This is a genomic window from Chloroflexota bacterium (assembly GCA_034717495.1).
In the GTDB taxonomy this organism is placed as follows: domain Bacteria; phylum Chloroflexota; class Anaerolineae; order JAAEKA01; family JAAEKA01; genus JAYELL01.
The window spans coordinates 1-44,148 of sequence record JAYELL010000039.1; the positions used below are offsets into that span (position 1 = coordinate 1).

General features: G+C 55.5%; 32 protein-coding genes. 8 read left to right on the forward strand and 24 right to left on the reverse strand.

Annotated elements, in window-relative coordinates:
* Positions 1 to 556: 556 nt before the first annotated feature.
* Positions 557 to 1,483, forward strand: a complete 927-nt coding sequence (locus tag U9R25_08050; GenBank protein ID MEA3335850.1) for an ADP-ribosylglycohydrolase family protein — start codon at positions 557 to 559, stop codon at positions 1,481 to 1,483.
* Positions 1,480 to 1,935 (forward strand): hypothetical protein, encoded by a 456-nt coding sequence (locus U9R25_08055; GenBank protein ID MEA3335851.1) that lies wholly within the window; start codon positions 1,480 to 1,482, stop codon positions 1,933 to 1,935. The genes U9R25_08050 and U9R25_08055 overlap by 4 nt, the downstream gene beginning before the upstream one ends.
* A 259-nt stretch (positions 1,936 to 2,194) precedes the next feature.
* Here the strand turns inward: U9R25_08055 and U9R25_08060 are convergent, their stop codons facing one another.
* From U9R25_08060 to U9R25_08070, 3 genes are all read right to left on the reverse strand, one after another.
* On the reverse strand, positions 2,195 to 2,650 hold the full coding sequence (locus tag U9R25_08060; protein MEA3335852.1) for a hypothetical protein: 456 nt from the start codon (positions 2,648 to 2,650) through the stop codon (positions 2,195 to 2,197).
* Positions 2,614 to 3,117, reverse strand: coding sequence for a vWA domain-containing protein (locus tag U9R25_08065; protein MEA3335853.1), 504 nt, complete (start codon positions 3,115 to 3,117; stop codon positions 2,614 to 2,616). Before U9R25_08065 ends, U9R25_08060 begins: the two co-directional genes overlap by 37 nt.
* 344 nt (positions 3,118 to 3,461) lie before the next feature.
* Positions 3,462 to 4,544, reverse strand: coding sequence for a hypothetical protein (locus tag U9R25_08070; protein ID MEA3335854.1), 1,083 nt, complete (start codon positions 4,542 to 4,544; stop codon positions 3,462 to 3,464).
* A gap of 228 nt (positions 4,545 to 4,772) precedes the next feature.
* Here U9R25_08070 and U9R25_08075 point away from each other — a divergent pair, with 228 nt between their 5' ends.
* Both U9R25_08075 and U9R25_08080 read left to right on the forward strand, forming a co-directional pair.
* Positions 4,773 to 6,197, forward strand: a complete 1,425-nt coding sequence (locus U9R25_08075) for an NB-ARC domain-containing protein (GenBank protein ID MEA3335855.1) — start codon at positions 4,773 to 4,775, stop codon at positions 6,195 to 6,197.
* Positions 6,191 to 7,432 carry a tetratricopeptide repeat protein gene (locus U9R25_08080; protein MEA3335856.1) on the forward strand — a complete coding sequence of 414 codons (1,242 nt, stop codon included), beginning with the start codon at positions 6,191 to 6,193 and terminating at the stop codon, positions 7,430 to 7,432. Before U9R25_08075 ends, U9R25_08080 begins: the two co-directional genes overlap by 7 nt.
* On the opposite strand, the gene U9R25_08085 is transcribed toward U9R25_08080, so the two are convergent.
* From U9R25_08085 to U9R25_08105, 5 genes are all read right to left on the reverse strand, one after another.
* Entirely contained in the window at positions 7,429 to 7,590 is a 162-nt protein-coding gene (locus U9R25_08085; GenBank protein MEA3335857.1) for a hypothetical protein, read from the reverse strand. The genes U9R25_08080 and U9R25_08085 overlap by 4 nt on opposite strands.
* 338 nt (positions 7,591 to 7,928) lie before the next feature.
* Positions 7,929 to 8,117, reverse strand: a complete 189-nt coding sequence (locus tag U9R25_08090) for a hypothetical protein (protein ID MEA3335858.1) — start codon at positions 8,115 to 8,117, stop codon at positions 7,929 to 7,931.
* Between the two features lie 261 nt (positions 8,118 to 8,378).
* Positions 8,379 to 10,367 carry a DNA-binding response regulator gene (locus U9R25_08095; GenBank protein ID MEA3335859.1) on the reverse strand — a complete coding sequence of 663 codons (1,989 nt, stop codon included), beginning with the start codon at positions 10,365 to 10,367 and terminating at the stop codon, positions 8,379 to 8,381.
* A gap of 72 nt (positions 10,368 to 10,439) precedes the next feature.
* The gene (locus U9R25_08100; protein MEA3335860.1) at positions 10,440 to 16,160 is read right to left on the reverse strand and encodes a GAF domain-containing protein; all 5,721 of its coding nucleotides are present in this window, start codon (positions 16,158 to 16,160) and stop codon (positions 10,440 to 10,442) included.
* 7 nt (positions 16,161 to 16,167) lie between these two features.
* Entirely contained in the window at positions 16,168 to 18,513 is a 2,346-nt protein-coding gene (locus U9R25_08105) for a S1 RNA-binding domain-containing protein (GenBank protein MEA3335861.1), read from the reverse strand.
* A gap of 173 nt (positions 18,514 to 18,686) precedes the next feature.
* On the opposite strand from U9R25_08105, the gene U9R25_08110 reads away from it, so the two are divergent.
* Positions 18,687 to 19,052, forward strand: coding sequence for a hypothetical protein (locus U9R25_08110; GenBank protein ID MEA3335862.1), 366 nt, complete (start codon positions 18,687 to 18,689; stop codon positions 19,050 to 19,052).
* A 196-nt stretch (positions 19,053 to 19,248) separates the two neighbouring features.
* Here the strand turns inward: U9R25_08110 and U9R25_08115 are convergent, their stop codons facing one another.
* The 13 genes from U9R25_08115 to U9R25_08175 form a co-directional block, all read right to left on the reverse strand.
* A complete protein-coding gene (locus U9R25_08115; GenBank protein MEA3335863.1) occupies positions 19,249 to 20,010 on the reverse strand; it encodes an SDR family oxidoreductase in 762 nt (253 codons plus the stop codon).
* A 60-nt stretch (positions 20,011 to 20,070) separates the two neighbouring features.
* A complete protein-coding gene (locus U9R25_08120) occupies positions 20,071 to 20,850 on the reverse strand; it encodes an ABC transporter permease (GenBank protein MEA3335864.1) in 780 nt (259 codons plus the stop codon).
* Between the two features lie 29 nt (positions 20,851 to 20,879).
* Positions 20,880 to 21,842 carry an ATP-binding cassette domain-containing protein gene (locus U9R25_08125; protein MEA3335865.1) on the reverse strand — a complete coding sequence of 321 codons (963 nt, stop codon included), beginning with the start codon at positions 21,840 to 21,842 and terminating at the stop codon, positions 20,880 to 20,882.
* Positions 21,839 to 22,381: a PadR family transcriptional regulator gene (locus tag U9R25_08130; GenBank protein ID MEA3335866.1), complete on the reverse strand. Its 543-nt coding sequence runs from the start codon at positions 22,379 to 22,381 to the stop codon at positions 21,839 to 21,841. The genes U9R25_08125 and U9R25_08130 overlap by 4 nt, the downstream gene beginning before the upstream one ends.
* Positions 22,382 to 23,019: 638 nt before the next feature.
* Entirely contained in the window at positions 23,020 to 23,994 is a 975-nt protein-coding gene (locus U9R25_08135; GenBank protein MEA3335867.1) for an ABC transporter permease, read from the reverse strand.
* On the reverse strand, positions 23,991 to 25,493 hold the full coding sequence (locus tag U9R25_08140; GenBank protein MEA3335868.1) for a sugar ABC transporter ATP-binding protein: 1,503 nt from the start codon (positions 25,491 to 25,493) through the stop codon (positions 23,991 to 23,993). Before U9R25_08140 ends, U9R25_08135 begins: the two co-directional genes overlap by 4 nt.
* Positions 25,494 to 25,580: 87 nt before the next feature.
* Positions 25,581 to 27,569, reverse strand: coding sequence for a substrate-binding domain-containing protein (locus U9R25_08145; protein ID MEA3335869.1), 1,989 nt, complete (start codon positions 27,567 to 27,569; stop codon positions 25,581 to 25,583).
* Between the two features lie 115 nt (positions 27,570 to 27,684).
* On the reverse strand, positions 27,685 to 29,247 hold the full coding sequence (locus U9R25_08150; protein MEA3335870.1) for an FGGY family carbohydrate kinase: 1,563 nt from the start codon (positions 29,245 to 29,247) through the stop codon (positions 27,685 to 27,687).
* An 11-nt stretch (positions 29,248 to 29,258) separates the two neighbouring features.
* Positions 29,259 to 30,986, reverse strand: coding sequence for a zinc-binding dehydrogenase (locus U9R25_08155; GenBank protein MEA3335871.1), 1,728 nt, complete (start codon positions 30,984 to 30,986; stop codon positions 29,259 to 29,261).
* The gene (locus tag U9R25_08160; GenBank protein MEA3335872.1) at positions 30,986 to 32,065 is read right to left on the reverse strand and encodes an aldose 1-epimerase; all 1,080 of its coding nucleotides are present in this window, start codon (positions 32,063 to 32,065) and stop codon (positions 30,986 to 30,988) included. The genes U9R25_08155 and U9R25_08160 overlap by 1 nt, the downstream gene beginning before the upstream one ends.
* A gap of 76 nt (positions 32,066 to 32,141) precedes the next feature.
* Positions 32,142 to 33,665 (reverse strand): hypothetical protein, encoded by a 1,524-nt coding sequence (locus U9R25_08165; GenBank protein ID MEA3335873.1) that lies wholly within the window; start codon positions 33,663 to 33,665, stop codon positions 32,142 to 32,144.
* Positions 33,666 to 33,681: 16 nt separating this feature from the next.
* A complete protein-coding gene (locus U9R25_08170) occupies positions 33,682 to 34,809 on the reverse strand; it encodes a uroporphyrinogen decarboxylase family protein (protein MEA3335874.1) in 1,128 nt (375 codons plus the stop codon).
* Between the two features lie 134 nt (positions 34,810 to 34,943).
* A complete protein-coding gene (locus tag U9R25_08175) occupies positions 34,944 to 35,738 on the reverse strand; it encodes an SDR family NAD(P)-dependent oxidoreductase (GenBank protein MEA3335875.1) in 795 nt (264 codons plus the stop codon).
* A 191-nt stretch (positions 35,739 to 35,929) separates the two neighbouring features.
* Between U9R25_08175 and U9R25_08180 the strand changes: the two genes are divergently transcribed.
* The 3 genes from U9R25_08180 to U9R25_08190 all read left to right on the forward strand — a co-directional run bounded on the left by U9R25_08180 (position 35,930) and on the right by U9R25_08190 (position 39,725).
* On the forward strand, positions 35,930 to 37,651 hold the full coding sequence (locus U9R25_08180) for a DeoR family transcriptional regulator (GenBank protein ID MEA3335876.1): 1,722 nt from the start codon (positions 35,930 to 35,932) through the stop codon (positions 37,649 to 37,651).
* Positions 37,652 to 37,939: 288 nt separating this feature from the next.
* Positions 37,940 to 39,031, forward strand: a complete 1,092-nt coding sequence (locus U9R25_08185) for a hypothetical protein (protein ID MEA3335877.1) — start codon at positions 37,940 to 37,942, stop codon at positions 39,029 to 39,031.
* Positions 39,032 to 39,035: 4 nt separating this feature from the next.
* Complete coding sequence (locus U9R25_08190) at positions 39,036 to 39,725, forward strand: hypothetical protein (protein MEA3335878.1); 690 nt, start codon at positions 39,036 to 39,038, stop codon at positions 39,723 to 39,725.
* A 598-nt stretch (positions 39,726 to 40,323) separates the two neighbouring features.
* Here the strand turns inward: U9R25_08190 and U9R25_08195 are convergent.
* From U9R25_08195 to U9R25_08205, 3 genes are all read right to left on the reverse strand, one after another.
* Positions 40,324 to 42,351, reverse strand: coding sequence for a DUF6259 domain-containing protein (locus U9R25_08195; protein ID MEA3335879.1), 2,028 nt, complete (start codon positions 42,349 to 42,351; stop codon positions 40,324 to 40,326).
* 64 nt (positions 42,352 to 42,415) lie between these two features.
* The gene (locus U9R25_08200) at positions 42,416 to 43,564 is read right to left on the reverse strand and encodes a hypothetical protein (GenBank protein ID MEA3335880.1); all 1,149 of its coding nucleotides are present in this window, start codon (positions 43,562 to 43,564) and stop codon (positions 42,416 to 42,418) included.
* Positions 43,565 to 43,588: 24 nt separating this feature from the next.
* Positions 43,589 to 44,148, reverse strand: a 560-nt coding sequence (locus U9R25_08205; GenBank protein ID MEA3335881.1) for an enolase C-terminal domain-like protein, incomplete at its 5' end; no start/stop codon positions are given.

Sequence of the window (44,148 nt, forward strand, 5' to 3'; positions counted from 1 at the left end):
CAATCGAAGCAAAGGATTTCCGTTATACATTCGGGGATTGGGTAACCGAAAGATGATGTCACGACCGATAGAACAGTGTTATTGGGTGGTTCCGGGCAAACTACTTGCCGGGGAATATCCGCGGACCCTGTATCAAGATTCCTCGGCAGCGAAAATCAAGGCCTTGGAGGATGCAGGGATCTCGGCCTTCATCGACTTGACCGAAGAACATGAAGGCCTGCTTCCCTACGCAGATCTGCTCGGGAAGGCCTCGCACCGGCGATTTCCAATACGCGATGTTTCGATACCCGATTCCCCTGAGAAAACAACAATCATTCTTGACGCGATTGACCAGCATCTCGATCAGGGACGGATTGTCTACGTCCATTGTTTGGGCGGCATCGGACGAACCGGCGTGATCATCGGCTGCTGGTTGGCCCGGCATGGTTATCACAGGCAGGCCGCCCTGGATCGGCTGCACGAACTCTGGCAGGGGTGTCCGAAATCGGCCTATCGGAAATCGCCGGAAACTCGCGAACAGGAACAATACATCCTGCGATGGGAGGAAGGGCCGGTCATCACAACGCTCATGCGATACGAGGGGTGCATGTTGGGACTGGCGGCTGGCGATGCCGTTGGCACGACCGTGGAGCTCACGCCGCCGGGCAGTTTCCCGCCGGTGACCGACCTGGTTGGCGGTGGGCCGTTCCGCTTGAAACCGGGGGAATGGACCGATGATACATCCATGGCCCTCTGCCTGGCGGAGAGCCTGGTCAAATGTCGAGAATTCGATGCGCGCGATCAAATGGACCGGTATGTGCAGTGGTGGCAGGAGGGCTACCTGAGCAGCAACGGCACCTGCTTTGATATCGGCAATACGGTCAGTCAAGCTTTGCAGAAGTACCGTCGGACCGGTGATCCCTTGGCTGGCTCGACCGATCCCTACTCGGCCGGCAACGGCAGTCTGATGCGCCTGGCGCCAGTGCCCCTCTTCTTTGCCTCGGACCCGGAAAGGGCGGTGGCCATGAGCGCGGAGAGTTCCCGTACCACTCATGGGGCCCTGACCTGCCTCGACGCCTGCCGCTACTTCGGGGGATTGATCGTGGGTGCGCTGCAAGGGACCTCCAAAGAGGAACTGCTGCCGGAAGGCTATTCACCTGTAGCAGGGATGTGGGCGCGGTCGCCGCTGTGTTCGGAGATCGACGAGATCGCCCTGGGTTCGTTCAAACGCAAAAAGCCACCCGAGATTATTGGCAGCGGATATGTGGTGAAATCGCTGGAGGCGGCCCTGTGGGCGTTTCACAGGTCGTCGACGTTTGAAGAAGGATGTTTGTTGGCGGTCAATCTGGGCAATGACGCGGACACGACCGGAGCCATCTACGGGCAGATCGCGGGGGCGTATTATGGTGTCGCGGGAATTCCCGCGGCCTGGCGCGAGCGGATTGCCCATGTTGATTTGATAACGGGATTGGCAGGGGATCTCTACGAAGACAGGATAACATGACCAAACTGTTTGACGATCAGCTACTCGACGAGTTCGCCCACCAATTCTACGGATACGGCAATTACAGCGGCCAGTATTGGTTCGTCGGCATGGAGGAGGGTGGCGGCAACTCGTTTGAGAAGGTGAACCGGCGGCTGAACACCTGGGCGCACCGGGGTAAACGGGAACTGGAGGATGTGGCCGGGTATCACCAAGCGATCGGGATAACGGATCTGTTCAGCGAAAAGCCCAAAATCCAGCGTACCTGGGGAAAGTTAATCCGCATCGTACTGAGCAGCCAGGGAATCACACCGACGACGGAGCGGGTTCGTGCTTATCAGCGCGCGGTGTTGGGGCGGCCCAACGGCGAGACATGTCTTGTGGAACTGTTTTCGTTGCCGTCGCCATTGACCACCGCTTGCTCGAAGGCCTCGTTGACGGCAGGCGCGATCTGCCCGCCACAACTATCGTAGGCCGGCGATCTCGGGAAACTCTCCAGAAAAACGCTGTGGCCGAGGGAAGCGCGTGGCTTTTCGCCGTCGATGGATTGCATTGACGATGTCCCAGCCCCCGCGCCTCCCAGCGCCGCAACGATTCCAATGACTACCAAGATCAGAGCGGCAAGGGCCGTCTCTCTCGCGCAGTGTCGCGTCGGTTGCAAAGTCGCTCTGTGAAACTCATCTGATATGCCTTCCAAAATGACTTGTTCGCATAACACGCAGTCCAGCGTGTTTATTCCTGCAGGCCAGTCCTTGACGCCCGCGGATTGGCTGGCTGTTTAATAGCAGGAAATGAACTGGCTGGCCGGGAAATCCTGTTGCCGGGAGCCTGCCATGCCAGTTGATCTTCCAGCGAATATTCCAGCTCGATGTCGATCCACATGCCGTGCAGAAACTCGGCATAGGGTATCTTCTCGCGCGGGATGAACACCTCGTAGGCTACGCCGCGACCCTGACGAATGGTATCGCTATTGGTCCACTGGTCATCGCGATAAATTGACACGTAACCTGGCTCCAGGCTCACCCGAAGGTCTGCCGGATGTCCAGGCCAGACATGTTCCCCTGGTTCCACGTCCAGCGTTGCTGTTACCTCAGCCTGGCGGTGGAACGGGGGATTGTGCACCTCGATAAGCAGGAACAGCCCGGTCCCTGTTAGCTGGCCGGAGACAGAGGCGATATCAGTGCCCATGTCGCTGCCGTCCCCCGCAGGGTGACCGTGGGAAGTCCATCCATGGTGATATTGATGGCCGAATAGTCGCTGGTCAGCGGCATAGTTGTGACAGCCAGGTTGAGGGCAGCCTCGTAGTTGGTCGCATCCATCATCTCGCTCATGTTACGAATCGTGTCAGCCACGGCGCCAGCGTTGGCCGCTGTGATTTGCACCGGGTTCAGCTCCACTCGGGCCGATCGGGAGAACTGAATAACTGTCAGGTTCAGGCTGCCATCCTGGGGAACGCAATTGGGGTTTTCAATGGCGGCGGCGATACCATTTTTCATGATGACAAAATCGGGAGGTGCTATGCTGCCCGAACCATCGACCAGGAAGCCCACCTCAATACTTGTTGGCACCGCCCCGGCGCTGGGACTGAGGGTCAGTGCCAGCAGGGCGACGAGGATGATTAGCAGGGTACTTGCAGCTGCGAGTCGAGTCTTCATCGGGATCTCCTTTCAGACAAATGTAGACGACCTCAGTGCAACACAGATCCGGATTCTTCGGCATGACCAAGATCATATGTGGGAGGGCCTATCTGTACGCGGTCCGGAACGCACCAGGTTTGAGAAACGATGGTCGCCAAAGGTTTGTGAGGCATTGGACGGTTCATTCCAGTTTCGATCAGACCGCTGGACGAACCATCCAATGCCTTTGAATCTTCGACCCATCTTCGTCTTCCCCCCGGAAGAATCGAAGCGAAGGCCAAAGGGCTGAAGCCGCTGTGAGCCGGTGACTGTACATGAACTTGTAGTGACATCTTGTTCAACATTGATCAAAATAGACGGTGTCAATACTGGCTCACCCTGAGCCTGCTTTCCGTCTCCAAACGGATCCTGATGCCGTGTCCGGCCATCCTTTCTTGAATCATCGAATGGTGTAGCGAGCCATGTCTGACCACAGCCCATTCCTGGCCAGATCGGTCCGGTCTGACGATGGTTACCGACGTTGGTAGCAGATCGACGGCGTTCTCTCGCTGGTCGTCGCTCAGAACCTCGAAAGGCGCATTGAGTCTCCGATACCGCTCGTGCATCGAAAGCCGGGAATCTTCCATGCCTTGTCCGGAGATGGGACCGGCCAGGATCGGGATGCCCAGAAAACCCATGTTCTCCTGGATCTCGCCCAGATCTTTGTGAGTCCCACCACTTCTGGCGCTGTACCTTCCTTTGGAGGAAAAATTGCCCGAGGTGATCCCCATTATTGGAAAGCCTGTAAGCTGCAAAAACCTATCGACCAGATGCGCATAAGGTGATTCAACGCCCGGCAAGATGAACTGAATGAACCCGTCATGGAAGAGGTGCTCGGGTGCCCGGCCATTGGCTGCAACTCGCATGCCGACAGGTCCCAGGTTGAAGTAGGCGATCACGCTGGCTGCGGAAAGGTTCGTCTGATCATGGTCCACAAACTGGATCAGGTCACCGGCTCGTGTACATGCGGCTGTCGGGATATTGTCTGGATCGCGGCCCTTCAGTTCGCCCAGGGCATATCGAATCGCCGGAGGCATTGGGTTCAATCCCCAGGCAAAGATCCTGGCTTGTGAGGGATCCATGGCGAAATCGGCCAGAAAGGAACCGCCCAGTGCACACCAGTGGATGGTATCAGACACGTTTTCCAGTCGATCCAGATGCCAAAATTCTTTCCGGAAATCGGTCGCCACCACCCGGAAAAAGGAGGCCGCCAGGTCCACATGGATAAAAACCTCTGCGCCGAACTCCCGGGCTAGTCGCTGGGGAAGAAATCCAACAGCCTCGCGCATAACGCGGTGGGGAAGCGCCGGTGATGGTGGCAAGGTTCTGATGTTCACAAAGTCTCTGGCCCATCGAGTGCCCTCAAGCTGGCAAGATTCGTAAGGATGACCGTGGGTCGCAATCATGATGCTCTCCTAACCCGGGTTTTTCTATGCTATAATACATTTCGGAAGGACCACTGGTTCCTTCGCGTCGACGTTCGCTGGTTTTATTCCCGGAATTCGGTCTTGATCATTTCAATGACCTGGGAATCGGTTGACATGATCAGGTCCAGTATATCCCCGAAGGTCTTGCTGTAACCTACACGGTACCTATCGGATTCCTCTCAAATGTCCTGCTGTGGAAATGAATCTATGCCTTTCAAGATAGCGAATTCACCAAATCAGAGAGATGCAACACACCGGGCGCTGAAGCTGTGGCACAGGGATCCGACTTTCGGCAGCCCCCTTGACACGATGCACGTGGTGCGTGCGGCCATGACCGACAATGGCGACATCAGGCAAGCCACGAATCAAGTATTACGCGATGCGCTTGCTATCCTGGAAACGGAAGACCAGCGCGCTGCACGATTGTTGAGATTACGGTTTCTGGACGCCAGGATGGTCTATCAGGTATCCAGGGCGATGCATGTGGCTGAATCGACCGTCTACAGACTTCAGGAAGGGGCGATAGGTCGCCTCAGTGAAATCGTCTGGTCCATGGAGTTGCGAGCTCGCGCAGGTCGCCGGCAAGAACTGGAGGTTCGCTTATCCTCTGCCAATATGTTTCAGCTGGTTGGCGTGGATGCTCACCTGAATAGACTCGCCGAAACTCTTCGTTTCCCTCGGGGACCATGGATGGTTGCCTTGGAAGGAATCGGTGGAATCGGCAAATCCTCATTGGCTGCTTCCCTGGTACTCCGACTATTTGAAGAGGATAGCTTTCATGAGTTCGTATGGTTAAGTGCACAGCGGAATCGCCTTAACCTCGGCGGCGTTATCGAGTTGGTCGAATCTCCCGCGCTGACTGCTCAGGCCATGATCGACGCCCTGGTGACTCAGCTGATGGGTGATGTGACCGGGGCTGGTTCGCCTTCCGGTGACCAGGTTTTGGCCATGCTGCAGAGACGGTTGAAGCAGGTCCCAACCCTGGTCGTCGTCGATAACCTGGAAACCCTATTGGACGTCGAGAGTCTGATGCCCGTAATTCGTCGCCTTGTGGGTCCAAGCAAATTCCTGTTGACCTCTCGGGTAAGTCTTTTTTCAGAAGCGGACATGTTTCACTTCGTGGTGCCCGAATTGGATGAAGCGAGCGCCTTGAGGTTGTTGCGGCAGGAAGCCCGTTCACGAAACCTGCCACACCTGGAATCATCCGAAGACAGCGATTTGAAGCGGGTCTACGCGATTGTAGGCGGGAACCCTCTCGCTTTGCGTCTGATTGTCGGTCAGAACCACGTTCATGGGTTGGATACGATCCTTGGTGACCTCGAAAAAGCGCGCGGACAAAAATCAGAGGTCCTTTACACCTATATTTACTACCATGCGTGGCAAAGTCTGGATGAGCTGTCCAGACGAACCCTGCTGGCTATGCCTCTCGTAATGGACCGGGGTGGAGACCTGGCCTATTTGACACAGGTCACCGGGTTGGATCACGTTGAGCTACGGGGAGCGTTGGACCATCTGGTTACATTGAACCTGGTCGATGCCTTCGGGGGACTAGATCATCGCCGGTACTCAATCCACAACCTGACCCGAGCGTTCCTTCAGAAACAAGTTGCCAAGTGGCAGTCCCAATGTTAATTCCTGAGCACTCTTCCCATTATCCTGACATTTTCCAGGATTACATTGTCAGAAGTGCCGGGTACATGCTTGGTACGGTTCAGGATGCCCAGAATCCGATTTCATCCGGCGATCGGGATCAGGCGCTTCACGTTCTGAGCTTCGCTTTGGGTCTCACGGACGCGTGGCCGTTCGCCCGCGATCTGCTGCTAACCATGGCATCCGAAATGGAACAGGCTGGCTATCGTGATGAATGGATTCCCTTTTTGGAGAAGGGAATCTACCGGAGCCAGGTCCTTGGCGATTGCCGAGCCGAAGCCGAACTTCGCTTTCACCTGGGAATCCTCTATCAGTTGCTTGGCAAATACGACCTGGCTTGCGCTCAGTTTGTTGCAAGCGCAAGCCGGTGGGAATCCACGGATGATGTTCGAAACCTGGCCAAAGCTCTGAATCGTCATGCCTACGTTGCCCGCCTTCAGCGTCGCCTTGGCAAGGCAATCGGGTTGGTTGAAAAAGCGCAAAAGCTGCTGCAGGCAGATGATTCTGAACGAGCATATTCTTTATTTGTTCAGGGCACAATCGCCTTCGACCAGCGGAAGTGGCAAAGTGCATCACGCTCTTATCAGGCATCCTTGGAAATATGGAAACAGCACGGCGACGGCCGCATGACTGCCTGGAGCCTGACAAACCTCGGTACAACCTATCGAGCACTGGAGCGCTACGACGAAGCCATCGCCTCTTATGAAAAAGCCATTGAACTGTTTGAATTGGTGGGAGATCCTGTCCACCAGGCGGCTGCAAGAATGAACTTGGGCAACGTATACATGTCAGCCAAACAGTTGGCCAGGGCGCTGGAATTCTACCTGATGGCGGAACCGGTATTTCGCAAGACGCAAGATAAACTGCGATTGGCAACAGTCTTCGGCAACAAGGCAATGGTGTATCGACAGTTACGGCAGTGGGATGACGCAGAGCGAGCCTACCGGTCAGGCCTTGAGTACGCTTGCGAGATCGGCAACGTTCGACTGATGGTCAACGCTATGGACGGCCTGGGACAAACGCTCCTCTCCACGGGTCGATATCAAGCGGCAATGAAAATCTTCGCAGATGCCATCGAGCAATTGGATGGCGACGAGAGCATTGAAAACCTGGAAAATCTTCGACATTCCGTGACAACCCACATGAACCAGGTTAGGGCTGCATTGAGGGTTGATGGGGACCCTCATGAGGAGGATCCCCATTCCGAAATGACCTAACCGCAGTGGGTGTCCTGGCACTCCTCTTCGGTTATCATCGGTGGTGGAGCGGCTGCCTGATCTGTCGCCAGTTTGGACAGTGGCATTGTCGCCATCAGCAAAGTCGTGAGGTGAGCCATAACCACCAAGGTCTTGAGCCAGCGGAATCTTACTCGCATTTTGGTTGTCCTCCATCGATGTTCAAGGCTCTCCAAGCACCTGCACTTTTGGTACCAGGGCCGTTTTGGTGCTCGAGGCCGGGAATTAGGATTGTCCAGTTGTTGAGCGTCACTGACTGAGTGATGCCGCGACACCCGCACGGTGAAGTGCGAGGACGGGAAACCAGCGCTGATTCCTCACTTGGGAGGAGTGAATCCCGTAGGACGATTCTTTCACCGAATGGCCAGGTTTTAACTGCGAGAGGAGGTTATGATTGCAAATAAGGGCGCGAACTCGCCGCGCGGAAGCCGGGTTGGAGGGAGTCTTGAGGGTTTACCTATGCACAGTTCTTCCCCACTCATGCCAATGTGAACGCCAGGTAGAAGAAGAAACCTGATATACTCAGCGCGATGAAGACGAGAAGAAATCCCAGGCAGCTTTCGCTTCTCTCTTCACTCACGCGAAATACGAGTGCGTTGATTGCTCCTATGGTCAGAGCCACGCCCAGAAACACTGCGCCTAGAAATGAAGCCGGCAAACCCATCATGGTCTCTCCTTTGCGCGCTTGGATTTGATTTACAAATCCTGGCACCGATGGTGCTGGCTTTATTTTAAGTGCTTTTCACCCCAAAAATGTGACACAGTTGGCTAATAATGTGTGGCTAAGTCCATCGCCGAAATCTTTCAGGTCACGAGGAATTGCTGTGGGATAGCTGGCAGTGGGCACTCAACAGAATCGCCGAATCATCACATTTCGGTGCTGATTGCTGGCAAAAAGGTTGCAATTGAATTGAAAGAACCAAACGTTTTAGAGCTCGAGTTCAAGTCGGTAGCCATGTCCTCGGACCGTGATGAGGTATCTGGGGTTCTCAGGATCAACCTCGATCTTTCGGCGCAACCGGCTCATGGCGCTGTTGAGTCGACTGCGCTCCCAAATCGCCAGCCCCTCCCCCTCTTCTTCGCCTAATGCCTCTTGGATGATTGTGGCGCGGGTGCAGAGGTTCCCGGCGTTCTCAAACAGATAACTGAGGATAGAAAAGTCCTGAGGAGTCAAATCTTTCTGTTGTCCTTCGACCCAAACGACCTTATTTGCCTCATCTATCCACAGGCTTGAGCTGGCTTGTGCCGGAAGTTCCTCGGGCGGTTGCGCTGTTCCCATAAGCCTCTCATACAGCATGGCCGCCTGCAGAAGGCTCCGGACAAACGGCATGAGTTCGCGGCGCGTGAAGTACTCGACGCCTGGATCGAAGGTGGCGACGTGAGCAAGGGCACAGGCCAGAAGACCTGCGATGTAGGCATCCAGGTTGGGTCCAGCCGTCTCAGCGGCAATCCGGCGAATCTGCATCACGTTTTTTGCGATCTTCTCTTGTGCGGGCGACAGACGCTCGGTGGGCACGGTTTCGTTCAGACTGTCAACGGCCAACAGGTGCTGTTCCAACAGGTGAAGCGCAGGCAGTCCCATGCCGTCAAGTAAATAGGTCTTCACGGCATTTTCCAGCCGGACAAAATCGCGCAGCAACGGTCCCTCTGCCACATGGCTAAAACCGATGAGCCACGTCCATCCTGCTGTATCCACCAACACCGAGTCGGTATCAACTCGGCCGTGAGTAACGCCACAGAGCACGGGATGTTCGATGAGGGTCGGTTTCTCGGCGAACAAGCGGCCAGGGTTGGGGAAAGAGAGGGTCGAGCCTGATTGCAGGTCAAAGCTGAGGGCGTCGGGTGAACAATCGATGCGCGCCATGCCTTCAGACATGGCTTTTTGGCACAGCTTTTCCATTCTGTCAGACCAGGTGGCCTCAATCGATTCGCCATCCAACCCCAGCCAATCGAAATAAAGTGATTGCAGGCTGTTGTCCTCGGCATAGCTTTGTTTGGAACTGTGCCAGGGCGCCAGTGAGGTCTGGTAGAGCTGCTCCAAAGCCGCTCTAACGCTGTCAGCGCTGTGCCGACGATAGTACACCGACAAAGGCTCCATCGACTCCAGGTCGCCATCCACAAGGCGATAGGCAGTTGCGGAAAACCGCACACTTTCCTTGAAACCGTTACTGGCCATACGCGTGCTGCCTCGACCAGCACCTCTTGGCACCAGGTTTTCGAAGCGCCCTGCTTCCTCCAAAATGGGTTCGCGCAGTCCGCAAGAGACCACACATTGTCCCCGCAGTTCATTTCCACCGTATGCGAACACCTCGGTGTCGATCTGCCCCTTGCCGCGACGCAGCACTTGGCCGATAGTAATCTGTTTATTGGCGAAGAAGAGCTTTCGAAAGAGATCTTCAAGTTCGGCAGCGCGGTCCGGAATCCGAATACTGTTCGTTTCGGGCGCGATCAGTTGAAGCAAGTGATGAAATGAGGATTGCCGACTCCAGTGGATTGGCAGGTCCCAGTTGATTCGAACATGGTTGGCGAAAACTTTCTCGATCACATCATGCAATCTGTCAGGGCCTTCAGGCTTGCTGACAAAGCCGACTATCATTGACTGGTCGTCAAGAACCAAGTCGAGCGTTTCGCGGAGATGCTCTTGCTCGTAGGCGGTAAGAATAATCTTGGGAATGTGTTGACAGGTATCTTTCAGTGCCCAAAGAAGACCGCTTATGTCTTCCGGATCATCATCGTCTTGCATGCGAATGTCTATGATGGCGACTTGGAAATACTCATCTTGCCAAATTCTATCTGCATCTCTCAAGGTATGCGCTTTTTTTACCCGGTATCCCTCGTGTTCAAGGAGTCGCGCGTTTAGGTCTAAAAAGCTCTTCCTATTATCCAAGAATAGAATCGTTTTTGAATGATCATACATTAGGAAAACCTCGCTGTCAGCTCGACTGGCCGAGTTCAACCTCAAAACGAGCAGAAAGGCATTTCTGCGTCACTATTCTTTCCCACGTGGTTTCTCACAGGGTAACCGGAAGCAAATTTCTGTGCCTTCGCTGTCAGAATGGACAACATTGATGTCGCCACCAAAGGCCTTGACAATTGCAAGAGCCTGCAACAGGCCAGAACCAGATCCCTTTTCCCCAGGCTCTTTCGGAATCCGCCCCTTGAAAGCCAGGGCTGCAATGGGGGAAGGGATTCCTCGCCCGGTATCCCTGATTGATATCTGAACATGATTGTCTACCAGCCAGGATCCAACAATCACCGTTTTATCCGGCCGGCTTGATCCTTCCATAGCTTGGACAGCATTCTCTGTCAGTATCGTGAGCAACTCGCGCATCCAGGCTTTGCTTGCGCGAACGTTCACCAATTGATCCGTTTCATCTTGTAGATCGAGTACCAACTCGATACCATGTTTTTCGTTGTAGCGATATTTCTTCCATCTTCTTTCAAAGTACTGTTTTAAGGTGCTGTTGATGTCCAAAGATTGGACAGTTCCATCGGATGTCAAAGGTTCTGTTATGGGAATGTTTTCGATTTCCTTGATCTTCCTCTCGAGTTGTTCGGCCTCTCGCAGCATTTCTTCATTCTGTCCCATCAGGTTCTTCAACAGCTTCACGTGAGCTAACGCTTCTCCTACTTCTCGATTAATGCTGTGTCCCCAGCTGCTCGCCACCATCCTCATCCAATCTACAGCATTTTGCGAGCCTACGTAGCCCTTGATTTCCTGAATGTCTCTGTACTGTCGGGCATTGTCGAGCGCGACTGCCGCCTGCGCAGCCAAGGCCTCCAGCGCCATCTTATCGGAATAATCAAATGCATCCTTTTCTGGATGTTCAACATTGATGACTCCGATGACATGCCCGTCGATTTTGATCGGTACTGCCAGATCTGAATGTGTTGCGGGATGACACTTCAAATAGTCGGGGTCATTCTCAACGTCACCCACCAGCTGAGATATTCCGGTTCGGGCAGCTCGCCCCATGATACCAATACGGCCTTCAACGCCTTCCTCCAAATCTACTTCTTTAGTGAGGCACTCACGAAGTCTCTCGTGTTTTTCGGCTGGAAAAGCTGAAACTAGTCTTGCCGCATTGTTTTCGATCAGTCGGATGCATGCGAAGTTGACTGGCCGATTCTCATCTCCAGCAAGATGCCAAGCCTGCTCTACAAGGCGCTTCAGAGTCTCATCAGAGTCGAGGGACCCGGTTACGATTCGGCCCGCTCTGTTCAGTGCTTCCAGAACGCCGGCACGCCTGTCTGCCTTTTCGAACAATTGTTCATCGTGGATCGCCACGGCTGCTTGATTGGCGAAAAGCTGAATGTCGGTGAGTTCATCGTCGGTGAAACGATGGAGCTGTCGATAGTTGATAAACATCACACCTTCTCGCTCATCACCTACGCGTAGTGGAACGGCCACAAGAGATTTTATCTCTTCTCTCCGAGAGAAGTCACTGTTCATAAACATGGGGTCTTTGGAAGTGTTCGGCACATCGATGTAAGGCCTATTGCTGTTCAGTATTTTGAACACAAGAGAACTCTTTAGCCAACTATGAGTATCGTTCACCATGTCAGGGTCATTCACCCCGGTCATTCTCGGTGGATAATCAAACCGATCATTCTCTGCATCATATGCATAGAGAACTACGGCATCGCATCTCAGGACTTCCTTGGTGCCCATCACTACTGATTCCAAAGTGTTCTCAAGTCCCTGCAGAACCGTCATCTCGGCGACCAACCGTGCTGTGGCATGTGCTTCTCTAACGCGTCGACGCAGCCGCTCCTTCTTGAGTGCAAGAGCCGCATAGTCTGCGAATGCCAGTGTAATTCGCTTCTCTTCCTCCGTGAAACCGCGCGGCCGGCCGTAGTTAATGTACAAGACACCCAGCTTTTCGTCACCAGTTCGAAGGCAAACACCTTGAAAGCTACGGACCCCATTTAGCCGAAGCCGTCGAGCGGTAGTTGCCCCAAGGAAGGGATAACTTTTCTCATCCAGGATGTCCTCGACGCCGATCCAACCCTGATCCATGACCATTGTCGCTGTCCCATCCACGCGAGGAGCCGCTTTCCGGAATGCATGCCAGTTATCTTCGGATATCCCCGCGGCTGTCGACTCTTCGATAAGGAAGATTTCTTTGGCTTCGTCAAAAGACCAGACTGCAGCCGATTTGGCTCGAAGCACTTGAACCGCGCTCGCTGTAATTTGGCCCAACACCTCGCCCAGGCTATCCGCGGCGGTCAGTTTGCCAGTTGACTCATGCAAATTCTCCAGGGTTTCAATCCTCTGCGAATTATCATAAGCAACAGCCGCCTGGTTGGCGAAAAGCTGCAAAGCATCTACCTCAAATGATTGAAAACGTCGGGGTTCATTGTAATGGATCCACATCACCCCGATTCTCTCATCATGCACCGCAAATGGCAAGCAAAGCGCAGCGCGAACACCCCGGTCTTTCATGTATTGGTTGACAGGACGATGGTGTGTTTCGACGTTTTCGATAACTTCTGGAATGCCGGAATCAATTACCTGTCGGGAGATCGATTCCTTCGACCCCTTTCTGACGATCCTGTCGACATCGTTGACACCTCCTTCGCCTTTGACAAGAAGATTTCGGGCGTGGCCCCTGTTGTCAATCAGGACCACGCTCACCCATTCGGCGTGAGCTATTTTCCATGCACGTTCCACGGCGTCTTCAAGTACTTGCTCAGGTGTGCCGATGGCAGTCAGGGTAACGGCTGCCTCAAAGGCACCACGCAGTTCGCGACGGGCATTCTCAGATGCGGTCAATGTCTTCGCGTTAACCAAAGCGGTCGCGGCGTGGTCTGCGAACATTTGCAGTAGGTTGGCGTCGCTGACTCCAAAATTTCGGCCTATCTTATCGTCCACGTAGAGTACGCCAACGATCTCCTTCCGCCATCGCAGCGGTACCTCTATCACCGCGCCGAAAGGGTGTCCTTCCCGGAAATTGCTGGCCTGGTAAATAGAGGTAGAGTAGTCGGCGGTCGCCAGGTAGGGCCTTTCGCTTTGCACGAGCCTTCCCGCCATGCCATCATTAGTCTTCAAGACCTGCCCGACGACCCCACGATTTCCTGGAAAATCCGCAGTGATAGTCAGTTCTTCTTGCTCTCGATCATATTCATAGACGCCGCCACTTTGCGCATCAAGAAGCCTCACAGCCCGCGTGATTATCTCTTCGAGAAGAGGTGCCTGTTCGACTTGATTTGCCACGCGCAAGGCACCCTGTCGTACCCGCTCCAACTGAATCGCTTGACGTTTAGTGTCGTCTAATAGTTTAGCGTTGTCAATGGCAATGGCGGCCGTATTGGCGAACGAGATCAGCGACTGGACTGTTTCATTGCTAATCGGATCCCTTGTGAACCTGTTATCGGCAACCAGGAGACCGATGACTCTTGCCCGAGAACGGAGTGCCACCACAACCAAAGGTGCTTGCGGTTCGAATTTCTCACGGAAGATTCGTGGTAATTGTGCAATATCCTCCGGTGATTCCAGTCGCTGCCAGTGACCTGATTGAATCACCTGTGAGAAAACGTCGGACTTATCCGGATCAATGTCGATTCCAAGATCAGCGATCCGGTCTCCAATTGGTGTCCGGGGCAAAGCCATGAACCTCAAATACCTGCGGAAGAACTCACTACCTTTGAGTTCTGGCACTCGGAACTCGTCCCAGACTCGTTGATTCTGATGCTTATGCAGATGTCCAACACCCATCTTGCCAACGAGTTTGTCTTCATCTGGTTCTCGCAAAAATATGGCTGCTCGATTGAGACCTACGCCAAATCCTGCGGTGACACTTGTCAGGATCAGTAAAAAAACCTCGCTGAGGCCTTCGGCCGATTGGATGGAATCGCTTATGCGTTGGTAAATGGCAGACTGTGCGAATATCCGTAATTGGGCATCCAGATATTGGATGTCTTCGAAATGACCAAGAGCTCCTACTGTTTGCCCCAGCGCATCACGGAGCCAGGTTACTGCCAAACGCACGGAAACAGGCTGGTCTGTCTTGCTTCGCAGAAGGGCTTCGTAGTCGGCAATCCTGCCATCAGCAGAAGCGCGTAGTCGATTACCGATATTGTGAGCTTCCTCCGGCCGGAAATAGAGTTCCCCCACAGGTTGTCCCAGCAATTCCTTCTGGCGATAGCCCAGAATTGCCTCCGCGCGACGGTTTAGGCCGATCACCCTACCCTGGAGATCGTTGGCAATCACCGCTGTCGGCGAATTAGTCATGAATTGCCGCCAATAATCGGCATGCTCTCTGGTGACCTCGTACATTTGCGCATTGTCCACCGCAGACGCTACCTGTCCGGCCAGAATCATGCACAGATCTATCTCGTCCTGGCTAAATCTTCGCTTTCGTCCTATCGCATCCAGGCTAAACGAGCCGATGATCCTATCGTTAAAGATCATTGGGACAACTAGAATCGACTCGATGCCAAACCCTCGCAAGGTGTCCCGGACTGGTCCCAGAGCCTGTTGATTGGCAACATCGTAGATTACCAAAGGCCGTTTTGAGCGCACAAGGTTTTCCTCGTCAGAAACGCCGTCGACTTGAATGATCGTACCTACTGTGTTGATATTCTTCGGAAATTCAGCCTTGACTACTCCTTGGGCGAGATTCGGATCAAACAGAACTAAGCCGCTGTGATCGACGTCAAAGAGTTCCACGGCGGCGCGGCAGGCTACTTCCAGAGTTTCGGTTAAGTTTAAGTTCTCATTTAGTGCTTCACTTACCTCCTGAATCGCTTCAAGTTTCCGAGCGCGCCACTCAGCTTTTAAGGAAGCTTCATGTTCCTGTTGACGCAATCGAGTATTCTCAATAGCGGCAGCGGCTTGAATGGCAAAAATGGATATTGGGTCCAGTTCCGACGATGTAATTCTTCGTTTTGTTTCTTTGTTATCGGCCGATATTTTTCCAATTACCTGGTCGTGCAAAATAAGGGGAACACATGCCCACTCAATCACATTCTCCTTACCTAGATCTTTTTCGCGCGCGGCTATTTCCCCTTCAGCCAACCGAAAAATAGTGGATTGGGGATTCTTTAAAAGCCTTTGCATATACTGATCTTCGTTCAGTGGAATGTTAAAACCCACAAAACTAGATTCCATACCAACGTGGGCCTGCCCGATCAAGCATTGGCTTTCTTCATCCCAAAGATACAGGCGTATTCTATCGAATCCCAAAGCATGTACGCCGTTTGCGATGCTCTGTAGTATCTCTTCTAGGGTAGAACCGCTTAAAAGAGCCACGCCACTCTTCATCAAATTCCGCAGGATTAAACGTTCATGCGCACCTTCCTTCAGTTTCCGATACTCGGCGGCATACTCGATCATGAATGCCAATTCGTCGATATCAAACGGCTTGCGGATATACCGGTATGCGCCCTGACGCATTGCCTCCAAGCCTGAGTCAAGGCCCCAACCTGTAAACAGAATAAACTCAGTGATCTGGCTTCGATCGCGAATGGCCTTCATCAATTCGATGCCTAGAGGTTCCGGTTCATTCTCCCCAGAGGGAATTATCATGTCATCGATCAGCGCTACATCAAATGATTCTGACCGGGTTTCGACCTTTTCCAATGCCTGTTGAAAGCTTTCCGCCTCATCAACGATGTATCCACACTGCTCGCGAAGAATCCTTGCCAGCGGCTTTCGCAGGCTGGCCTCATCGTCGACAAGAAGCACGCACAAAGATTGGTCTGTCATGGTTCGGTCACTCCAGTTTTGCAGCCGGCAACGAGATTAAGAATGTTGTTTCGAAGGGCACGACGCTTCTCTCGACGCGAATAGTCCCCCCCAGGGACTCGACCAGGTTTCGGGCAAAGTACAAGCCCAACCCCGATCCCTTTGGACGGGTAGAAAAGCCGAGGGCGAAGATGCGCTCCCAGAGCACTTTATGGATTCCTGGTCCATTATCGGTAAATCGAATCTGAACGGGCCTTTGACTGCTCGTGTCGAACGTTGTACCGACCATAAGCATTCCGTCCTCCGCTTTGATGGACGAAACATGTTGAATGGCGTTGAGCATCAGGTTTAGAAAAACTTGCTGGAGCGCCGCCGGATTGCCGGCCGCCGCGGGAAGGTCGGAAAAACGCTCGATCTGAATCTTAACGCGGCTCCGTCGGGCGGTGGAGCGCATTAACGCTGCTGACCGTCCCAATACAGTGTTGACATCGACCAGGCCGCCTTGGCCCGGTCGCATCATTTGCTGAAATAAGCCTATCGTCGTGCGCAACTCTGAAGTAGCCCCTGTCAGTGCTTCGGCCTCCGCCTTAATGTTCGCAAAACCGGAGATATTGACCACTTCCGAATGATTTATCTGCAGAGCGTTGCAGTCGTTTTGCAGGTTTCTGAGTCGCATCTCGATGCCCGACAGCGCATTATAGATGTCATGGCCCATGCCAGCCGCCATCTGGCCATGAAGGACGAGCGTATTGACCTGCTGGACGTGGCGGGTCAACAGGTCGCGCTCCAACGCCGCTGACAATGAGATTGCCGTAGCCAGGGCATCTCGCACTCGATAGGGATGAAAGGCATTTTGGGTTTTCGCAAACAGAAACAACCCATGATGCGTATCTTCTTGCATCCTGACAGGGACACCGATGCAGGATCCAAAGGGAAGTAAGCCTAGCAGCTTCTGGAACTTCCTCTCGGCCCGTGCTGGAACCTGGTTCTCGAAAACAGTCTGGTCTTCCTCGATGACATCGCCAACGGGACTTTGCTCCAGCCCATAGAGGGCCTCTCGGTGGATCATCGCATCGCCTGCCTGGGCTAGAACCGAGATTGCTGCAGAGGTTGAGCTCTTGTGAAACAACAGCGCGGCATCAGCCTTGCTAGCCTTCACCAGGTGTTCTAAGCCGCTTTGCAATTGCTCGGTTAGTGACCCACCCCGTTTTATGGCGCTTGCAAAGGTCTCGAATGGAGCCTGTTGATCACTGGTGGCAGACGATTCAGTTGCTCGCCAGGGTACCAGCGGTTTTCCAGAGTTGACGGCCTGAAGAAACTCCCTGATCTCCGTTAGGTCAAGAGGTTTGGAAATTACTGCTACCACGCGCAGGGCTTCGATATCGAGTACGCGCTCGGCCAGCCATTCTGGTGTGCTCATGACAGCGATTGCTGTCTCTGCCAGGTCCTCTTGTCCATCCTTCAACAGATCCAATCCATCCTCGCCGGAAAGATCAATATCCAGAAGCATGGCAGCGTATTGTTCTGTCTTCAACCGGGCTCTGGTAGTGGTCAGGTCGCCGGTGTTTTCAGCCTGACATCCTAGACCTATCAGCCAGTTGACCAATGGAATGGCGACATCCTCGCGATCGTCGACGACAAGAATCTTTCCATTCAAAACCAGCCTATCTCTGATGTGCTCGTCGAGTGCTCTTGCCTGAGTGTCATCTTGTATCTCCGGCTCATGGCGTGCTTGCAGGCGCTTCCATTTCTCCAAGGCCTTTGCTGCCTTGGCTATCTGCAACGAGCGTTTCCGAACGCTGAGCCGGACGTTACGTTGTTTGGCGTCGATTCGGGTGATGACCGCTTCTACGGTATCTTCCACCCAGACCACGTCTTCCGGACGTTCAACTTTCCACGTGGCTAGTTGATCCAACGGCACCAGACCGTCAACACCGGGAAGAATCTCCACAAACGCGCCGTAAGGCCTGATACTAATGACTGTTCCCTGAACGACGCTGCCAACCCTATACATCGTCGCGACTTTATCCCACGGGTCGGCGAGAGTGGCTCGATGGCTGAGTTCCATATGTTTGCCAGTCTCGGGCAGCTTGATGATGATAGCCTGAACGCGGTCGCCCTCCTGCACGATTTCCAGCGGTTCGAATGAGGAGGCCCAGGAAAGCTCTCGGCGGCGAATATAGGCCTGCGTGCCGTCGGTCAGACGCACAAAGACGCCGAACGGAAACACTTGCTCCACAATGGCGTCGACGCCTTGGCCAACATTGAATGCGGATTTGCGTTGGCTGCTCATAATTTTCGGAAGCACTTGTAGTCGATGAAGGGAACCATTATCTGCAATGATATCACAAAATGGACTTTTTGTGCTGACCATTTTGCTGTCAGTTTGCTCGCAATCGTCTTGTTTTCACCCCGAATGCGTTCCGCCCCCCAGGTCAGGTTATCCGCGGCCATTTGCCGGATGAGTGAAATGGTCTCAGCAGGGATTCTCGGTGATTGTGACTTGGGATTGGACTTTCGTCGCCAGATGAAACGAAAGAGTTCACGATGCCAACGCAGAATCGTATCGGGTTGGACAATGAGCAGAGCGTGCTTCCAGAAAGGAGTGGCGCGAAAGAACAAGAGGAGTTTGATGCGATCGAAGTTATTGAGTTGCGGATGCTGGCTCTGGCGTTGGAGGATGATGAATTGCTGACGCAGGAGGGCGTTTTCGGCGATGAGATCGGCTTTGCTGCGAGTCAGGTCGGCGGTAGCACCACGCACAAGGGAAAGGGTGTTGGGTTTGAGTCAGCGTTTGATCGAACAGCGCTTTTCACGCCGTCGGGGCTTTGCTACGCCGCTTCTGGTACCTTCGAGAGCAGTGTCACCCGTCCGAAACGGGCGACGTCCACGACCTCGTGGACAGGGCTGTAACCAGCACGGTATGGCTCGCTTCGCTCGCCCTTTCATCCTTCTGCATCTCTTGAGCGCTTCTGGCATTCTCGAGTGGCTGGCCTTCGTTCTGTATGAAAATCGTTTCTTCGAATTTGATGCGAGCATCATGCTGAATGGTGAACAGCCAATCAAGACAGACTGTACGTACGTTGGTTGCTATCACGCTTCAATACAGCTAATTGATGGTTGGTACGTATCCTCCATCGACTCGGATATTCGCGCCATGCACATAACTCGCTAGTTCGCTGGCCAGAAAGACCACTACGCTGGCAATCTCATCAACCTGCCCCATTCTGGCAAACGGTATATCACCCATCATCTGGTTCATTGCTGCCTCAACTTCTGCCGCCGTCTTCCCCATGCTCTGCGCCAGACCCATTTCAACCATATTGGGTGTTAGGATGGCACCCGGACTGACGCTGTTGATTGTCACGCCATCCCCCTTCATCGCCTGCGCCATCGCAACAGTCAGATTGAGAACAGCCGCCTTCGTTGTCGAATATGCGCCCATGCCCGCTGGGGGCTTAATCGCCGCTGCGCTCGAGATATTGATTATCCGGCCCCATCCCTGTTCTTGCATGGCCGGTAACAAGCGCTGCATCAAACGCACCATGGAAAGAACGTTGATATTGTACGCTGCGGCCCATTGGGACGGAGGCGATGTCATGTCGTCTTGGTGTTCGCCGCCGGCCGCGTTGTTCACCAGAATATCGATGGCTCTGAGTTCTGCTTGGGCCAAGTCGATGACGCGCGCGGTTGCGGCATCATCGCTCAGGTCGCCGACAGCAACGATGGCTTTTCCGCCCGTCTGGTGGATCTCGGCTGCCACCCGTTCAGCTTGATCGCCGCGACGGCCATTCACAATCACTGTCGCCCCTTCGGCAGCAAACCGTTTGGCGATCCCTTCGCCAATGCCGCCTGTACTGCCCGTGACCAATACTCGTTTGCTCTCCAATCCCAAGTCCATTGTGTGATTTCTCCTTTCGAGATTTGTCCGTTATCTGATGGTCGATTTGAATGCTCTCAGAGCAACCGCCATGCCCAGAATCGCGAAGGCCAAGGTGACGCCAAAGCAAAGCCATAAGGGAATTGGGTCGACACTGCCCATGCTCGGTGCCGGGGCCATGGTGATTTGTCGTAATCCGGTGACGGCGTATGTGGTCGGGTTAAGCATTGCCCCAATTTGCATCCAGACGGGCAAGGTAGCTAATGGATAGAGTGAATTGCTCCAGAACAGCAGGGGGAGCTGCAGCATGAAGATCATCATGTGGTAGCCGGCAGAGCTATCCGTTCTCGATGCAACGGCCAGCGCGATCCCGGAAAACCCAATGCCGTAACCGGCGATCAGCAGGAAGCCGCCCAACCAGCCCAGGGGATTTGCGTTCAACCGGGCGCCCAACAGGATGCCCACGATTAGGATGATTATCGACTGGATCATCACAGTGGTTGTGATGCTCAGCGCGTGGCCCAGCAGGATGCTGAGACGGGGAATAGGCGCCACCAGGTATTCCTTCACGATACCTGCCATACGTTCGTTGAGCCAGGTGGAGCCGCCGCCAATGGCAGCGCCCACGGCGGTGAGGGCGACGATGCCCGGCAGGATGAAGGTCAGGTATCCCTCTCCACTTCCCGGCATGACAGCCCCCATCAGGCTGCGCATGCCTACGCCAAACAGCACAACCCACAAGATTGGCTGGAACAGCATCCCAAAAACCTCTTCCGAGTGGACGAGGGTCTTCCTCATCTGCTTTTGCCACAATATGATCGATGCGCTCATAGGTTAGTCTCCATATTTGCTCCGGGCAGCTATTTGTCTCGCAATTGGCGGCCGGTATATTTCAGAAAGACATCACCCAGGCTCGGTTTGGAAATGGAAACATCGTCAACATGGAAACCACTTGCCTGAGATGCCTTGATGATTTCAAGCAGACGACCTGAACCGGAGCCGGCGCTGATCTGGATCACACCATTGCCGCCGTCGACGCCTTGAACGAAGGGTAAGACTGATACCTGCTCAATGAATGTCTCTTTGTCGCCCGCGCCATCAACATGGAATACGTCGGCCCCCATCTGATTGATGAGTTTCTGCGGCGGACCTTCAACAACGATGCGCCCATGATCGATGATGGCCACCCGATCGGCCAACGCCTCCGCTTCTTCCATGTAATGGGTAGTCAGAAGCAGAGTGATGTCTGTATTCTGCTTCAGATTGCGGATATATTCCCAGATATTGACCCGGTTCTGGGGGTCCAGTCCCTGGGTTGGCTCATCCAACAAGAGCACTTGGGGATCGGTCATCAAGCCACGAGCCAGTTCCAGGCGTCGTTTCATGCCACCGGAGTAGGTGTTGGTGCGCCGGTCGGCCGCCTCTTCCATCTGCACCAACGCCAGTAGCGCATTGATTTTGTCCTGGCGTCGGGCTTTCTCCATGTTGTACAGCCGTCCGTGGAAATCCAACGACTCCCTTCCGGTCAGATCAGGATCCAGCACGATCTCCTGGAACGTCACGCCGATACGGCGTCGCACCTCGGCGGCTTGTTTGACCGCGTCATAGCCGGCGACCGTGGCCACCCCGGCAGTTGGTTCCAGCAGCGTGGTTAGCATGGAAATGGTCGTCGTTTTGCCTGCGCCATTGGGACCCAGTAGCGCGTAGATCGTGTTCTTCTCGATGGTCAGATCTATCCCATCGACCGCCAATATCTGTCCATCGTAGCGCTTGACTAGACCCGTGGTTTCGATGGCAAGGCTCGACCCATTCGAATCGCTCATGGTGTTGCTACTCCTTCTGTTCCGAAATCGGAATCTCCTTGCTGGAGTCGGGCGAGAAGCTCGCCCAGCCACGACAGTTCATTGGCGTAGAAGCGGTGCAGGTATGCCACGCCCAGGTGACTTTCCCGTATCTCACTGGGAAAGGCCTCCAGTTGCTCAAAATGCTCCTTTACCACCTGCCGCCGCTGTCGCAAGAGTGAAGTCGCTTCCTCCAACGGCAGCGCATCCAGGTAGTTGAGCGCCACGGCCGAGGGCAGTTCCGGCGTCGGGTAGGTAGCAAGGCTCTCCCGCAGAAGTTGCTGGAACGCCGCCTCACCCTTAGGCGTGACCGTGTATACTCGCCGGGGCGGCCGATTGCCTTCCTGTTCCTGATGAGCGGCAATCCAGCCATCCTGCTCCATGTTTTTCAGAAGCTTGTAGGCATTCGATTTGGTCAGTGTGATGGCGAGCCCTGAGCTTTGGTTCAACATCTCATTGAGCTGGTAACCGTGCATAGCCTGGCTCCGCAAGCCACCCAGCAACACCAGTTTTTTCTCCATAAGGTTTCGCTCTATAGTGCCAAGATATATACTCGCTAGTGACTAGTCAATAGTGACTATATCCAAAAAAGTCATGATGTCAAATTGAAGAACGGGTCGTTCAGGCGAGTAGGTTTGGCATGAAGATGTCGATTTCTTCCCTCACCCTCTCCGCGACCTCTCGTGTTGGCTACCACGCACATCCGTTCGCTTTTGGAGGATGTTGCGTCGGATAGTAAGAGAGAATACGATCAGTTCGCTTGGGTCGAGCGACTCCATTTGAGCAGTTGCATGGTCAAAACTACGTTCCACCCCAGCAATAGAACGAGGAGATGCAACAATTGCCATGCACCTGGCGTGCGAAAGCAGCATTGGAGCGCGTTGACACCCCTTGCTTTGACCCCCAGTAGAAAACCGTGCCTCTTTCCTGAACCGAGTTGATCAGCCGGTGGGATCGGGATGCGTTGCTGCAGGCCCTGGTGTGGCCTTGCTTTCTTGTAGAACGCCACGAATTCTTGCGAGACACCATTGAGATGCCTGTAATTGAGGATGATCATGTGATCCAGGCACCCCCTGCGTAAGGTCCCGATTTAACCGATAAGAGCTGACCGTAGTGCATCTCGATGCACCCAGGGGATGGACTAGGGGCGCGGGCCTCGTTACTTCGTACGGATGACGCTAATCAGCACCGCTACAAGGATAATCAACCCCCGGATCACTTCCTGGGCAAAGGGGTTAATGCCCATCAATACCATGCCATTGCCGAGCAGACCGATGAACAGTACCCCCAAAAAGGTGCCGAAGATCGTTCCCTCGCCGCCCATCAGACTGGTGCCGCCGATGATGACCGCCGCGATGACCTCAAACTCCAGGCCCATCGCAATGTTCGATGATCCGGACATGATTCTGGACGACAGGATGATGCCGCTGAAGGCTGACAGAAATCCAACCAGGGCAAAGGTTGTGATGCGCGTCTTCCATACGCTGATACCCGAGAGTCTCGCAGACTCTTCGTTACCCCCAACGGCGTAGACCGATCGGCCATACACGGTGCGGATACTGATGAAGTGGAAAATAACAAAGGTCACCAGCATGATGATCACTGGTACCGGAATCACGTCGAAAACGTAACCGCCTCCCCAGAAGTTGAATCCGTCACTGAATGGGGTAATGGGAAAGGCATTGGTGATCAGCCGGGCTGCGCCCCGGAGGCTCATAAACAGGGCCAGAGTGACCACGAAGGCCGGCACCGCCCACTTCACCCGAATATAGCCGGCGGCGGCGTGAATGGCTGCTCCCTGAATCACCACGAAAATCACAGCGAGCCAGAGGGGCCAGCCTTGCTGGATTGCCAGTACCCCTAACAGTGCCGAGGCCCAGGCTACGGCGGAGCCGACACTCACATCAATGTCGCCGGAGATAATCATAAAAGTCATGCCACAAGCGATAATGCCGTTGAATGCGACCGCCCGCAGCACGTTCAGCAGATTTCTGGGTGTGAGAAAGTTAGGCGCAAAGATCGCCAGGCCAAGAAACAGAATAACCAGGGCAATCAAAAGACCCGAACGAGAGGCAAGATCGCCAGCCTTTGAGGAAAATGTTGGCTTGGATTGGGTTTCAACTGCGTTTGTCATTCGGATAATTCCTCCATCGCCAGCGACATTAACTGTTCCAGGTCGACTTCATCGTGTTGTTTTTCGTGGGTTATGCGCCCCTGGTTCATGATCAGGATCCTGTCGGAAACATCCAGCACTTCCTCGATTTCCGATGACACAAACAGCACGGCCAATCCCTGCCGCGCCAGGTCGCGCACCAGCGTAAAAATCTGCTCTTTGGCCTGGATGTCGATGCCCCGTGTCGGTTCATCCATCATCAGCACTTCGGGCAGCGTGTTCAGCCAGTTGCCGATGACAACCTTCTGCTGATTGCCACCACTCAAGGTTCGCGTCTGAACGTCCAGGCTGGCTGTTCTTATATCCAGGTTTCCAACCATATCTTCGGCCAGCTCCTGTTCCTTTCCGGGATTCAAGACCCCGTTGTTGCTGACGCGCTGCAGAGAGGCCAGGGTCAGGTTATCCTCGACCGGGAATACGAGGACCAGGCCCTCCCGTTTTCTGTCTTCCGGGGTGAATCCGATTCCGTTGGCCTTCATTGCAATAGGGCCGGGTTTGTCGATGAGCGTATCGTCCACACGGATCTCGCCACTGTCGATGGGATCAAGGCCGAAAATGGCTCGCAGCAACTCTGTGCGTCCTGAGCCAAGCAGCCCGGCGATTCCCAAAACTTCACCGGACCGGAGATCCAGGGAAACATCATTCAGCAGGCCGTGGCGGTTCAGGTTTCTCACCGACAGCTTGACCCGGCCTAACTTGGCATCCCGTTGCCACTCCGTACGCTGCCAGGCGCCGCCGATCATCATGCTGGTGATGCGCTCAGGCGTGGCCTCTTCCACCGGAATCGTACCGATCTTCCTGCCATCTCGCAGTACGGTGACGCTATCGGCTACTCTGGGAATCTCCTGAAGCCGGTGCGTCACGTAGATGATTGCCCGCCCTTGTTCAGCCAGACGACGCACGACCCTGTGTAACGTATCGACCTCTTCGGCAGGCAATGCGCTGGAGGGTTCGTCCAGTATCATCACGCGTGGGTCAAAGGAGATGGCCTTGGCGATTTCAACCAACTGTTGCTGTGCCACATTCAGGCGAGATGCTTGCTGGGAAAGGTCAATATCAACCTCAAGCTGACCAAGCGCCTCATCAGCAGTCCGCAACATTTCTTTTCGGTCAATGAAGGTTATTCCAAGCCTTTTTTGTTTTGGCCAACGGCCCAGCAGGATGTTCTCGGCAACGGTCAATCCTGGCACCAGGCTCATTTCCTGATAGACGGTGCTAATGCCCTGCTCGAAGGAGTCCTGGGGTGATTTGAAGATCACTTCCTGATCGTCGATGGTGATGGTTCCGTCATCGGGGCCGATCGCGCCGCTCAATATCTTCACCAGGGTAGACTTGCCGGCACCGTTTTTTCCCAGCAGGGCCCGCACCTCGCCCGTATGCAACGTGAAATCCATATTGTCAAGGGCCTTCACACCGGGATACTGTTTACTCAGACCTCTGGTCTGCAAGATGGCGGTCATAGACACACTTCCTGATCGAAATCTGGTTCTCGGACGGTCCGGTGTTTCCCAAACCGCCCGAAAACCTCGAAAACTATCTCTGGCTGGTTATTCGATTTCGAAGACGGCGTTGCCCTCGGTTTCGACGAATCGATTGATCATCTCATCGTCGCCGCGACCGAAGTAGATGGTCGGGGTATTGATTACTGATTCTACCTTTTCGCCGCCGAGTACCTTCAGCATGGTCATGAAGGTGTCATAACCCATCTGGAAAGGTGCCTGGCCGGTGACACCCTGCAGGATGTCGTTGTCAGCCTGAAGCATCTGAGCCATCTGGTTGTTCATGTCGGTGCCGACCACAAACACTTCACCAGCCAGGCCGGAGGACTGAACCGCCAGCGCGTGGGCTACGGTGCCACCCTCGTTGGCAGCCCAGAGCAGGTTGATGGTGGGATTGGCTTCGAGCATGGCTTCCGACACAGGCAGCGCGTCGTCTGCCACCCAGCCGGCCTGATCGGCAACGACTTCCACACCCGGTAATTGAGTTACCTGTGTCAGGAAGCCTTCCTTGCGGGGCGGACAACCTTCGAACTGGTCGCAGTTGAGCAGGCCGATCGTAGCGTTGCCATCCAACTGTTCTTCGATAAACTTGACGGCGGCTGCACCGGTTGTGCTGCCCAGGTCTTCGTTCTTGGTTACCAGGTATGCATCGGCGATACCCTCTTCACTGACACAGGTGTTGAAGCAGATGATAGTGATGCCGGCTTCCTTGGCCCTCTTCAAGGCCGCAACAGAGCCATCAGCTGAGATGGGGGTGATGAGAATCGCATCGACCCCGCGAGTGATGTAGTCGTCGATCATGCTGCTTTCCTTGGCCAGATCGTTCTCGGTGTTGCCGAGGATCAGTTCGGAACCGGCTTCGTCGGCAGCGGCTGCCATACCGTTCTGAACGGTCTGCATGAAGGTATCGCTCTGGAAGACGACGCCGGCTATGGTCAGGTCTTCGCCACTCATCATGGGCTTTTCTTCCATGGCGCCAGCATCGGCTCCGGGTACCTCGAATACCGCGTTGCCCTCGGTTTTGACGAATCGATTGATCATCTCATCGTCGCCGCGACCGAAATAGATGGTTGGCGTGTTTTGCAGGGCGGAAACAGTCTCACCTGCCAGCGCAGCCAAGGTGGTGTTCAAGGCATCGAAGCCCATCTGGAAGGGTGCCTGGCCGGTGACACCCTGAAGGATGTTATTATCGGCCTGAAGCATCTGGGCCATCTGGTTGTTCATGTCGGTGCCGACCACAAACACTTCACCAGCCAGGCCGGAGGACTGAACCGCCAGCGCGTGGGCCACGGTGCCACCCTCGTTGGCAGCCCAGAGCAGGTTGATGGTGGGATTGGCTTCGAGCATGGCTTCCGACACAGGCAGCGCGTCGTCTGCTACCCAGCCGGCCTGATCGGCAACGACTTCCACACCCGGTAATTGAGTTACCTGTGCCAGGAAGCCTTCCTTGCGGGGCGGACAACCTTCGAACTGGTCGCAGTTGAGCAGGCCGATCGTAGCGTTGCCATCCAACTGTTCTTCGATAAACTTGACGGCGGCTGCACCGGTTGTGCTGCCCAGGTCTTCGTTCTTGGTTACCAGGTATGCATCGGCGATACCCTCTTCACTGACACAGGTGTTGAAGCAGATGATAGTGATGCCGGCTTCCTTGGCCCTCGTCAAGGCCGCAACAGAGCCATCAGCTGAGATGGGGGTGATGAGAATCGCATCGACCCCGCGAGTGATGTAGTCGTCGATCATGCTGCTTTCCTTGGCCAGATCGTTCTCGGTGTTGCCAAGGATCAACTCGACGCCCGCTTCGTCAGCGGCTGCCTGAATACCATTCTGAACGGTCTGCATGAAGGTATCGCTCTGGAAGACAACGCCGGCTATCACCAGTTTGTCATCCTGATCGGTCGCAGGTGCCGCATCTTCAGTGCCAGGTTGTTCGTCGGAAGTGGCCGGTACTGCTGGTGCTGCAGTCGGCGCACAGCCTGCTACGAGCAGGCCAATCATGAGCGCCAGCGCGAGGACTGGCAAAAAGCGTTTGAGATTCATCAGGTTCTCCTCTCATTGTGAGTAGTGATTCGAATTCAATCGAAGGTCTGAATGGTCGGCACGATCGGGCAGTTCAATGTCTTCGGGAATAACGGCACCTCCTTTCAATGTAACATCAACTCCTCAATGACTTTTCACTTAACGGCGTAAGGTTCTGATAGAGACCATGCAATTGACCAAACGCCTGCTGGTAAGCGGCTACATAGTCCTGATAATGGCGATGGTAGGCGGGTCGGGGCTCCGTACGGCTGGTGGTCCGGGCAAAACGACGGGCAGCAGCGGCCATGTCGGGATAAATCCCTACCGCGTGGCCGCCCATGATGGCGCAGCCCAGGGCAGCAATGTCTTCCCGCTGCAGACGAACGTAGGGCACGCCCAGCACGTCAGCCTTGATCTGGTTCCAGAGATCACTGTTGGCCCCGCCGCCGATAACCCGCACCTCGCTGAATTGAGCATCGGGGATGTATTCGCGAACGACGTCCAACGCCTGAGCATAGTCGAAAGCGATCGATTCAAGAACAGCCCGATAGAAGTGGGGTTTACGGTGCGTCCAGGTGAAGCCCAGCCAGGCACCGCGCACGTTCGGATCACTGGGGCAGGCACGACCCACCAGATGAGGAATGAACAGTAGACCTTCGGCTCCCGGCGGGATTTCGGCTGCTTGGGCGTCGAGCAATTGATAGGCAGTCGTGCCTTCTGCCCTGGCCCTTTCGGTTTCTTCGGTGGCAAACTGGTCCCGGTACCACCGGTGAGTCAGCCCACCACCGCTGATGTACATCATCGGGTACCAGTGGTCTTCGCCCAATGGCCCGGCCAGTGGTTGCAGCATGTTGTGGTGGGTGTCGGAAAAAAACATATTCAGCGAGGTTGCAAATACCGGAAATGTGCCGGCCACATCCACCAGCTGCCCCGCTTTCACCAGGCCTGCTCCCAGGCAGCCTGCCACCTGATCGCCAGCGCCGGCGACCAGGGGTACCCCTTCCGCCAGCCCACAGGCTGCGGCGACCTGTGCCGAGAGCTGCCCTATCACCGTAGTGGAAGGCACGACCTGGGGTAGTTTCTTCAATGGGATGCCACAGGCCCCGGCCAGTTCTTCGGACCAGGCGCGGCGGGCCGTATTACTGACGCCGACCCACGTAAGATAGGATGGATCGATAAATGCGTCATCGGTGGACAGGTTAGCCATGCGCCCCGCCACATAGTTGGCCAGTATCAAAACCTTGTGGATACGCCGGTAGAGATCGGGATAATTGTCTTGCCACCACAGCATGCGCGGTGCCAAAAAGGGCAGCGAACCGTTGAGCGCCACCAACTTGTCACCAACTCGGTTATGCATCTCTGCGACATAGGGTTGATAGCGATTATCCAGCGCCGATGGATACCAAGGCGTCAATGCATTCCATTCGCGATCGATGCCGATGGCGCCGGCCATTTGGCCGGCGAAGGTGATGGCAGCGACCGACGCGGGAGAAATCCCGGTTTTTTCGACAACCTCTTCAAGGGTATCCAAAGTGGAATCAAAGAAGTCTTCACCCCGTTGCTCGGCTCGACCCGGTGCAGGCTGGAACAACGGTGCATCGCGCGTGGCATCGGCCAGTGCCCGGCCATCGATGTCGAACAAGGAAGTCTTCACTACACTGGTTCCCAGGTCAACGCCAATCAGATAATTTTTTGACATATTAGGGCTTCTTACAGAGTCCAGCACTTTTCGATCAACACCCGTTCAGCCTGCGCGGTCCAGGTTGGGCCGGGATCCAACTGGCGGTAAACGTCGGGCAGAACCTGTTCCAGTTCAGGCAGGCTCAACAGGGGCAGGTCGATCAACTGGGGGAAAATGACAACCTTGCCGGGGTAGGCTTTCTCTAACACCGCCTGCAAACCGTGGCGCATCGCCTTCATCCCGCCAATAGCGGCAACAGTCCGGGTCGCCGACAGAGAATTGTCCTGAATCTTTTCCAGCACCTGCAACTGGTCCGCTACGGTCGAACCGCTGGTACCGGTGAACTGCGCGCCGTACAGCGACACCCGGTCGAGCGGAAGCTTGATTGAGTTGCCTGCCTCCGCCCCGGCAAAAACCACAAGCATGCCATCAGCGGCCAAAAAAGGGAGGGCCTCTGCGACTGCTGCGGGGTTGGGAACCACCACGACAATGTCGTCGCAGCCGCGCCCGCCCGTGAGCCGGCTGATTTCACCTTGCAGCCGGCCAGGTTCCATCGTGGGGTTGAAGGCTACCAGCTCTCGACCACTGGTTGCGGCCAGGGCGGAAAAGTCGTTGATGATACTGTTGAGGCGCTCCTGTCCCCGATTGGTAGCGATGATGGCGCGGGGACCATTGGGCAGTTGCAGTGCCCGCTGAATATGCATTCGGCCCATGGTGCCGCCCGCTCCCAGGATCCAGATCACGCCACCGGGGCGCAGTTCAGACCGGTTGCGCTCAGTGCCGTAGGCATCGGCGATATCCGGCCCGGTGCAACCTAACAGAGCCAGATGCTGGTAGTGAAGCTTGTTCATGTCCACGGCAACAGGTTCGTCCCAGGAGTGATTCGTCACCAGATTCAACGTGCCGCGGGAGGCCAGTTGGTCAACCGCTTCTGCGACATGGTCTGCTTCCTTCGGGTCAATCAGAATGATATCGTCAAGACCGGTATCGGGCGCAAACTCCTCAGCCACGTCGACTGCCGACGCCCGCGGTCGCTCCGCAACGACGCCATATCGGCTGTGGAGTTCCCTGGCAAGCGATGGTGGCACGTTGGTCAGCACAATGTGTCTGCTTTTTAGCTCGCAACCGACTCGGTATGTCCGCCTGTCGCCGGGATTGCCCTTGATCCAGAGCAGGCCATCTTGTTTGGGTGTAGGACGGCGGGCGGTGGCCCTGTAGGCCACATCCACACAGGCCCATGGCTCTAGAAGAGCAATGTCGGCATAACTGACATCAGACAAGACTGGAAAGATGCAGCTCCCAAAATCGCTGGCAAGTACCCCCCGCTCGAGAATTACGTATTGGGCCATCGCGCCGGGGATATTGACGCCGAAAATGGTGCGCTTGCCGTCGACGTACACGTCTGGTTGAATGCCCAGGCGCTGTCCAGCGTAATACTGGGCCTGCCATCCGTCACCGACAATCACAGCAGTCAAGGCTGCTTCGTGACCCAGCCGGGCGGGATCGGCGTCGAAGTCCCGCTCAAAAAAAAGTGGGTAGTCGTGGCCCATACGAATCATCTTGGCATCGGAAGCGCATAAGCCCAGGGCATCCACTCGGACCAGAATCTCATCAGGACCACAGGTTGGCATTGTTTCCCGGACAGGTTGACCGTCTACTCCAACGCTTTCCAGACTACGGCCAGCAAAGGGCCACGTCAGGTTGTGCGAGGGCAGTGGCCCGGTCGCCTGCCTGTACTGTTGCCAGCGATCACTCATCACCTGTCATTCCTGCCCGTTATTTCGCCTGCAGGCGACACGTTTGATACCCGATCGAAGCCTTGATAGGCAACGGCCCTTATTGCGGCGTGGCGCGATTCACCCGGATCGATTTTCGCAGCGGACCTGTTTTCAATGGCAGTGATTAATCCCGCCGATGGGTAGCTGGACCAGGGCTCCAGGGCCATGGTGTAAACCTGACCATACCAGGGGTAGCCATTGCTCTGGTTGAACTGACGCCATATCCACAGGTAAGGAAATGTTTCCAGCGACCAGGTGAGGGCAAGGCCGACCTGGGTTGCCTGATTGGTGACGGCATACCAGCCTTCGGGCAGGTTGACGACGTAGCCCAGATCCTCATGGCCGGTACCGGGCGCGTCCGGGCGGCTGAAATCCACCCGGACACCGCCATCTTCAGAGACGTGGGGCCACCGGTATTGCCCGCCGCCGGTCAGTCGAGTGCCGGCGGCACCGGCGAAGGTCTCGATGAGAAGGTCGCCTGCGGGGAGATCAACCCGGCAATCGGGCCCCAGAAAGGGTGCACCGAAGGCGGGATGGTGGCCCCACATGAAGTCCATCGCTTCGGCGCCTTCGTTGGTTAAAGCTTCTTCAATCAACAACAGTGGCTCGCCCCGGCGCAGGGTCATGGTGCGCTGCAGGTGGAATGGGGTTCGAAAGGGGCGCACCGACAGCGTCACTTGCACCTCAGCGGGGGTGTCGGCCCCGATAAAATAATCCCACGGAATGGTAGTCACCTCACCGTGCAGCCCAAACTCGACCCCCTTGTAGGTGCAGGCGGGGCCGCCGTTGGGCAGGATCTCCTGCCAGCCACCCTGGTAGTAATCGAGAAAAGCGCCCCAGCCAGAACCGACGCTCTGGACTGCGGGGGGGCGCAGCCCGCGCGGGGTATGCAACATGAACTCAGTATCGCTGGGTTTGTGAAGGAACTGGAAGATGTCGGCGCCCTTGTCCACCAGCACGCCGACGCGCAGAAATTCATTTTCCAGGAAGACCAGGCGCAGGCCCTGGTAGGTGTATTCAGCCAGCCGGCATTGATGATTTCGATAGGATGGCAGCATTGGTCTCTCTCGTTCGAAATCGGTTGAGTGGCAGGTGGGACAGGTCCTGCCCGTAGCCATGGGGTTACCCCTACCTCTAGTTCATCGAAGCCAGTGTATCCAGGTGTTCCTGCATCGACTGGTTAGAATCGAGCCGCACGATCGGAATTCCCATCTGGCGGCATGCGTAGGTGACTTCCCGGGATACATCGCCATTGGTGGCGACAGGGTGGTTGGAGGCGGCTATACGGAAAAGCAGGTCGGGATCAGTGCCGAGACTGATCATCACGTTGGGCCACATCTGGCCAAAGAAGCCCATTACCTTGTCTTCGACCGCTCCTTCCACGGCTACCGACTCGCCCACTCCCAGGTGCATTACATACTGTCCTTTAACACGTCCCAGCCGGGCGGTGGTGACGGGACCCGCCTGGCCCATGAATCCAACCGCCGCGCCGGTGAAGCCATCGACGTTGGCCTGGATAGTGACGTTGGGTAGTGACTTCCTGGGATCGTTGCTTCTGCCAGCCCACCACACCGAGGCTGCGCCGCAGTTGGAGACGGCAAAGAAATCCTCGCCCATATACTTCAGGTCGCCAAAGATGGGACCGATCTCGGGCTTGATCTGCTGCAAAAGCACCGCGGTCATCAGTCCCTTGATGTCACCCTCGCAGACGGTGGAAATGATGGGTTTGGGACCGAGATCATCTGCGCCGAAGGGCAGAAAAGCCGGAAGGGTGCAACCAACAATACCGTATTCGACCGAAAGAGTGGGCTGGCAGCGGACCGATACGCCGATGATGTTTTCGCTTTCCAGCTCCTTGAGGCGGTCACGGGCAGCCAGATAGAAAGCAACCTGCACCTGGAAATTGCGCGGACTTGCGCTGAGGTCATCGTAGATAATGGTAGTGCCGTTGTCGTAGAGCCAATCGAGGAAATGTTGTACCCGCTCCGGCTCGGAGTCGAGGATGTTTTCAGCCCGGCGGATTAGGGCATATTCGCCCTCGTTGAGAATGTCGCGGATCATCAATCGTTTTAGAGCGGGGATATCGTCCTGCAGATGCTCCATGTGAAGGGAGTAGGTGCCGCCCCATAGCATCACCGCGCTCCTGCGCATCCGGGCCACCGCGGACACGCCGCGAATCCAGGCCAACATGCGTTCAGGTTGTCCTCGGAGCCGCTCGTGTTGCACGGCATGCTGGTTGACGCCCGACTCCAGCAGGCTGGCTCCCACCGCGCTGATGCTGACAGTGCCGGGCAGGGCGGGATCATCCACGGTGTAGAGCATGGTGGGCAGGTTGGCCTCACGCACAAGGTCGATTACCACCATCGGAGGTGTCCAGAAGTGGGAACAGAGGATCATGCATTCGGCCCCCTTGGCCTGCAGATAACGGGCACAATGAGCGGCTTCCTCGTAGCGTCGCACACCGAACCAGTCGTTGGGATCTGGCCGCAGGCTTGCCATGGGATCCACCACCTGGCAATCGTGGTCGTTGAGGAATGTGATCAACTCCTGGTGCTGCTCGCGCAGGTAGGTCTCGCGTGGCAGATCGAAGAAGGAGTCTCGACCATCGGTGAAGGAGATTAGGCCAACTTTCGGTTTTGAACCTCGTTGTTCTGGCATTGATAGTTCCCCTACTTTACTTGTACTGACCGTACGATTGCGCAGTTTCAAACATGGCAATGATGATTTCCGGCCTGACGTCGATCATGTGGTTGCAGGAGGCCAATACATAGCCACCGCCCGGGCCCAGGGCGTCGATACGGTCCTTGACCTCGGTGACCACCTGGTCTACCGATGGATCGCCTTCCAGCCCTTCGATGGCACCGTGGAAGGTGAGAGCGTCACCGTACGCGGCTTTCAATCGGCGGGCGTCCATTCCTTCGGTAGATGTCTGTACTGGATTGAGCACGTTAACACCCACCTCCAGGAAGTCGGGGATCACGTCAAAGACCGCGCCATCGGTGTGGCGGAAGAGGACCGAATGGGGCGCCTTTTCGTGGATCAGAGCGTAGAGTTCCTGCTCGGCCGGTTTGATGAATTCGCGGTACATTTTCGGCGAGATGAGCAGGCTTCGGTTGCTTCCCAGGTCATCGCCGATTTCGACCATGTGCACATAAGGACCTACCGCGTCCAGGAACATCCCGTAAACATCCTTGTATATTTCCAGCAAATGGGCAATGATTGCCCTGGCCACATCGGGATAAAGGGCCAGCACCATCATGAATTCCGACATCTCCATGATCTGGCAGGCGCGATCCAGGAAGCCAAAGGTGATGGGGTTGCGGGCTACCAGCGCGTAGTCGGTATCTTTGGTCAGCCGCCGAGCTTCCACAGCCAGCTCCTCTGTGGTAAATAGCTCTTCAGCGGTAGGCCAGTTGTGGGCCTCCACTTCCCGGACAGTAGTTGCGCCCTGCAGGGGGCTTCGGACGATATTGACGTACAGGCCAGCCTTTCGATAGCCTACACCCCATGGATCGATGGTGGTGCCGTCGTCCAGGACCGTGCTTTTGGCGGTGGGGTTCTTTGGCAGGAAGAGGCGGCGGAAGTCGATGTCGAAGTATTCCAGGATTCGTTCGTCGTAGTAGTTGGCCGTGGTACCTGATCGAACAGGAGGGATTGGTTCCAGATCAAGATGATCTCGCAGCCGGAGATAGGTCTCATCCAGCAGCATGGTAGCGTTGCCCATCAAATCGAGGGGCACGCGGTCAGGTTCCTGGTGGTTGAAAGCTGCAAGTACGCGCTGGCGGTGGCTGTAGGCAGGCATTTTTTCCTCGAATCAGGCTGGGAGTCGGCCCAGCCGGAATCCTGGAAGGTGTGCAAAAACGTCGAAACCGGGTATTTCGGCATTGGTTAAGCCGGCGTACTGGTAAATGGCGGGCATACGTCGTCCCCTGGAAATCAAGATGACGCCATGACGCCCCCGTCGGGGGCGATGGCCTGGCCGGTGATCAGGCGGGCGCTGTCGGAGACCAGGAACTGGGCCAGACCGGTGAGGTCTTCAATTTCGGTAAAATGTTTCATCGGAATGCTTTCGGAGCGTTCGGCCAGGTATTCCTCGCGAGAGATACCCTGTTCGGCCGCGGTTTTGTCGGCGTAGCTGACTTGCATGGGGGTCAAGGTAACGCCGGGACAGATAGCATTGACTGTAACATCGTAGGGCGCCATCACCATGGCGAGACAGCGAGTATACATCAACAGCGCTGCCTTGCTGACCCGGTAGGGAATCACATGGGTGCCGGCGCGAACGCCATTGTAGGAGGCCGTTATCAGGATCCGGCCCTGCTGCCGTTCCATCATGTGGGGTGCGGCGGCACGGCAAGTCAGCGCCACACCCTTGATATTGACGTCCAGAACCAGGTCCCAATCGGCGGGCGTGATATCCAGGAAGTTAGCCGGACCCAAGACACCCGCGTTGGCGAAGAGAATGTCGATATGCCCGAAGCGGGAGATGGCAGTAGAAATGGCAGATTCGACGGCGACGGCGTCGGTGACGTCCAGGGGCAATGCGATGCTGTTGCCGCCCGAAGCAGAGATCCCGGCGGATACATCGGCAGCGGCCTGGCCATTGAGATCAGTTACGGCGACCGATGCACCACTCTTGGCCATCTGCAGGGCGAAACCGCGACCAATGCCACTGCCGCCGCCGGTGACAAACGCTACCTTACCCGTCAAATCGGCTGAAATCCTAGACATCCACAGTTCTCAAACTATCGCGGGTGACCGATCGCAAAAAAGGATGGTTTCATCTTAGCACAAGATCAATAGCGTGTCAAGGGAAAATGAACAAACTCGAAGCTGAATCTGTGAAAATGGGTTGACTTGGCGCCCTATTTGAGTTATAATTTGTTTGTGACTTTCGACTTCGAAACTCAAGGGATGGATCAATGGCCACAGATAATCGTTTGAACAACATGGTAACGCTCGTGGAGGAGCGTGGTTATTTGTCTGTGAAAGAGTTGAGTCAAACGTTCGACGTGTCTGAGGTGACCGTGCGACGCGATCTTCAGCGATTGCATGATGAGCAGCGCCTGCTACGGACCTATGGCGGCGCGGCGCGCTTGCCTCCTCAGCCGGGACAGCCGCCAATGTCCCTGGGAGAAAATCGTGAGACGGCTTCAACTTCGTCGGAGAGTTCCCTGATCGAACAGGTTGACGTACTTATCGCCATTTCGTTGAGCCCCCGTTCCGATATGATTCTGCTGGAGCGTGCCGAGAAGCATGGCGTGCCAATTGTGGCGGAGTCGCTGGCGATGCAGGGGGCCAGAACCCTGGTCGCGGTAGATAACTATCAGGCCGGCTGTTCGTTGGGGCGCTGGGCCGGGCAGTATGCGCAACAACATTTTGCAGGCCAGGCCCGGATGCTGGACCTGACCTACCACCTGAGTAATACGCAGGATCGCAGCAAAGGATTCCTGGCAGGCTTGCAGGAGATAGTTCCGGAGGCCAGGGTATCCCTATCGCTCAATACCCAGGCCGATTGGCAGTCGGCCTATCAATTGACAACCGATGCGATTCAGGTTTATCCTGAGATCAACATCATTTTTGGCATCAATGACACGACCGTTGAAGGTGCGATCCAGGCCTGCAGGGATCTGGGCATCCCGCCCGAGACCATGCTGGTCCTTACCTTTGGGTTGGAGGGGAATACCCTGAGGGAGGAGTTGCAACGGGAGGAGTATCTGAAAGCTGGTCTGGCCATGTTTCCCGAGATTGTTGGACCGACCTGTATCGAAGCTGCGATTGCCTCCTACAACCACGTGGATATGCCTGCTCAGTTGGTGACGCCCCACATGGTACTGACGGCAGACAATCTCGGCGACGTCTATGAGCAGGGGGAAGAGGGCTGGCGTTTTAAACCGGAAAACGGCGATTTGGCCCTTACAATTCCCATCCTGCGGGGCGGTGATGCAGGTGACACGCTGCCAGAGAAGGTGGGTTTTCTGGTGCCGTTCAGCGAACATGAGTGGTACAAAAACCTGTCGGCGGCCATGCAGGGGCATGCCAACAAACTGGGCATTGAATTGGACAAAACCGACGCGGCGGAAAATCTCAAGGACGAACTGGTTTTACGGAAGCTTAGTATCGCGGAGGAAGCCAGCAAGCTGGTCAAAGCGGGAGATGTCGTTCTGATCGATGGAGGGCAGGTGACCACCTACCTTGCCGACGCGTTGAGGGGGAAGAGTGACATAACGGTGATCACCAACGCCATGTCGGTTGTGGACGTGCTGCGAAACCAACCGGGAATCGCCTTGATATCAACCGGGGGGCTGCTTCGCAACGAAAGCCAAACCCTGACCGGCCCAACCGCTGAAGCCGTCTTGCGGGAACTGAGAGCGAACAGGTTGTTTCTGGCGGTCACCGGCGTGTCGCTTGACTTCGGTCTGTCTCACACCAACCTGGCTGAAGTGACCGTCAAGCAGGCCATGATCAGGGCCGCGCGCGAGGTAATTTTGCTGGCCGATCACACCAAGTTTGAGCAGGAATCGGTGGTGCAGGTCGCGCCCATCAGCATCGTGGACAAAGTGATCACCGATAACGCGTTGCCGGCCAGCACCCGCCTGGATCTAAGCAAACTGGGAATCGAGATCGTTCTGGCAAAGGCCTAGATTCGGTGGTCGTGCTGGCTCTCGCGATTTTGATCCTGCGTCAGCAACCAGATGTCATGGTGCGCAAGAATGACAACGGGATCAGGCCAAGCCGAAACGACAATAGGATTTTGTCCCTGGCAGACCCACTGCGAGTTAGCGTAAGTTTTGTGCAATTGAATCGCAACATTCGCTCCCGGTGGCGGGTATTTCGCAGGCAGTTCCAAGATGCGTCGCTCATTACTGCCGGGCGGATAATGTACGAGCGATGCAGCGTGCTATCCACAAATATGGCAGGTATCCGCTTCCATGACCATTGAACTGGACTTCACCGAGGCCGACTGGGAACGTGTCACAGATGCATGGACAGCCTGGTGGGCGGGCGATCTGGATCGGCCTCTCGTCATGATCGAGGGCATGGTTCAGGGCTCTGAAGCCGTTGTTGCCGCGGCACCGGATTTCACCAGCAATTTCGGTTTGGACGTCGCTGCCGGCAATGTCATCGACTGCTATCAGGCCCGGCTGGAAGCCACGCGCTGGTATGGTGACGACTTTCCCAAGTGGTGGCTCAACTTTGGCCCCGGCATTATGGCTGGCTTTCTGGGCGCGCGAGTCCACTGTATACCCGACACAGTTTGGTTCACACCCGGTTCAGTATCAGCCATTAGCGAAATTGACCTGGTCTACGACGCGCAGAACCCCTGGTGGCTGCGGACTCAGGAATTGACCAGGTTGGCAGTGAGTCGTTGGGGAGATGCCATCGCCATCGCTCATACCGACCTGGGCGGTAACTTAGACATCCTGGCCAGCTTGCGCGACACACAGCAGTTGCTCTTTGACCTGTATGATTCCCCGGAAGAAGTCATCAGGTTAGGTGATCGTATTACCACGTTGTGGTGGCGTTATTACGATGAATTGGCCGGGATCATCGCCGAGGCAGGTAGAGGCACGACACCCTGGGCCGCCATCTGGTCGCCGGAACGTTGCTACATGCTGCAAAGCGATTTCTCCTACATGATCTCACCACAGATGTTCGAACGATTCGTGCTGCCAGATCTATTCGCCTGCTGCGATGTGTTGGATCATGCGTTTTACCATCTGGATGGTAAGGGGCAGATCCCGCACCTGGACATGCTGCTCTCTCTGGGTGGGTTACGGGGCATCCAATGGATTTCCGGAGATGGCGCACCACCACCTGAACAATGGATTCCCTTACTCAAACGCATCAGGGATGCCGGTAAACTGTGTCAGCTTTATGTCTCCCCGGAAGGCGCCCTTCGTATCGTGCGGGATGTTGGTGGCCGGGGATTCGCTTTCTACATCCAGGAACCTATGCAACCAGACGAGGCCGCAGACTTTCTGAGTGTTTTAGAAGCCGAAGCCAAGGAAATAGGGTATTGAACTGATGAATCACCGAGAGCGTATCCTGGCAGCCATTCATCACCAGCCTCTTGATAGAATTCCCACCGATATGTGGGCGACCCCCGAAGTGCAAGAGCGGCTTTTCGAGTACTTCAGCATTGAAACTGCCGGGGATACCGAAGGCACCGCTATCAGCCTGTTGGGAGGTCTGCTCACACGCGATGTCGAAGCGATTCTGGAGCTATGGCAGATCCTTGGCATCGACGGCATTCTGAATATCTCGCCCCCCTATATCGGGCCTGAACTCCTTGAGGAGGACGTCTACAGCGAAAACGAGTGGGGGATGGGATTCCGTCCTCAGTCTTACGGCACGGGTTCGTACGATGAGCAAATCTATTTTCCCTTGGCCGAGGCCGAATCCATTGCCGACCTCGAGACCTATCGCTGGCCAGATCCAGACTGGTACAACTACAGCGTCCTGCCAGATCTGGTTGAACATTGCGGCGGGCGCGCCACCAGCCTGGGTTACACCGCACCATTTTTCTACCACAATCTCTTACGTGGTCTCGAACTTTCGTTGGTGGATACCTTGTTGCGTCCGGAGTTTACACATTACCTGGTTGGGCGCATTTCCGACTTCTTCACCGAGTACCACCGCCGCTGTTTCGAAGCCACCCGCGGTCTGGTGGATATGACCCAGGTGGAAAGACCGACAAATATGTCTCGTTCCTGACATATTCGGATGAACTCCACCACGGATTTGCGGGGGTTGATATAGATAGTGTATTCATTTTCCCACTTCGCGGTCCCGAGGAAATGTGGGAAGGTTCCGGGTGGATCTTTGAAGACCTCGACCAGTGCTCCATCCGGAGCCTTGGCGATCAGGTGCGGGAAAACGTCGATCCGCACGGCATTGTAGCCCCGTTCTACCAACTCATCGAGGGCCTTATCCCAATCTTCGAAACCGCCTCCTTTTTAACGACGGCGTATCCATGATGAGTCCCACATGGTAATGGCGAGGGGTTTTTGAAAATCTCTTATGCTTGGCATGGTTCTTCTCCTTGCATATTCAGTAACTGTGCGAACAGACATCAGATCATGCCTTCATCCCTCTGTTTGGTTCGGAAATGAAGGTTGGATTGTATAACTTGCAATAGGGCGAGTTCCACACGTTTTCGTACGTAAAATGGCGTCAGGAGACGTTATTATATGTTACACCCTAATCGGTGAGGACCTTGATTATGACCAAGTTGGTACTGTAGACGTAGCAGATGTAGGTCTGAATTGCGGCTATCTTCAAAGCTCTTTCCGCCTGGCGCAATGTTCTTCGTCTAAGTGGACACGTAAATGAGCACGGCGATCTGGTTCGGATTCAGTGTCTCAAGGGGCAGGTGTGCTTCCCCGTCAACGGTCACTGTTTTGACCAAACGATACTCTGGTGCCCGGATGAGTAGCGGCTGCCTTTCCGAGGCAGGGTTCCATGCAACGACCGCCAAGTGCTCGGCGATCCTGTAGGATTTGGCTACGATCGATGGGTTGCCGAGCTCGATCCCCTCGCCATCCACAAAGGTTCCTTCCAGTAGGAGATCGCCGTGTGCGTCGCGGATGCGATTGAGCTTGCCCAGGTAGGCCGCATAGTGTGGAATGTCGCTCAGCGTGCCCCGGCAGCGAAAGATGGTCATGTCAAAGCGCAGCCCATAGACAAAGGTATAATTGGCCTTGGTAAGGTAGTCGTCCTCGTCTTCACCGCACTCCCGGTTCATGCAGATATGCTCCGGGAACGTATAACGGTATAGCGCTGGGAAGGCACGGGGATCCGGCCAAGCTCCGTCCAATGAATGTGCGATATCCATATGCTGTCCATAGACGTCGACGGTGTGCTCCATGCACATGGCCGCCTCGGAATTGAGGGCCTTGACGTTGGCCCGCAACTGCCGATAGTTTTCGGCCTTGGTGGCAAAGGCCGTGCTCGGCTTGTCGTGGGGATGTGAACTGTCAAAGCATAGGACAGGTGTATAGCCGCCGATGTCGTAGAGCACGCCATCGGCGCCCATCTCGACGATTCGCCGGCCCACATCTAGCATTTTTTCCTGCCACTCCGGTGTGGAAGGACACATGCAGGCCAGAGGCATACGTCCGCTGGCAACACGGCGCCAAACGCCCTCGCCCGAGTAGGTCTCTGCAAACGAATACTCGACGTTCCATACATTCTTGAGCGAGATGCGATGTCCGACCTCGCGATAAAAGTCGGTGTCGCGATCCACTACGTAATAGCTTACAAAGACCAGCACTTTGCCCCCAGCGGCGTGGATCTCGTCGATGGCGGTTTTTAGTCCGTCCTCGCCGCCCATCGCCGGGTCGGGATAGTACTCGGGCCACTTGTGAGAGAATCCGCCTGGTATCCAGCCCAGAATAAAGACCGTGTCCATGCCGGACGCCTGCGCCTCTTTGTACAGGGCGGGGAGCTGGGCATAGTCGCGCAGTATCTCGCCATACTGGTGCTTGAGGATCACACGCAGCCAACCCTTGAAGCGTTTGACCCACACCGGTGGGGCAGGCGCTGACCACCAGGTATCATCTGCCCAGCGGCGGTATTTTTTGGCCCCGACGTGCCAATCGCCAGCGTGAGCTGAGACGACAAAGGGGCTGGATTGCCAATTTTCGCCCTTTTTCAGGAAGGGGAGCTTGACAAAGCTCAGTGACAGTGTCTCTCGCTTCATGTCCTTTTCGACGTTGAGGCACGTGCTCTGTAGGGAGGGATCATAGGAGCCCATATAGAGCCCTTCCTGCTCGTTGCACAGCTCGTACCACTGCATCGAGGCCGGACCCGGATAGAGCAGATACAGGTTGCGATGGTGCTGGTCCGGCGCTTCATATCCCCGGAAAGACGTGAACTCGCCAAAATCTGTGTGCAGGGGGGCGACGATCCGCTTTCCCAATCCGTCTGGCCACACGAGGATATCCTGGGCCGGGTCGCCTGCTAGAGACGCGATCCCCCCGACGATAGGAAAATGCAGCTCTGCGATCTCCACGTCTTGATCGTTGTCGATCTCAGCCCACGCCGTCACCTGGTCTCCGGACAGTTCAAAGCGGAATCGGAGGCCGATCTGGAGGATGCGATCTCGATAGCAGAGATGCCGGTACGTGACCGTGATCAGCTCTTCGGTCTTTGCTACCTGAGGGGCTTGCTCCTCCGGCCAGATGGCGTTTTCGTCACTGACATCGTCGCGGAAAATCAACTTCCAGCAGCCGCGCGGCTGGGCAATGTACTTGTGCCCCGTGATTTTGTTTTGGAACTGCACGATCTCTGCCCGCTCGGATAGGGCAAAGCGAATCTGGTCGTTTTCCAGGTAGAACAAGTCTTACCTCCATATCTGATCTGTATCTTGGTATGGGTGTTTATTCCTTCACCCGTGGGTTTTTTCAACGCGTCTCCAATCGTCGGACACTGTCCACTACCCGGGCGCCCTGATCCCGGTCCTGGCAGTGAACCACGAAAAAGGCCCTGACCTCGCTGTCCACCACTGCCTGGCGATACGCGCAAAACTCCTCCCACGAAAAAGGTTCGATGAATAGGGGCAATCGGTCCGTTGCCTCGGCGATAGCACGGATGTCCTGTGCCGTGAATCGTACCATCCCGACCTGGCGCGGCTTGAAAGCTAACACGTTTCCGAGATTGCGAAGCATATCCCAGATCTGCTTCGTAGTAACATCACGAGCAAAGACCCCTCCCTCGAAATGCCCCAGGAAAGATCGCAGATAGGGCGCAAGGAGTTGCTCAAACATCGGGGCAGAGATCAGGTCTGACACGTTATCACCCACATGGCCGAGGACAGGTCCCGGCGTCCAGTAGCCGCCGTGCCAGGTCGTCGCGTACCCTCCCAATGTTTCGCCACCGATCACGCGGCGTTGGTCCTCGATTAAGTCAATGACCGCATCGGTGCAGCGTCTCATCAACCGGTGTACCCTTTCGGGGTGTAAGGATAAATCGAGGAAAAAATCGTTTCCCCTGCATGCCTTGGCGAAATCACTGGGGTTGGCATCCAGTGCCCTGGGTTGCACGAGAAAGCAGCCACGCCCCTGCCGGGCAGCCCAGCTATTGGCCTTGGTCAATACCTGCCCCCAGGGGCTCTCGGCATCATAGCGGATTCGATCCCAGTCGAAGGTATCGTAACGTTCTATAACTGGTTGCATGGCGCTCGTCTGGGCGTAGAAAGAAACCTCTGCGCCCGCGACCGTGGCTGCGGTATTTTCCGCCCAACCGATACGAGGCTCGAATACGGGGATGAAGTCGTCATCCAGTCCCCACTCAGCCTTTGTCTGCCAGAAAGTTCCGTATTGGGCAAGGCGAAAGGAGAGGTGTTCCTCCAACTGGGCATCGTCGAAGAAATCGAAGGTGTCCAGTGGCCGCGGTGTTTTTACATCGATGGAGAGATCCCAGTTGAAGGAATCCCAGCTCTGGGGGATGACCGTGACAAGGTATCGTCGCTTTCCCTCAAACCAGGCTCGATGTCTTGCCACGACTGCTTCCAGATCGGGACGCCAGATCAGTTCAACACCAGTTTTGTTCATGGTTCTCTTCCGGGAAGTTTACCGTCAGCAAGACTCATCTTCGAAATAAACCGTCGCATGGTCAGGCCGGATATTGGTGAGTTGTCCGGTGTAATGGCGCAAATCACGAGCCTCGTAGGGATAACGGGTGATGGCTGCTTCATCGATGTCGATGCCTAAGCCAGGTTCCTCGGGAACGAACATCATACCGTCCTGAAAACGAACATGCTCTGTACTGATCTCTTTTCGATGGGGAACATCGCTCGCCATGGTCTCAAGAAGATAGAAATTGGGCGTACAGGCAGCGATCTGCAGTGTCGCAGCGTTTGCCACCGGGCCACTGGGATTGTGTGGACAGATCGGGAGGTGATGACATTCGGCCATCGCCGCTATTTTGCGTAGCTCTCCCAGGCCTCCCACATGAGTAACGTCGGGCTGGATGAAGTCGGCGCAGCCCAGGCGAAAGAATTCGGGAAAGTCCCAGCGACTGTAAAGCCGTTCACCTGCAGCAATTGACACGTCAATCCGCCGCCGGACCGCTGCCAGGCCCTCTTTATTGTCCGGCGGAATGGGCTCTTCGAACCAGAGCACCTCGAAATCCGCCA

Excerpts from the sequence above, each read along its gene's own strand:
- U9R25_08085 (MEA3335857.1), bottom strand. The coding sequence starts at position 7,590 with ATGCGAGTAAGATTCCGCTGGCTCAAGACCTTGGTGGTTATGGCTCAC.
- U9R25_08160 (MEA3335872.1), bottom strand. The coding sequence starts at position 32,065 with ATGCTGCCATCCTATCGAAATCATCAATGCCGGCTGGCTGAATACACC.
- U9R25_08170 (MEA3335874.1), bottom strand. The coding sequence starts at position 34,809 with ATGCCTGCCTACAGCCACCGCCAGCGCGTACTTGCAGCTTTCAACCAC.
- U9R25_08065 (MEA3335853.1), bottom strand. The coding sequence starts at position 3,117 with ATGAAGACTCGACTCGCAGCTGCAAGTACCCTGCTAATCATCCTCGTC.
- U9R25_08070 (MEA3335854.1), bottom strand. The coding sequence starts at position 4,544 with ATGATTGCGACCCACGGTCATCCTTACGAATCTTGCCAGCTTGAGGGC.
- U9R25_08150 (MEA3335870.1), bottom strand. The coding sequence starts at position 29,247 with ATGTCAAAAAATTATCTGATTGGCGTTGACCTGGGAACCAGTGTAGTG.
- U9R25_08105 (MEA3335861.1), bottom strand. The coding sequence starts at position 18,513 with ATGGTCAGCACAAAAAGTCCATTTTGTGATATCATTGCAGATAATGGT.
- U9R25_08110 (MEA3335862.1), top strand. The coding sequence starts at position 18,687 with ATGCCAACGCAGAATCGTATCGGGTTGGACAATGAGCAGAGCGTGCTT.
- U9R25_08190 (MEA3335878.1), top strand. The coding sequence starts at position 39,036 with ATGAATCACCGAGAGCGTATCCTGGCAGCCATTCATCACCAGCCTCTT.
- U9R25_08100 (MEA3335860.1), bottom strand. The coding sequence starts at position 16,160 with ATGACAGACCAATCTTTGTGCGTGCTTCTTGTCGACGATGAGGCCAGC.
- U9R25_08080 (MEA3335856.1), top strand. The coding sequence starts at position 6,191 with ATGTTAATTCCTGAGCACTCTTCCCATTATCCTGACATTTTCCAGGAT.
- U9R25_08090 (MEA3335858.1), bottom strand. The coding sequence starts at position 8,117 with ATGATGGGTTTGCCGGCTTCATTTCTAGGCGCAGTGTTTCTGGGCGTG.
- U9R25_08200 (MEA3335880.1), bottom strand. The coding sequence starts at position 43,564 with ATGAACAAAACTGGTGTTGAACTGATCTGGCGTCCCGATCTGGAAGCA.
- U9R25_08060 (MEA3335852.1), bottom strand. The coding sequence starts at position 2,650 with ATGGGCACTGATATCGCCTCTGTCTCCGGCCAGCTAACAGGGACCGGG.
- U9R25_08140 (MEA3335868.1), bottom strand. The coding sequence starts at position 25,493 with ATGACCGCCATCTTGCAGACCAGAGGTCTGAGTAAACAGTATCCCGGT.
- U9R25_08135 (MEA3335867.1), bottom strand. The coding sequence starts at position 23,994 with ATGACAAACGCAGTTGAAACCCAATCCAAGCCAACATTTTCCTCAAAG.
- U9R25_08095 (MEA3335859.1), bottom strand. The coding sequence starts at position 10,367 with ATGTATGATCATTCAAAAACGATTCTATTCTTGGATAATAGGAAGAGC.
- U9R25_08155 (MEA3335871.1), bottom strand. The coding sequence starts at position 30,986 with ATGAGTGATCGCTGGCAACAGTACAGGCAGGCGACCGGGCCACTGCCC.
- U9R25_08165 (MEA3335873.1), bottom strand. The coding sequence starts at position 33,665 with ATGCCAGAACAACGAGGTTCAAAACCGAAAGTTGGCCTAATCTCCTTC.
- U9R25_08175 (MEA3335875.1), bottom strand. The coding sequence starts at position 35,738 with ATGTCTAGGATTTCAGCCGATTTGACGGGTAAGGTAGCGTTTGTCACC.
- U9R25_08185 (MEA3335877.1), top strand. The coding sequence starts at position 37,940 with ATGACCATTGAACTGGACTTCACCGAGGCCGACTGGGAACGTGTCACA.
- U9R25_08120 (MEA3335864.1), bottom strand. The coding sequence starts at position 20,850 with ATGAGCGCATCGATCATATTGTGGCAAAAGCAGATGAGGAAGACCCTC.
- U9R25_08075 (MEA3335855.1), top strand. The coding sequence starts at position 4,773 with ATGCCTTTCAAGATAGCGAATTCACCAAATCAGAGAGATGCAACACAC.
- U9R25_08125 (MEA3335865.1), bottom strand. The coding sequence starts at position 21,842 with ATGAGCGATTCGAATGGGTCGAGCCTTGCCATCGAAACCACGGGTCTA.
- U9R25_08180 (MEA3335876.1), top strand. The coding sequence starts at position 35,930 with ATGGCCACAGATAATCGTTTGAACAACATGGTAACGCTCGTGGAGGAG.
- U9R25_08130 (MEA3335866.1), bottom strand. The coding sequence starts at position 22,381 with ATGGAGAAAAAACTGGTGTTGCTGGGTGGCTTGCGGAGCCAGGCTATG.
- U9R25_08055 (MEA3335851.1), top strand. The coding sequence starts at position 1,480 with ATGACCAAACTGTTTGACGATCAGCTACTCGACGAGTTCGCCCACCAA.
- U9R25_08145 (MEA3335869.1), bottom strand. The coding sequence starts at position 27,569 with ATGAATCTCAAACGCTTTTTGCCAGTCCTCGCGCTGGCGCTCATGATT.